The organism is Anaerotaenia torta (assembly GCF_050433395.1).
GTDB classification, from domain to species: Bacteria; Bacillota; Clostridia; order Lachnospirales; family Lachnospiraceae; genus Mobilitalea; species Mobilitalea torta.
The window spans coordinates 1-57,671 of record NZ_JBNPXH010000010.1; the positions used below are offsets into that span (position 1 = coordinate 1).

General features: G+C 43.5%; 48 protein-coding genes, 2 pseudogenes and 2 CRISPR repeat arrays (1 of these 52 running past the window's edge). Of the genes and pseudogenes, 38 read left to right on the plus strand and 12 right to left on the minus strand.

Annotated features, from left to right (window positions below):
* Positions 1–226: 226 nt before the first annotated feature.
* The 3 genes and pseudogenes from HNQ56_RS15945 to HNQ56_RS15955 all read left to right on the plus strand — a co-directional run bounded on the left by HNQ56_RS15945 (position 227) and on the right by HNQ56_RS15955 (position 2,161).
* The gene (locus HNQ56_RS15945; protein ID WP_429148341.1) at positions 227–688 is read left to right on the plus strand and encodes a helix-turn-helix domain-containing protein; all 462 of its coding nucleotides are present in this window, start codon (positions 227–229) and stop codon (positions 686–688) included.
* A 148-nt stretch (positions 689–836) separates the two neighbouring features.
* Positions 837–1,364: a transposase gene (locus HNQ56_RS15950; RefSeq protein ID WP_429148343.1), complete on the plus strand. Its 528-nt coding sequence runs from the start codon at positions 837–839 to the stop codon at positions 1,362–1,364.
* 282 nt (positions 1,365–1,646) lie between these two features.
* Positions 1,647–2,161 (plus strand): annotated as a pseudogene (locus HNQ56_RS15955) (GrpB family protein).
* Between the two features lie 155 nt (positions 2,162–2,316).
* Here HNQ56_RS15955 and HNQ56_RS15960 read toward each other — a convergent pair.
* Genes HNQ56_RS15960 through HNQ56_RS15970 form a run of 3 tightly spaced genes read right to left on the minus strand, consistent with a single transcriptional unit; the run spans position 2,317 to position 4,161 of the window.
* Entirely contained in the window at positions 2,317–2,961 is a 645-nt protein-coding gene (locus tag HNQ56_RS15960; RefSeq protein WP_429148345.1) for an ABC-2 transporter permease, read from the minus strand.
* Positions 2,951–3,697 carry an ABC transporter ATP-binding protein gene (locus tag HNQ56_RS15965; protein ID WP_429148348.1) on the minus strand — a complete coding sequence of 249 codons (747 nt, stop codon included), beginning with the start codon at positions 3,695–3,697 and terminating at the stop codon, positions 2,951–2,953. Before HNQ56_RS15965 ends, HNQ56_RS15960 begins: the two co-directional genes overlap by 11 nt.
* Positions 3,694–4,161, minus strand: a complete 468-nt coding sequence (locus tag HNQ56_RS15970; RefSeq protein ID WP_429148351.1) for a helix-turn-helix domain-containing protein — start codon at positions 4,159–4,161, stop codon at positions 3,694–3,696. Before HNQ56_RS15970 ends, HNQ56_RS15965 begins: the two co-directional genes overlap by 4 nt.
* A gap of 248 nt (positions 4,162–4,409) precedes the next feature.
* On the opposite strand from HNQ56_RS15970, the gene HNQ56_RS15975 reads away from it, so the two are divergent.
* From HNQ56_RS15975 to mcrC, 8 genes are all read left to right on the plus strand, one after another.
* Complete coding sequence (locus tag HNQ56_RS15975; protein ID WP_429148353.1) at positions 4,410–4,553, plus strand: hypothetical protein; 144 nt, start codon at positions 4,410–4,412, stop codon at positions 4,551–4,553.
* A 247-nt stretch (positions 4,554–4,800) separates the two neighbouring features.
* Positions 4,801–6,771: a hypothetical protein gene (locus HNQ56_RS15980; RefSeq protein WP_429148355.1), complete on the plus strand. Its 1,971-nt coding sequence runs from the start codon at positions 4,801–4,803 to the stop codon at positions 6,769–6,771.
* A gap of 1,018 nt (positions 6,772–7,789) precedes the next feature.
* Positions 7,790–8,275 carry a helix-turn-helix domain-containing protein gene (locus HNQ56_RS15985; protein ID WP_429148358.1) on the plus strand — a complete coding sequence of 162 codons (486 nt, stop codon included), beginning with the start codon at positions 7,790–7,792 and terminating at the stop codon, positions 8,273–8,275.
* Between the two features lie 137 nt (positions 8,276–8,412).
* Positions 8,413–8,709: a hypothetical protein gene (locus HNQ56_RS15990; RefSeq protein ID WP_429148361.1), complete on the plus strand. Its 297-nt coding sequence runs from the start codon at positions 8,413–8,415 to the stop codon at positions 8,707–8,709.
* On the plus strand, positions 8,706–8,960 hold the full coding sequence (locus HNQ56_RS15995; RefSeq protein ID WP_429148364.1) for a hypothetical protein: 255 nt from the start codon (positions 8,706–8,708) through the stop codon (positions 8,958–8,960). The genes HNQ56_RS15990 and HNQ56_RS15995 overlap by 4 nt, the downstream gene beginning before the upstream one ends.
* A gap of 60 nt (positions 8,961–9,020) precedes the next feature.
* Positions 9,021–9,200 (plus strand): hypothetical protein, encoded by a 180-nt coding sequence (locus HNQ56_RS16000; RefSeq protein ID WP_429148367.1) that lies wholly within the window; start codon positions 9,021–9,023, stop codon positions 9,198–9,200.
* A 40-nt stretch (positions 9,201–9,240) separates the two neighbouring features.
* Complete coding sequence (locus HNQ56_RS16005) at positions 9,241–11,634, plus strand: AAA family ATPase (protein ID WP_429148369.1); 2,394 nt, start codon at positions 9,241–9,243, stop codon at positions 11,632–11,634.
* Positions 11,631–12,695 (plus strand): 5-methylcytosine-specific restriction endonuclease system specificity protein McrC, encoded by a 1,065-nt coding sequence (mcrC, locus tag HNQ56_RS16010; RefSeq protein WP_429148372.1) that lies wholly within the window; start codon positions 11,631–11,633, stop codon positions 12,693–12,695. The genes HNQ56_RS16005 and mcrC overlap by 4 nt, the downstream gene beginning before the upstream one ends.
* A 161-nt stretch (positions 12,696–12,856) precedes the next feature.
* Here the strand turns inward: mcrC and HNQ56_RS16015 are convergent, their stop codons facing one another.
* Complete coding sequence (locus tag HNQ56_RS16015; protein WP_429148374.1) at positions 12,857–14,359, minus strand: catalase; 1,503 nt, start codon at positions 14,357–14,359, stop codon at positions 12,857–12,859.
* Between the two features lie 271 nt (positions 14,360–14,630).
* Here HNQ56_RS16015 and HNQ56_RS16020 point away from each other — a divergent pair, with 271 nt between their 5' ends.
* Positions 14,631–15,968 (plus strand): FRG domain-containing protein, encoded by a 1,338-nt coding sequence (locus HNQ56_RS16020; RefSeq protein ID WP_429148376.1) that lies wholly within the window; start codon positions 14,631–14,633, stop codon positions 15,966–15,968.
* Positions 15,969–16,354: 386 nt separating this feature from the next.
* Positions 16,355–16,696 carry an arsenate reductase family protein gene (locus HNQ56_RS16025; protein WP_429148379.1) on the plus strand — a complete coding sequence of 114 codons (342 nt, stop codon included), beginning with the start codon at positions 16,355–16,357 and terminating at the stop codon, positions 16,694–16,696.
* A gap of 45 nt (positions 16,697–16,741) precedes the next feature.
* On the opposite strand, the gene HNQ56_RS16030 is transcribed toward HNQ56_RS16025, so the two are convergent.
* From HNQ56_RS16030 to HNQ56_RS16045, 4 genes are all read right to left on the minus strand, one after another.
* Entirely contained in the window at positions 16,742–16,942 is a 201-nt protein-coding gene (locus HNQ56_RS16030) for a cold-shock protein (protein WP_429148381.1), read from the minus strand.
* A 308-nt stretch (positions 16,943–17,250) separates the two neighbouring features.
* Positions 17,251–17,415, minus strand: coding sequence for a DUF6774 domain-containing protein (locus tag HNQ56_RS16035; RefSeq protein ID WP_429148718.1), 165 nt, complete (start codon positions 17,413–17,415; stop codon positions 17,251–17,253).
* Positions 17,416–17,524: 109 nt separating this feature from the next.
* Positions 17,525–18,109 carry a phosphoribosyltransferase family protein gene (locus HNQ56_RS16040; protein WP_429148383.1) on the minus strand — a complete coding sequence of 195 codons (585 nt, stop codon included), beginning with the start codon at positions 18,107–18,109 and terminating at the stop codon, positions 17,525–17,527.
* 10 nt (positions 18,110–18,119) lie between these two features.
* Positions 18,120–19,265 carry an NCS2 family permease gene (locus tag HNQ56_RS16045; protein WP_429148386.1) on the minus strand — a complete coding sequence of 382 codons (1,146 nt, stop codon included), beginning with the start codon at positions 19,263–19,265 and terminating at the stop codon, positions 18,120–18,122.
* Between the two features lie 240 nt (positions 19,266–19,505).
* On the opposite strand from HNQ56_RS16045, the gene HNQ56_RS16050 reads away from it, so the two are divergent.
* On the plus strand, positions 19,506–19,934 hold the full coding sequence (locus HNQ56_RS16050; RefSeq protein ID WP_429148389.1) for an NUDIX hydrolase: 429 nt from the start codon (positions 19,506–19,508) through the stop codon (positions 19,932–19,934).
* Between the two features lie 52 nt (positions 19,935–19,986).
* Here the strand turns inward: HNQ56_RS16050 and HNQ56_RS16055 are convergent, their stop codons facing one another.
* Positions 19,987–20,997 (minus strand): AraC family transcriptional regulator, encoded by a 1,011-nt coding sequence (locus HNQ56_RS16055; protein ID WP_429148391.1) that lies wholly within the window; start codon positions 20,995–20,997, stop codon positions 19,987–19,989.
* A 179-nt stretch (positions 20,998–21,176) separates the two neighbouring features.
* On the opposite strand from HNQ56_RS16055, the gene HNQ56_RS16060 reads away from it, so the two are divergent.
* From HNQ56_RS16060 to HNQ56_RS16125, 14 genes are all read left to right on the plus strand, one after another.
* The gene (locus HNQ56_RS16060; RefSeq protein WP_429148393.1) at positions 21,177–24,251 is read left to right on the plus strand and encodes a glycosyl hydrolase; all 3,075 of its coding nucleotides are present in this window, start codon (positions 21,177–21,179) and stop codon (positions 24,249–24,251) included.
* A gap of 57 nt (positions 24,252–24,308) precedes the next feature.
* Entirely contained in the window at positions 24,309–26,690 is a 2,382-nt protein-coding gene (locus tag HNQ56_RS16065) for a glycoside hydrolase family 38 N-terminal domain-containing protein (protein ID WP_429148395.1), read from the plus strand.
* A 656-nt stretch (positions 26,691–27,346) separates the two neighbouring features.
* The gene (locus HNQ56_RS16070; RefSeq protein ID WP_429148397.1) at positions 27,347–28,258 is read left to right on the plus strand and encodes an NUDIX hydrolase; all 912 of its coding nucleotides are present in this window, start codon (positions 27,347–27,349) and stop codon (positions 28,256–28,258) included.
* A 57-nt stretch (positions 28,259–28,315) separates the two neighbouring features.
* The gene (locus HNQ56_RS16075; protein WP_429148399.1) at positions 28,316–30,448 is read left to right on the plus strand and encodes a class I SAM-dependent methyltransferase; all 2,133 of its coding nucleotides are present in this window, start codon (positions 28,316–28,318) and stop codon (positions 30,446–30,448) included.
* A 42-nt stretch (positions 30,449–30,490) separates the two neighbouring features.
* The gene (locus HNQ56_RS16080; protein ID WP_429148401.1) at positions 30,491–31,507 is read left to right on the plus strand and encodes an SPFH domain-containing protein; all 1,017 of its coding nucleotides are present in this window, start codon (positions 30,491–30,493) and stop codon (positions 31,505–31,507) included.
* Positions 31,504–32,448 (plus strand): NAD(+)/NADH kinase, encoded by a 945-nt coding sequence (locus tag HNQ56_RS16085; RefSeq protein WP_429148402.1) that lies wholly within the window; start codon positions 31,504–31,506, stop codon positions 32,446–32,448. Before HNQ56_RS16080 ends, HNQ56_RS16085 begins: the two co-directional genes overlap by 4 nt.
* 238 nt (positions 32,449–32,686) lie before the next feature.
* Positions 32,687–33,703 (plus strand): glycoside hydrolase family 43 protein, encoded by a 1,017-nt coding sequence (locus tag HNQ56_RS16090; protein WP_429148404.1) that lies wholly within the window; start codon positions 32,687–32,689, stop codon positions 33,701–33,703.
* Positions 33,704–33,747: 44 nt separating this feature from the next.
* Positions 33,748–34,011: a TIGR04076 family protein gene (locus HNQ56_RS16095; protein WP_429148405.1), complete on the plus strand. Its 264-nt coding sequence runs from the start codon at positions 33,748–33,750 to the stop codon at positions 34,009–34,011.
* A 113-nt stretch (positions 34,012–34,124) separates the two neighbouring features.
* The gene (locus HNQ56_RS16100; protein ID WP_429148406.1) at positions 34,125–34,484 is read left to right on the plus strand and encodes a BlaI/MecI/CopY family transcriptional regulator; all 360 of its coding nucleotides are present in this window, start codon (positions 34,125–34,127) and stop codon (positions 34,482–34,484) included.
* Positions 34,481–37,084 carry a M56 family metallopeptidase gene (locus HNQ56_RS16105; protein ID WP_429148408.1) on the plus strand — a complete coding sequence of 868 codons (2,604 nt, stop codon included), beginning with the start codon at positions 34,481–34,483 and terminating at the stop codon, positions 37,082–37,084. Before HNQ56_RS16100 ends, HNQ56_RS16105 begins: the two co-directional genes overlap by 4 nt.
* Before the next feature lie 188 nt (positions 37,085–37,272).
* The gene (locus tag HNQ56_RS16110) at positions 37,273–37,749 is read left to right on the plus strand and encodes a GNAT family N-acetyltransferase (RefSeq protein ID WP_429148410.1); all 477 of its coding nucleotides are present in this window, start codon (positions 37,273–37,275) and stop codon (positions 37,747–37,749) included.
* 164 nt (positions 37,750–37,913) lie between these two features.
* A complete protein-coding gene (locus HNQ56_RS16115) occupies positions 37,914–38,225 on the plus strand; it encodes a hypothetical protein (protein WP_429148411.1) in 312 nt (103 codons plus the stop codon).
* Between the two features lie 47 nt (positions 38,226–38,272).
* Complete coding sequence (locus tag HNQ56_RS16120) at positions 38,273–39,163, plus strand: VOC family protein (protein WP_429148413.1); 891 nt, start codon at positions 38,273–38,275, stop codon at positions 39,161–39,163.
* Positions 39,164–39,220: 57 nt separating this feature from the next.
* Complete coding sequence (locus tag HNQ56_RS16125) at positions 39,221–39,913, plus strand: MBL fold metallo-hydrolase (RefSeq protein WP_429148415.1); 693 nt, start codon at positions 39,221–39,223, stop codon at positions 39,911–39,913.
* A gap of 90 nt (positions 39,914–40,003) precedes the next feature.
* Here HNQ56_RS16125 and HNQ56_RS16130 read toward each other — a convergent pair whose 3' ends face one another.
* Positions 40,004–40,522: a YdeI/OmpD-associated family protein gene (locus tag HNQ56_RS16130; protein WP_429148417.1), complete on the minus strand. Its 519-nt coding sequence runs from the start codon at positions 40,520–40,522 to the stop codon at positions 40,004–40,006.
* 342 nt (positions 40,523–40,864) lie between these two features.
* On the opposite strand from HNQ56_RS16130, the gene HNQ56_RS16135 reads away from it, so the two are divergent.
* Positions 40,865–41,797, plus strand: coding sequence for a phosphotransferase family protein (locus tag HNQ56_RS16135; protein ID WP_429148419.1), 933 nt, complete (start codon positions 40,865–40,867; stop codon positions 41,795–41,797).
* 277 nt (positions 41,798–42,074) lie between these two features.
* Positions 42,075–42,441: a CRISPR direct-repeat array (repeat unit 33 nt; unit sequence GTCATCGCCCGCAAGGGCGGTGTGGATTGAAAT).
* Positions 42,442–42,932: 491 nt separating this feature from the next.
* Here the strand turns inward: HNQ56_RS16135 and HNQ56_RS16140 are convergent.
* Positions 42,933–43,901: pseudogene (locus tag HNQ56_RS16140) on the minus strand (recombinase family protein); the annotation flags it as partial.
* Between the two features lie 301 nt (positions 43,902–44,202).
* Between HNQ56_RS16140 and HNQ56_RS16145 the strand changes: the two are divergent.
* Both HNQ56_RS16145 and HNQ56_RS16150 read left to right on the plus strand, forming a co-directional pair.
* The gene (locus HNQ56_RS16145; RefSeq protein ID WP_429148421.1) at positions 44,203–44,370 is read left to right on the plus strand and encodes a hypothetical protein; all 168 of its coding nucleotides are present in this window, start codon (positions 44,203–44,205) and stop codon (positions 44,368–44,370) included.
* 218 nt (positions 44,371–44,588) lie between these two features.
* A complete protein-coding gene (locus tag HNQ56_RS16150) occupies positions 44,589–45,620 on the plus strand; it encodes a helix-turn-helix domain-containing protein (RefSeq protein WP_429148423.1) in 1,032 nt (343 codons plus the stop codon).
* Positions 45,621–45,802: 182 nt separating this feature from the next.
* On the opposite strand, the gene HNQ56_RS16155 is transcribed toward HNQ56_RS16150, so the two are convergent.
* The gene (locus tag HNQ56_RS16155) at positions 45,803–47,179 is read right to left on the minus strand and encodes a reverse transcriptase/maturase family protein (protein ID WP_429148425.1); all 1,377 of its coding nucleotides are present in this window, start codon (positions 47,177–47,179) and stop codon (positions 45,803–45,805) included.
* A gap of 1,349 nt (positions 47,180–48,528) precedes the next feature.
* Here HNQ56_RS16155 and HNQ56_RS16160 point away from each other — a divergent pair.
* The 7 genes from HNQ56_RS16160 to HNQ56_RS16190 form a co-directional block, all read left to right on the plus strand.
* Entirely contained in the window at positions 48,529–49,872 is a 1,344-nt protein-coding gene (locus HNQ56_RS16160) for an FAD-dependent oxidoreductase (RefSeq protein ID WP_429148427.1), read from the plus strand.
* A 32-nt stretch (positions 49,873–49,904) separates the two neighbouring features.
* Positions 49,905–50,471, plus strand: a complete 567-nt coding sequence (locus tag HNQ56_RS16165) for a DUF4256 domain-containing protein (protein WP_429148428.1) — start codon at positions 49,905–49,907, stop codon at positions 50,469–50,471.
* Between the two features lie 22 nt (positions 50,472–50,493).
* Positions 50,494–51,789: a M18 family aminopeptidase gene (locus HNQ56_RS16170; protein ID WP_429148430.1), complete on the plus strand. Its 1,296-nt coding sequence runs from the start codon at positions 50,494–50,496 to the stop codon at positions 51,787–51,789.
* 346 nt (positions 51,790–52,135) lie between these two features.
* A CRISPR array of direct repeats spans positions 52,136–52,907; the repeat unit is 33 nt; unit sequence GTCATCGCCCGCAAGGGCGGTGTGGATTGAAAT.
* Between the two features lie 53 nt (positions 52,908–52,960).
* Complete coding sequence (locus tag HNQ56_RS16175; protein WP_429148432.1) at positions 52,961–54,130, plus strand: GNAT family N-acetyltransferase; 1,170 nt, start codon at positions 52,961–52,963, stop codon at positions 54,128–54,130.
* A gap of 279 nt (positions 54,131–54,409) precedes the next feature.
* The gene (locus tag HNQ56_RS16180) at positions 54,410–55,375 is read left to right on the plus strand and encodes a helix-turn-helix domain-containing protein (RefSeq protein WP_429148433.1); all 966 of its coding nucleotides are present in this window, start codon (positions 54,410–54,412) and stop codon (positions 55,373–55,375) included.
* A gap of 193 nt (positions 55,376–55,568) precedes the next feature.
* Positions 55,569–56,951 (plus strand): GH32 C-terminal domain-containing protein, encoded by a 1,383-nt coding sequence (locus tag HNQ56_RS16185; protein WP_429148435.1) that lies wholly within the window; start codon positions 55,569–55,571, stop codon positions 56,949–56,951.
* A protein-coding gene (locus tag HNQ56_RS16190; protein WP_429148436.1) for a family 43 glycosylhydrolase crosses the window boundary here: on the plus strand, positions 56,929–57,671 show its beginning. The gene runs 886 nt beyond the window's last position; the window shows 743 of its 1,629 coding nt (coding positions 1–743); it begins with the start codon at positions 56,929–56,931; its stop codon lies beyond the right edge, outside the window. The genes HNQ56_RS16185 and HNQ56_RS16190 overlap by 23 nt, the downstream gene beginning before the upstream one ends.

The following is a 57,671-nucleotide window of genomic DNA, read 5'->3' on the forward strand; positions in this document are numbered from 1 at the left end:
ATCAGTAAAGATTTCCATTGCCTTTTAATTATTAGATAACAGAAACTGCGCCACAGCCTTGGCAGGCCATCGCGCAGCGATTTTGTTCAATTCCAATTTAATAATCAAACAAATAGACATTAGATATCACACGGTTATCTAGTACTTTGTGATATTTAAATACTGTATAAAATATTCTCTGGTGATATGCTATCCTTATAATAGAGGTTAAGTGGGAGGATATCATATGCCAAAGAAAAAATATGATATTGAGCTAACCAATAAAGAACGCATAAAACTTACAACCATCATTAAAACAGGAGCTTCACCAGCAAAAGTTATTACTCGCGCCAATATTTTGCTGGTATCTGACGCATCTGTCGGAAAGCTTCTTACTGTCGCAGAAACGGCGGAGCGTTTCGATACAACACCTACTACTGTTCAGAATGTAAGAACACCATTTGCCGAAGTTGGCTTAGATGGTGCCCTTTATAGAAAAAAGCGTGAAACACCGCCTATACAGCCTAAAGTTGACGGAAACTTTGAAGCCCATATGATTTCTATTTGCTGCAGTGAACCTCCGGAAGGCTATGAACGGTGGACATTACGCCTGATTGCTGATAAATGTGTAGAACTTGGATACATTGATTCTATTTCTCATATGACGGTCAAGCGCACATTAAAAAAAACCAACTTAAACCTCATCTAAAAAAATGTTGGTGCATACCACCCAAACATAATGCTGCATTTGTTGCCGCAATGGAGGATGTCCTCGAAGTATACAGCCGCCCCTATAATGAAACATTTCCAGTTGTATGCATGGATGAGAAACCATTACAGCTTCTTGCGGATGCACGTTGCAAAATCAAAATGGAACCAGGGAACCGGAGCGTGTGGATAGTGAATACATCAGAAAAGGAACATGTTGCATCCTCCTTTTCACAGAACCATTAAGCGGATGGCGTTGTGCCGATGCATATGAGCACCGGACAAAGATTGACTGGGCACATCAAATCAAATGGCTGCTGGAGGAACAATATCCGGATGCTGAAAAAGTTGTATTGGTAATGGATAACCTGAATACACATAATATTTCATCACTGTATGAGGCATTCTGCCCGGAAGAAGCATTGTTTATGGCAAAACGGCTTGAAATACATTATAGGCCAAAGCATGGAAGCTGGCTTGACATTGCTGAGGTGGAGTTGTCAGCACTTGGCCGTCAATGTCTGGGTAGCCGACGTATTGATAACTTGCAAGATCTCAATCATGAACTAAAAGCCTGGTACGTAGACCGTAACCGGAAACAAAAAGGTGTTGACTGGCAGTTTTCAACCGATGATGCAAGGATAAAACTTAAACGGCTATATCCGATTGTCAAATAAAACTTTTAGGTGTTACAGAGTACTAGTTTCAGCAGTAGATTAAGATGACTAGTCAAAATCTACACTAAACAATAAAGAAAGAGATTTTCAGCTACAATTTACATAAGCTCATGGGAGATATGTCTTTATTTCAGCAAAAGCGTATGGTATTATGTAAGCAAATAGAGAGTGAAAATCATTATGTTTTATATAAGACAACTTGGGAAAAGCATTGCGATTATTTAGGAAGGAGGTGACTGAATGAAAATCCATATTATACCTTACCGCGAGGAATGGGTGCAAATGTTTCTGGAGGAAAAGTCGCGGCTGGAACAGATTAACGGATTGGAAGCCAAGAACATTGAGCATGTCGGGAGCACCTCTATTCCGGGACAGGCGGCCAAGCCGGTAGTAGATATTTTGTCGGCGTTAAAAAACTGATGCCGCTTAATTATTACAAAGATCTGCTGCAAGCACCCCGCTATAGATATACGGAAACCGATATGGAAGGTCGCTGGCTGTTTGGCGGCTATGAGGATGGCGTGTGGAAATACAACATCCATCTGCTGCCTGTAGAGGGGTTCTACAACCGCACAGAGTTTATCATCCGTGATTTCCTCCGTAACCACCCCGATTATGTGGAAAAATATGGGGAGGTTAAGCGCGAATGTGCCCGAGCGGAGGTGGACACAATGGCGGAATACACCCAGGCCAAGACAGCATTTCTGCAAAAAGTTTACGATACCGCCAACGAAGAAAAGGGATTTCCTAAACGGCCTGTTTGGGAGGGGGACAACAACCCGCTGAATGAGCGATAAAATGAGGGCTCCATGGAGATATCTCATTTAATTATTGAGAAGCCTTCAATAGTGTTATTCTTTTGTCAGAGGATGGATCACATATGCGAAAGCCTGCCCCAAAAGCTGAAATTGCTTTATCGGCAGGCTTTTATAAAATGAATTAAGACAAAACCTTATAAATCAACCTGATCAAAACGTTTTGCAGAAATCCGGTATGCAGTAAACATTCCGATACCATATACTGCTGCACCGGCAACCAGTATGGGAAGCTGCCGCAGCATCATATTTGGCACAACGCTGTCGAGCCACTCAAACTCTGGGAAATGAACAAGTACCTCCATTATAACCACTGCAATAGCAGCCGGTATGATGGCCAGCAGGAACGCCTTATCAATTTTATAGGCTGTTTTGAAAAACTGTGTCAGCAAAATTACATCGAAGATAGCATATATCATCAGCCCAAAGCCATAGTAGGCTACATTTGCCTCAATACCAGCCGGATTGCCTTCTGGCAAAACGCGAACGCGCAGTATGGCAAAGGGCAGGGAAATGAGTAGTTGTGTCATCTGGGTCAAAATCATAAGAAGGAATTTGGCCTTCACCGCATCCCTCTTTTTTACCGGCAGCAGAGCGGTATAGTAAATATCGTTTGTTTCCCGGCCATACATAAAAGTAATATACGGTGCAAGGCAGCCGAACAGGAACACCATACCATACGGATATGCCGGAACAATAACCAGCGCTCCAAGCAGGGTGAAGATATACAGATTGGGATGGGCGGCCAGCCGCAGTTCCTTGTAAAGTAGATTAGATATCATAGCTTCTCCTTTCCGTTCGTATCATAATTTCCTCCAAAGACAGCTTCCCGCCTTCACCTGGCTCCTTCAGGTTCTGGAAGGACTGGATAAAGGCGAATTTTTCAGCACTTTTCAGCAGTTTTCCCTCCTTGATATAGGTAATATCATCGGCGCATTTTTCCAAATCAGAGGTAATGTGAGTAGAAAAAAGAATGCTTCTTTCCCCGTCCTTCACAAGCTGGCGGAACAATCCCAACAAATCGTCGCGGGATACCGGGTCAAGCCCGCTTGTGGGTTCATCCAAAATCAACAGCTTGGCATTGTGGGATAGTGCAAGGGCTAGCATATATTTAACTTTCATACCGGATGAAAGTTCCTTTACCCGTTTTTGGGGGTCGAGCGCAAAAGCCCTGAGATATTTTTGATAGGCTTCCTCATCCCAATTTTGGTAAAAGCGCTTTGTGACCGCTGTAATAACAGCTAACTTCTTATGCTTGTAGAAATCAATCTCGCCCAGAACCACACCGATGTTTTGCTTGCAGCTTTCCTCATTTTCCATAAAGCCGCGGCCAAACATTTCGATTTTCCCGCTGTCCGGGCGCACCAGATTCAGCATGGATTTTAAGGTTGTGGTCTTTCCGGCACCATTTTTCCCGATCAGTCCCATAATCCTGCCCTGCGGCAGCGAAAACGTAATGTCACGTAGTGTAAAACTCGGATAATGCTTTGTTATCCCTTGCACAGACAATATATTCACGTATTATCCTCCTTGCCCTTAAAAAAACTATCAACAGCTCCGCCGGTCATTCGCAGAAAAGTATTGCTGTTTACCAATGCAATTCCGGCGGTCACCGGATTGCTGTCCCCCAGCACCACCAACGTATCGCCGGGTTGAAACTTCATCGTGTCCCGTGCCTTTTTAGGCAATACGATTTGTCCCCTTTCGCCTATGGTTACCGTGCCGAAGATGTGTTTATTTTTGGGGCCGATAGGAATCCCCTCCTGTTCAGAGTCATAACGCACCAAGTCATTCAGGGAAACCTCAAATAAATCAGCCAGCGCCTCACAGTTGAGAATGTCAGGCAGGGAGTCTCCGTTTTCCCACTTTGCCACGGCTTGCCGTGTGACGCCAATTTGCTCGGCGACTTCCTCTTGCGATAAACGGCGACGGGTTCTCAGATGGCGTAGGTTGATAGCAATATTATTTTTAGAATTATTCATACTTTTCATACCTCCTTATTTAATAATACACCTAAAGTCAAAGTAATGAAACCAACTGTTATGCACATATTATGTTCGTTTTAGTTGCATTTATTTTTGTATATTACAGATTATACTAATTACATAAATTTCTTATAAATATCGCTTGACTCCAACCTGAGGCAAATTCTTTAAAAAATGGTATAAGTGTCAGTTATAGCAGTGTATCGGATGCAATTGAAAGGCATATCCGCTTTATGCAGAAAGATATGAAGATTGACGCGAAAGGTTTTGCTGCTCAAGCAAAATTTTTAATGACGGATGATTTCCATAGGCGGAAGCTTGAAGGTCAGCAAGTAGGATTAAGTTATTATATCTGCTTTGCGGCAGAAAGCTATGCAACAAAATGGTAAAATAAAAGAAACTTTTTCGCAAAGGAGTATTTTACCTATGACACGAGCAGAGATATCCACAATAGCTGTTTTCCATAAAATCAAGCATATTTAAAAGAGTTTACCTTTCAGAGCTGAGACCTCTACTTGTTGCTTGTAATATTGAGGAAGATATTGTATACTAATATTATTATTTTTAAATGTTAATCTATTAATTATTAATATAATGGAGTACCATATTAAATTATATCAATTCGGAGGATATGTTGTGTATAACCAGAATTTTGATCCTTTAAGTGCTAAATATCTTGGCAACGATGAGGTAGTAATAAAATCGTTGAAAAGAGAGATACAAAACATTTTAAGTTCTTATGTTGGTTGGTTTGACACTTTTTGCGAATTAATTCAGAATGGGTTAGATGCTTTAGATGCCCGTACAAAATTGAAAGAGCCTGATTTTAAACCGATGCTTCATATCATTATTGATTTAAAACAAAATGCCGTGGCTGTAACTGATAATGGAATAGGTTTTGAAGAACAACAATATACAAAATTTTTGGCTCCCAACTTTTCTTTTAAAAGTGGTAATACGAGGGGGCATAAGGGTGTGGGATCAACTTATCTTGCATATGGCTTCAATTATATACAAATTGCAACGAAGGCTCCTTCATTTACTGCACTTGGTAAAATGGAGAATGCGAGAAATTGGCTTTCCGATGAGAATCCGGCAGGAAATCCAATGGTAATTCCAGATGACTCGGAACCTTATGATCCTTTGTATAATGATATAGACCGAGGAGTTTCAGTTTGTATTAAGTATGATGAGAATACAAATCCAAAAGACTTATCTTGGATGAAAATATCTAATGCTGAAAATTGGTTGAAAGTCCTTAGGGTAAAAACCGGTTTGGGAGCAATAAAGGCCAATAACAATATTTTGGTCAAAGTAACTGTTATTGATAAAAACGGGAAGCAAACCGAGGCGGAATGTCAAGGAATAGGGTATCTTTGGGCAAATGAAATGTTTGAAAAGGTGCAAAAATATACGGATATTAAATTAAAGATGGATCAGCTATATCGGATAAAGGGTGATACCTATCGATTGCCATCAAAATATTTAAATCTTAATGCTATTTATGATATGTGGGATTACAATCGTCTACAAGAAGAAATAAATATAGAAGAATCTGAAAATAAAATAATTGAACAATGCAAACCTATAGTTTATTTTTGCTATGTATATTCTACAAAAATATGGGATAAGTTTAGTGAATCTCTTGGTTTAAGAAATGGAATAAATATAATGTCAGGCGGTATACAAATAGCAGCAAATAACATGCCTCAAGGAGAATTAATACTTATACCTTTAAAAAAGAGTGCAGGTAGACAATTTCAACTTCATGTAGTTATGCATTTTGAGAATTGTTTTGCTGATTTAGGCAGAAAAGGTTTTCAAAAAGATATTGTAGATTTTTCAAAAAGTATTGCTAGAAAAATGGCAGATGGTCCTTTAAATAAAACTAAAAGATGTTTTAGAAAAAATACAGGTGCTACACCTGACGATTTGATGAGACAACAGCGTTTAGATGATTGGAAAGTTGATATGAAAGCTCACGAAAATGCTAAGCCCTTAGTTTTCGAGAATGAAAACTTTTTCCTCCCAATGAAAAGAGTTTCAATAACATCAGAACCAACAAGGGAGCAAGATGTGATAGCTTTATTTAATCAATTATTAGCTGGCGGTGTAATACGTGGCATTAAAATAATGTCAACAAATGAACGATTTACATATGACGGATTATACCATATTATAATTGATCCACCGATCGATAACCACGTTTTTAATGATGTAAAAAATCCTTTAGGAATTTTGAAGGAAACCTTGGGCGAATTAAATGAGGAATATCCAGAAGGAATATGCTCTGAGCCAAAAGTATTGGAATATAAATTTAGTCTTGATGGGTTGATTGAGGATATAGAAAGCGGTATAAAGAATAGTAATGACATAAATCTTGTTATAGCCTGGGAAGCAGGTGATTTATATAAGGAAAAGTTCTATATTACTTCACTCCTATTAGATGAAAATATATATATGCGACAATATCATGGTGTCACACATAAATTATTGGATGTAACAACGAGTCAAGTTGTTTGCGATTTGATCTTATTGAAAGATTTGATAAAATACTTGAATGATCCGGAAAGTTGTAAAATTGAGCAAGAAGAATATGATGAATAATTATATTTGTCTTTTCGGGATCGGAAATTGGTTTGTTTACACGTTTTCTGGAACTCATGGGCAGTGGTGTTGAAATGAAAATAACGCATACCTACTGCAATTTCCAGGAGCTCATTGATATTGCAGGCGGTTTTGTGCAGAAAAACAGTGCTCAATTCAAAATCAATTAATATCACCCAAACATCTTTCCAATCCTATTGTTCTTATTGAATTTGATGATAATACAAGACCGGATTATGCTATGGCGGAAGCGGCAGAGGAAACGCTAGAACAAATTATAGCGGAATATGGTGAAGACAAATCTGTTTTGATGATCGGACGTTACAATTATGACAATTACAAGTCGTGCCGGTCCGGCCGCTTTTCAGAATTGCCTGGAAACCGTATTAGAAGTGAAAAATATTCCACGGTCAATCTGACCTTTATAACGACACACAGTTGATCTATTTCGATTGAGACGCCCGATCTGTGGATATCCGTTAAAGTATGAGTTTAATAAAAATTATGATATGGGACTGTATCTCTGTGAAGCATATGAAAGATGCCATCGATTATCGAGTGATGAGTTATTATAGGAATAGAGGTAAGATTAATCACGTAACATATTAGGCGTGATGCTTTTTATAAATAACCTACTGAAGTTTTCTACTGATCTGATAATCCCAAAGCATTTTATGTCCTACATAAGTTTTGCGAAAGAGGAATCCAATCTGTTCAGGAGGATTTTTATAAATAATCATTTTAAGGTCAATAGCTTTATAGAAGTGATAGATGAGGAGGAGCTTCTATGTTGGTGTCCAATAATGGGGTCTTTCAAGAAAAATAGAGAGGACAAATGTTCTGCAACGCATTCGGCGGGTTTTTAGGGCGAATTACCCGTGCGGAGGCAGCCGTATTCCTGCAGCGGTACCTGGAACCGTAAGAAATGTAAGCTTCTACCCATATTCTACTCCTGGTAGGAAGACATTTATCTGAAAAAATTATATACTCAGCCTATGAAAAGCAAGGAGTGATGGATATGGATCAAGTAAAGATAGGCAAATTTATTGCCCAAAAAAGAAAAGAAAAGAATATAACCCAGGAACAATTAGCAGAGCATCTAGGAATTACAAACAAGGCTGTTTCCAAATGGGAATGCGGAAGAGGCCTTCCGGATGCGGCGCTGATGAAACCATTAAGTGAAATACTGGGCATCACGGTAAGTGAATTGCTGAACGGGGAAAGTTTGGAGGAGGAACAGATGACGCATTCTGAAAAAACAATCCTTGATCTTACAACAATCATCGAAGCCTTGAAGAAACAAAAAAGAATGATTATATACGCCGCGATAGGTTTATTATCGATGAATGTAGGCGATCGGCTGCCGGAGCTTCTCAAGCTGGATATGGAAAGTATGAATTCACAGCTTTTACCGGGGATACTTGATGGTTTATCAGCAGGCTTGTTTATTTTAGGAGTTGCGTTCTGGGGAGCAGGGGCTGCGCTTTTCATAAGAAATAAATGAAAAGATTGAAAACAAGGGATTTTCAAGTGTTTGGAGCTATTTGCAGTGTAATATGGCAGAGCTTCAGTACCTGGAAATCCCTTGTTTTAATTTTGAATACATTGTAAAATTATCTGATTAGGTCTATAATACATATAATGGTTAAAATTTCAAAAGTCACAGACCAGATAAGTAAAACCCAAAGAGAAATTTATCAGCATATCATTAACCGTCATGATTTTGATTTTGAGACAGTAATAATAGAGAAGCTGAAAGAGCAAGAGGAAATAAACAGATTACCGGAGCATCTGGCTTGGATTATTGCAAAGCATACATTCTGTGAGGGACAGTTCTATGCGCTTCAGCAGTTCCAGCTTGCTAAAAAGGGCGGGAATTTGGCGGTTAGCTGTTTAGGAATTGGATTGGAATATAAAGATGTACGGCTTCGTGGATGAAGGAGGCGGTGAGGATCTGGGTGAACAGGGAAAAGCCTCAGCTTCTCGGCAGACAGGTCATGATTTACACCTTTTTACTGAATGGACTTAAAGGCAGAAGAATCATTGGAATAATACCAAATGCAGAGGATGACGGCTTCTTCCTTTTAATTGAAGGGGGCAGGAAGGTAAGACTGGAAAGCGGCGTTATCCCATATATATGGGTGAGCAGATTGGCTATTATGATATTAACATGTTGCTGTTGTCCGTAGTATTGGAGAAATTATGAAGTAAAAGGGAAGAAGACGACGCTGTTATTCAGTAAAGGCGGAGTGACCCAAGCGGCAGCGGATGAGATTCGGCAACTGGCTCTGATGGGAGGATTCGTTCTGTGTATTACCAAGGAGGATTTATTATCCGTCACGAAAAAGGAGGACTTTTATGATATTCTGGCTCGGAAATGGAGTGAGCTGGAGAAAACGATAGAAAATGATCTGGGCCTATTGGGGTAAAGATCAAGACTCATTGCGATAAATACAAAGGAGAGAGATCATGTTTGACAAATTCCGTCTAAAAGAGGTTCTCGTAAGCTATAAACGAGATTTTATCTTACAGCAGTGGCCAAATGAAAAATATAAATGGGAAGCCGTAAAGTGGTTTCAAGACAATTGGAATGTCAATGCATCAGATTTTGCGGACATGCTCACACGTGCTCTTGCCAAAACATATAATCTGCTTGCTTCTGTGAATAACTTCCCGGCCAAAATGATACAGATTTTTGCCAACGCAGCGCCAGAGGAAGTGCGCGCTATGTTCATTGATCTCTTTGATGAAAGCAGGGAGGTCTATGAACGCATTGAGAATTTTAAAATGAAGTCCGCCGCAATGCTTGGCAGGTACGGCAATGGTGCGGGTCAGCATTACCAGAACGAAAATTCCATCAGTACATACCTGTGGCTTCGCTACCCGGATAAATATTTTATCTATAAAATAAGTGAGATTAAAGTTGTTGTAAGCGAACTGGAAAGCAATTACGGCTTCAAGAGAGGCGCATATGCGGACAACATCAGGAATTTCCTAAAGCTATATGACGAAGTCTGTACTGAATTACAGCAGGAGGAAGAACTGATCGGTTTGCTGAAATCACAGCTTACTGACAGCTGCTACCCTGACCCTGCGCTTCACACTCTTACTATTGATGTCGGCTTCTATATTAGCCGCTATTATAGTGAGCAGAAAGGCGGATATGCCAAAGAGTGGTGGCCCGCGGATTATTCACCGGAGCTATCCGTCGGCGACTGGGTAAAACTCCTGCAGGACAACACCATATTCTATACCAGCAGCCTCGAAATCATGAAGCGTATGAAGGATTACGGCGGACAGGCCACCTGTACCCAGCTTTCTATCAAATACGGTAAGACAAAGAATTTCTACAATACGGGTTCCTCTGCTTTGGCAAAGCGAGTAGCCGAGAAAACGGGATGTCCCGTACTGGACGAAGGCAGTGATAATCCCCGCTGGTGGCCGGTTTTATATATTGGGAAATATGCGGCCAAAGAAGAGGACGGCTCTTATACATGGAAGCTGCGTGATGAGCTGGCGGAAGCATTGGATAGAATTGATCTTTCCGGCATACAGCTGTATGCCTCCGATGATGCCGGCAAGGAGGAGCGAAAATATTGGTGGCTGAATTCCAATCCAAAGATTTGGAGCATTTCCAGCCTTCCGGTCGGAGAGGTTCAGTCCTACACTCTTTATAATGACAATGGCAATAAGCGCCGGATTTTTCAGAATTTCCTGGATGCGAAAGCCGGTGATATGTTTATCGGATATGAATCCAACCCTGTAAAGCAGATTGTTGCTATTGGTAAAGTCAGCGCTGAACAAGACGGTGAGGAAATCTATTTTGAGAAGACGGAAGGCCTTGCTGTTCCCATTGATTATTCCGTGCTGAAGAGCTGCCCTGAATTGGAGCATATGGAATACTTCAATAACCCGCAAGGCAGCCTGTTTAAGCTGACTAAAGGAGAATACGAATTTATAATCGACCTCATCCGGGAGGAAAACCCGCAGCTGCCGAAGCCGGTAACCATCGAAAAGTATACCAGAGAGAACTTCTTGGATGAGGTCTACCTGGCCGGGGAGAAATATGACCGCCTTGTATCCGTTTTGAAAAACAAGAAAAATCTTATTTTACAGGGAGCCCCGGGTGTTGGTAAGACTTTCGCTGCAAAGCGCCTGGCTTATTCTATCATGGGTGAGAAGGATGAAAGCCGAATCGAGTTTGTACAGTTTCATCAGAATTATTCCTATGAAGATTTTGTGATGGGCTATAAACCCGTTGATGACGGCTTTGAATTGAAGTACGGTATCTTTTACCGCTTCTGCCAGAAAGCTGCCAATCAGCCGGACAAGGATTATTTCTTCATTATCGATGAGATCAACCGCGGCAATATGAGCAAGATCTTCGGTGAGCTGCTCATGCTGATTGAATGTAATTACAGGGGCACCAAGGCTGCCCTTGCCTATAATGGCTTGGGCTTCGCCGTGCCGGAACGGCTGCATATAATCGGAATGATGAATACGGCTGACAGGAGCCTTGCAATGATTGACTACGCCCTTCGCCGCCGTTTTAGCTTCTTTGACATGGAACCGGGCTTTGATTCAGACGGTTTTATAAAATATCAGAAAGGCTTTGCCAACGAAACCTTCCATGAGCTTATTGCCAGGATCAAGGAACTTAATAGGGAAATCGCCCTGGATAAATCTTTGGGAAAAGGCTTTTGCATTGGCCACAGCTATTTCTGCGGAGCAAAGGAATGCACTGAGGACTGGATGAAGGAGATCATTGATTATGATATTTTGCCCATGCTCAGTGAATACTGGTTTGATGATAATACAAAACTTCAGCGCTGGGAGAATATCCTGCATGGTATATTTCAATGATTAAGAACAAAAATACTCTGATAAAGAATATTTACTACATGCTGTCCTATGCGTTTCAAAGGCTAAAGCATTCCGTGTATGATGATGTTGCCGTGGAGGAATTCGAGGATATGCATAATCTCTTTGCAGCTGTTCTTGCAAAGGGAATTGGCCTTCAGCTAAAGCAGGGCTTATACCGCGAATATCTGAATCGCCAGGAAGATATGGTAACGATGCGCGGTAAAATCAACATGCCCGGAACAATAAAAAATAAATTTGCCCGCAAGCAGCTTCTGACTTGCGAGTATGATGAGCTGTCTGAAAACAACCGGCTTAACCAGATCTTAAAAACAACGGTTATGCTCTTGCTTCGCCATGCAAGGGTGAAACCGGAGTATAAAGATGATCTGAAAAAAAAGATGCTATTCTTCTCCAATGTAGATACCCTTGATCCATCTTCAATAAAGTGGACATCGCTTCGTTTTCAGCGCAATAATCAAACTTACCGAATGCTGATCAGCATTTGCCAGTTGATTATGGAGGGGATGCTCATCACAACGGATAAAGGAGACTATAGGCTGGCTTCTTTTATAGATGAGGAAAGAATGTGGCGCTTGTACGAGAAATTTATATTGGAATATTATACACAAGAATTTCCTTCATTAACGGTAAGCGCATCACGGATTCCCTGGAGCCTGGATGATGGAGCGGGAACGATGCTGCCGGTTATGCAAAGTGATATCACCCTGCAAAAAGGGAATAATGTGCTAATCATTGATGCGAAATATTACTCACATACGACTCAGGTGCGATACGACAAGCATACGCTTCACTCAAATCATTTATATCAGATTTTTACTTACGTAAAGAATAAAGATTACCAATTCGGCAAAGCACCCCACGTGGTTTCCGGCTTGGTTCTGTACGCAAAGACGGAAGATGAGATTCAGCCGGATGGCAGCTATCAGATGAGCGGCAACAAAATTAGCGTGAGGACATTGGACTTAAATTGCGAATTTGCTGAGATTGCGAAACAGTTAAATGCAATAGCTGAGGAACACTTTGGAGTTACAGCGGGTTGAGGGATGGACATACTCCAACAAGCAGAGTGAATGGGTCATTACAGATAAATGCTTCATACAATTTAGTCTGCTAATGTGCGGTAAAAGAGTCTAATGGAAAAAAGCTGCGCATAACCTGGAAAGGTCATTTGCGCAGCGATTTTGTTCCATTAGGCTATATTCTATCTTCTCTTTGTATCGGCATACAAACGCATTTGATTTCTTACCGTCTCTGCAAGGGCGGGAGAAACTTGTTCCAAATGCCATAAGACCATACGCTGTGTATTAGGCTGGGCGTCCACAAGTCCTGACGCAATATTATCTGCGAGATTCTTTTTCTCTTCTGCAGAAAAAGCTTCATACCTTTGCGTTGCTTGCGTAAAATCATCTGGATTCGGAATTTCGGCACGCATAATTTCACCGGCGACATATCTGCCGTTTCCGCTGGATACCATATCTGCAGGGGACCAGTTTGGCTGTTTGTTGACGGAGATATTACGATAATCAGGACCCAGCCTGTGACGCTGTGCATCGGAATAAATAAAGGTACGCCCCTGCAGCACCTTGTCATCTGAAAATTCCAGACCGGGAAGTAAATTCGCCGGATTAAAGGCTAATTTGTCTACCTGCTCAGCATAATTGTCCGGGTTACGGTTTAAAACCATACGTCCGACAGGTAAAAGGGGATATCGGGCTTCATCCCACACCTTGGTATCATCCAAAGGGTCAAAGGGAAGCCGTTTTTCATCTTCCGGATTCATCAGCTGTACACGAAGTTCGTATTCAACTGTATTTCCTTTTGCTATCGTGTCATATAGGTCACGCCCGGCAATATTAGGGTCTTGGCATGCCAGCCATTGAGCTTCCTGCTGGTCAATGTGCTGGGCTCCTGCCGCGGGGAACCAGTGATACTTCACATAGCGGCGAACACCCTGTGCATTTCGCCAGACATAGGTGTTCACACTATATCCTTTGATATGGCGAAGGCTCTTTACTGTTCCCAAATCCGAGAAAAACCACATCATCATATTTGTTGCCTCGGGATACTTGGCAAACAGACTCCAAAGCCTCTCCGGATCCGGCAGATTATTCACCGGTGAGGGCGAAAGACGGCTGATGACATCCGGTACATGAATGGCATCCCGTACAAAGAAGACAGGGAGATGATTGCAAAGCAAATCAAAAAAACCTTCATCGGTATAGAACCTGGTGCTGAACCCCCGTACATTTCTTAAGGTGTCCGGTGTTCCCTGATTACTGGAGGCGAGAGAAAAGCGCACCGCTACCGGCACCTGCTGGTTAGGCGTTTGCAAAAATCCGGCCTTGGTATATTCTTTCATTGAATGAGTGGTGTAAAAATATCCAAAAGCACCATAGCCTTTTGTATGAATCCGTCTTGGTAATGTGGTGGAGAATACAAATTCTTCTAAAGACTCGTGCAGAACAGTATCCTGTATAAGTACAGGCCCCCGAACACCTACTGTCTGGGAATGGGATACATCTGAGCCCCTTGACTTTACAGGTGTTACGTTTGGACGGGGTGCTCCGGCAGTCATCGGATTACAGTTCTGATTGACACCGGAGGGGGTTGATTGGGAGCGATTGGAACGGATGTGTTCATTTTGCCTACCTGTACACGAGGGATTTCCTCTTTTAGATTGAAACCATTCGTTATTGCCATACATATAAGAGACCTCCAGGACGTGTTAAAACACGGGAATAATATATGATACAGTGTATTCCTGATTTTTAAAGATGACACCGTTGTACATGTATGCTTTGATTTTTTCGCAAAGATAAACCAAGGGCATGGAGGTTGTGCGGATATGGAGAGGAAATTTGCCAGAGGCGAAGGGAATGGTTAAGACACATGGAAATAGATTTAACTTCTGCCGGAAAGAGGGATTTTATTGAATGTTGTAAAACAATGGTTTATAATGTCTATATATTATTAGATTGGGGGCGGTTATCTTCTTTTTCTTCTTTTTCTTTTTTGAAAATTTAAGTGATAAGCCGATTATACTTGAGGCGTTCCGGGAGATTTGCGCCAACAAGCTTTCTTTGGACAACTACTGTGATATGGAAGAATATATCTTTGGCAGAATAGATAAGAGGGAAATGCTCCACTCCCTTTCTTCAATAAGCTCGCCTTTTGCAGCATTATATAAGGGTTCCTATCCAACATTGGATAATGCCAATACCCGGTGGGATGAGTTTGAAGATACCTATCTCTCAAACTGGCAGATTAAAAGCTTGAATGATAATACATATTCGGATCTTCAGCCTCGTTCCCTGCTCAGATATATTGAAGCAAAGGCCATTGTAAATTGGGTATACCAGGCATATAAAAATATTGAAGAGCGGAAGAATGCCACAAAGGAGTTCCTTCATGCTATGAGTGAAATCTATAGTGTAAAGAACCTTGCATTTGCCGATAGTGTTATTTATGTCAAAACTAAAATAACGATCAACATTATTACTTCTTTCACAGGCTTCATTAAAACGATTCAAGATAATGGACAGGGACACAGGTTTTATTACCGTGGACATTCTAATTCAAACTATGTTTTATTACCGTCCATAATGCGAAAACCAAATTGGCTGATACATGAACGTGATATGTATAATGAGGCAATCATTGAATGCCCGGATGAGTTTGCCCATTGTTCCACGCATCTGGATTATTTAGTTCACATGCAGCATTATGGATTGCCTACCAGGCTTTTAGACATAACAAGAAATCCTCTCGTTGCATTGTATTTTGCATGCGAACAAAATCCTAAAAATTCAGGGGAGATAATTGTATTTGATGTGGAAGAATGTAAGATAAAGTATCCGGGAAGCGATGCGGTATCTATACTTGCCAGCTTGCCGCAATTTACGCAAGAAATAAAAACCGATTTTTCAAACTGGGCATCGGATCCTAAAATAAGTAAAGCAGATTTTAATAAAAAAGCAATTCGGCTTCTGCATGAAGTCAGATTGGAAAAACCGGCCTTTAGAGATGAAATCCATAAGGAAGATATCATGGATTGCTTTTTCGTTCTGTCTGCAAAGAAAAATAACCGTATCATCAAGCAAGACGGTGCATTTATCATTTGTGGGTTATTCGATGAGAATCAAAATCCGATTAACAAGTATCGCTATAAAGAAAAAAAGAAAACCCAGATATATATTATAAGATCAAAAGCAAAAGAGGGCATTTTAAAGCAGCTTGACAGATGTTCCATTAATAGAGCCTCTCTTTTTCCGGAAATATCCGATGTGGCAGAGTTTATAAAACAGAAATATTGATAGAGTGCAAACGATAGAGGAGTTGGGATTTTGAACCATAAGAGGGAACAACTTATATTAGAATTAAGAAAAATCCAGGAAAATCAATATAAGGTAACAGCACTGCGACAGATTGGATATTATAAATGCAATATTATTTAATGCAGAAGAGAAGCTAAACCGATTCCTTATAATGGATAAGGAATTAATGGGATTATAACACCGCTGCCACGGCCCTCTGATAAACAGCCGCTTAGGAAGATAATCGGAGCAGAGAATAAATCCGAAAAACGGTTATTCGCCATCCAATAAAAGCGCTGTGATAAGGATGAATTTCCGGAGATTAAGAGCCTCAATTATCGTGGTCTGTATCGAATAAAGCAGTTTTATAGGCATAAGGAGCAGGTATGAACATACAGATTTTTGGCACGAATAAGTGCTTTGATACAAAGAAAGCCATGCGGTATTTCAAAGAAAGAAATATAAAATATCAATTCATTGATATGAAAGAAAAGGGCATGAGCAAGGGGGAGTATAACAGTGTGAAACAGGCCGTCGGCGGCCTGGATCATATGCTGGATACCAATTGCAAAGAGAAAGACATAATGATGCTGGTGAAGTATATCTCTGATGAAGATAAGGATGAAAAGGTGTTGGAGAACCAAAGAGTTTTAAAGACTCCGATTGTCAGAAATGGCAGGCAGGCAACCGTTGGTTACCAGCCGGAGGTATGGAAAGATTGGCAATAAAAAAGGATTACGTATAAGCAATCCCTTTTAAGCCAAAGTATTTAATTATGCGATCTGTACGTTAACAGCCTGCATTCCGCGCTGACCCTTTGTCAAATCAAAGGTTACGGCCTGACCTTCGTCAACAGACTTGAAACCGTCCATAGCAAGACCGCTGTAATGTACGAATACATCATTGCCCTGGTCATCAGAGATAAAACCAAATCCTTTTTGTGCGTTAAACCATTTTACAGTACCTTTATTCATGAAAGATACCTCCTTAATATTTATTTATATTTCAATAAAATAAAAAACACATATCCCAGTAAATCAAAAAAAGATTTACAAAAATATGTGAAATCAATTCTTTATTTAAAATACTCTCTTACTATAGCATGTAAAATTCCGTAAGTCAAGGGAAATAAAATAATATTTCCTGATATTTCATGGATCTGATATATTGGATACAATTGTTCCCTGGAAATAAAAGAAAGCACTCCGGCCGGGGCGGGAAACAGCCTGCCCGGGATCGAAGTGCTGTGGATAAATGATTGACGGGAACGGCTGTCATTACGTCATGAAAGCTCGCAATCATTTGCTTTGTTGCTATTGATGCATTTATCATTTCGTTCTCTTTGCAATAGGATGGTAGAAAGGGTATCTCCAAGCTGACAAAAGACAACCGCTAAAAGCGATATTTCATCCGTTGAGCAGCATTTTGATATGGAGCAGGCTATCATTGAAACTAAAGCGACCAGTTCACATTCATCCACATTTATCACCTCATAAAAATATATGCAGATGGAAGCATATGGTGAATTGTCGGACAGGCCCGCCCATTAACAGAAGCTATTCATTATCTGCGATAGAACCGGGCAGAGGAATATTCCCCAGGGAAATAAGCGGGATTCCCTTGTAATGGGTGCGCTCTTCCCCCTCGGTTAATACACAGGCAATTACGGAGATTTCAAAACCGATTTCTTTTGCCATAATCAGGGCCGCGTCTACCGTACCGCCGGTAGAGACCACATCATCAATGAAGCAGAGCTTCTTACCCTGGAACTGCTGATATTTCTCCCTGCCGATCCACAGCTCCTGCTTGCCCTGGGTGGTGATGGAATCCACCAACACATGCTTAGGGTCCTGCATAAAGGACTTGCGGGCTTTGCGCAGCTCAAGGTAGGAGGGCATTTCTCTGGCCAGCTCCTGGCAAAGGCCGGAGGACTTGGTTTGTACGGTGACAAAGCCCTCATAGCTGTATCCGGCCAGCTTTTCCGTCAAAGCCTTTGCGGCGTGCCTGTTCCACTGGGACTCACCGGTCATATCAAATGAATAAATATAGAAATTATCGCCGAGATCCATCAAAGGCAGCTCAATCTCGTAATCTGTGCCAAGGCTCACTTTCCATACAGAGGGCCATTTCTTGTTATCCATCGTTCTCCTCCTATACTAAACCTACATAAGAACCAAAGTAGCGGATAGCCAGCCCTGCCACCATACCCAGGAAGGGATTTTTGGACCAAGCGGTTACCCCAAGGGCGATATAGCCGCTCATGGGACTGTCGGAACCGCTTACCGCAGAGAGATTCGGGGCAAATGTGAGGGCGAAGCCGATCACAACTAAAAAGCCCGCAATGCTTTGACTGGGGAGATATTTGCCCAGCCGGCCAATAACACCTACTAAAATCAGTACACCGGTAACCAGCATGAAAACGATGCCGCAGGCAACGGGCCAGGGGGCGCCGGCTGTGCCGGAGATAATGGCTTCGATAGGCGGGCCGCCAAACAGGGCGCTGGGGATGTCAGCAAGCGAATTGATCATAGAAAGATGATCAAAGTTCTGTGTGGTGCCGGCGATGCTGGAGGTAATGGCGCCGAAGGAGATATTAGCGCCGATGTTGAGCATAACAAGGCTAAGAGCTCCGAGGATAACCGTTACGTTAATGGTAGGCTGGATGATTTTAAAATCATGCCAGTACTCCTTTTTCCAAAAACGCCATTCGCTGCTCATCTGCAATTGGTCCCGTCCCTCTTCCAGTACGGCGGAAAGGTCTACTCTGCGCTTCTGCAAAAACAGGAAGTCAGCAGTGGATATCACGACAGAGAAGAAGATGGTCCAAACCACCTTATTAGGGCTGTTAACAAAAATGGCATAGGCGGCAATGGCAGTAATGACGGAGATCAGCGTAGTACGTTTTTCCTGAGCGAGCATATCCCAGGACACACTGGCTAAGATCAGTCCCACGCCGCTCATCATGCCGGAAATAATGGCTACGCCAGCAAAATCAGAGATTTTGGTGACTCCGCCGAAGGCAGAAAGCGTCATCATCAGCAGAGCGGCAAGAAGAATGGAGCTGACATTGTTGCGCATATTCTTCTTAATGCTGGCTACAGTAATCGTTTCTGCCTGAGCAGAAATCGGAGTTACCGATCCGGTAAACAGGTTGCCAAGGGAGCCTACCAAATAGGCAAATCCGGCAGGCTTCAGAGCGAAGCCGCGGGCTTCGGCATAAAGAAGTTGGGGTACGCCGTTGATAATGACGGCCGCTACCGCAAGAATAAACGGGCCAAGGTTACTAAAAAAATCCATAAATTATCCTCCTCATAGTTCATGATGTAGATAATATAACATTATTCAGCCGGATCTGACAATTGGTCACTAAGTATATATACTAATAGATATTATTAGATTTAATTATATTAGTCCTTCAAAGTGATTGCCCCTATACAGAAAGATATGATAATATGATTATTATGGAAAAATGGATCAAAGGAGCGTAGAATTAAGCTTGCGCGAAACCGCAAACAGATCAATATAATTGGAGGACACATGCAGGGATATAATTGTATTATGGTATTCAGCCAGGATAATGAAAAGCTATTATTCTGCAGGAGGACAAAGGACCCTTATAAAGGATTATATAATTTGGTAGGGGGAAAGATCGAGCAAAACGAAGACGGATTCGGCGCGGCCTACCGGGAATTGGAGGAAGAGACGGGGATAGAGCGCGGCAGGCTTCAGCTGTATCATATGATGGATTTCACTTATTATAATCAAAATTGTTTTGTTGAAGTATATGCGGGTCAATTGAAAGAGGAGATCCCTTTGCGTGAGGAGCTGCATCCCCTGGAATGGCTGGATATTCATGAGAATTATTTTGACAGCGGCAGGTTTGCCGGAGAAGGTAATATTGGTCATATGGTAGAGCAGGTAAAAATCTATGGTATGGGACAGAAGCTGCCTGAACCAAAGGATTGATACGAACTTTAAAACAGCCATGGATAGCATGGCTGTTTTGCATTACGGTACATTATAATTGATTTATCTGACGTTGGCGGTACTCCTTCGGGGAACACCCAAATTCTTCTTTGAATTTCTTATAAAGATAAGTCGTATTCTCATATCCGCTTTGGAAGGCAATCTCCTCTACAGAAAGCTCCGTATTGCGCAGGAGATTGGTGATTGACCGGAATCTCTGCTTTTGAATTAGATCTTTAAAAGAGTACCCCGTATCCCGTTTCAGAATCGTAGTCAGGTAATTGGGATTCATATTAAAAAACGCGGCGGTACTTTTTAAATCACAGCATTTATAGTTGGTTTCAATATATTTCAGAATAGGTACAATAGTTGATTTATTTAACTGCAGCTGCTGCAGAGCTTTATCGGCTTCGAATACACAGATCAATTCCAGAAACAACAAATTGATCAGACTGCTTATAATATCCTTGGAATTCATGGAGGGACTGATGTGCTCACACATCAGCTCTAAAAACAGCATCGTAACGCGCCGGTTATTTTCGGAGTGAAATATAATAAAATTATCATGGGTAGTCTGCTTGGAAATGGCATTCACCAGAAATCGGGATAAAATGCTTTCCTCGGAAAATTGGTTAAAAAATGTATCAGTAAAATAGGGCTTGTCCATTAAAAGTGTAATTAGAATGTCCTGTTCCCCCAGATTCTCCACGGAATGGGGAGCCTCGGAATCTAAAATAAAGACCTGGCCCTTCTGAAACTTATGGGTGGTGGAATTCAGTATCGTATGGTCACAGCTTCCGGAGTACATAAACCCTAATTCGATCCAGGGATGAATGTGGGGGGATACATCCAGAAAACGGTTGGTTTTCCTCATCATAACAGAGGGATGCGGCGCGTGGGAAAAGGGCGGTACAATATCGGAGGTCATGATATATACCGGCGGATTGTCCGCAGGGGTATGGGGGAGCTCCGGCATGCCGTCTTTGCAGCGCAGGGCTTTATATCGACTTTCTTCCGGTTCCAGCTGATGTAAGATATTGTCCAGCGTATTATAGGATAGCATAGGAGGCACACCTTTCATTCGATCTTTAGATTATTATACTTGTCCCCTTATAAAATTTCAATGAATACTGAAGTTTTGATGTGATTTTACTGTGGTTTTTACGTTGTTGTCCCCGGGGATATTTGCTAGAATGATATTCAAAAAGTCTATGGTATTGGCAAAATAGCAGGAGGTGTTTTATGTCAGCGAATTATTTGGAGGAGTTTAAAAATCCGTCATCCATGTTCCGGGGAGCCCCTTTCTGGTCCTGGAACTGCAAGCTGGAGAAAGAAGTCCTATTAAAGCAGATCGATTATTTTCATGAGATGGGAATGGGCGGTTTTACCATGCATTGCAGAACCGGTCTGGATACGGAATACATGGGCGAAGAGTTTATGGATATAGTGAAAGCCTGTGTCCAAAAGGCAAAGCAGTTAAATATGAAGGCGTATCTCTATGATGAGGACCGCTGGCCTTCCGGATTTGGCGGAGGAGAGGTGACCAAAGATACGGCTTACCGCAGCCGTTATATGGTGTTTTCCCCCTTCAGCCGGGAGGAGCTGAAAAGCAGCGCCAGTGATTTTGTAGACAGCTCAGCCAGAGGGCAGGCCACCGGTAACGGTACCTTTCTGGCGAAGTACGAGGTAACTTTGGAGAACGGTTATCTGAAGGAATACCGCAGGCTGGACGAAGGGGAGACGGGCAGCAATATCTGGTATGCCTATATGGAAATCAGCGGCCCCAGTACCTGGTATAATAACCAGGCTTATGTAAATAGCCTGGATAAAAAGGCAATTGAGCGGTTTATCGAAACCACCTATGAGAAATATTATAAGGCCCTGGGAGAGGAATTCGGAGGTACGGTTCCTTCTATCTTTACCGATGAGCCTCAGTTCGTACATAAAACAGCTCTTAGCCGGGCGGAGGAAAAGAGAGCGATAGTGATTCCATATACCGATGGATTTGAAGAGAGATACCGGAAGGATTACGGACAGAGCTTTCTGGACTATCTGCCGGAGGTTTTCTGGGAATTGCCGGAGAATAAGGTGTCGGTAACCCGATACCGCTATCATGATCTCATTGCAGAAATATTTGCGGAAGCCTTTTCGGATACCCTGGGAGAGTGGTGTGATGAGCATCATATTTATCTCACGGGCCATATGATGGAAGAGCCCTCCCTGCGTTCCCAGACGGCAGCCCTGGGGGAAGCCATGCGGCATTACAGGGGCTTTCGGATTCCGGGCATTGACATGCTATGTGACGGAAGGGAATATACTACGGCAAAACAGGCCCAGAGCGCCGCTCATCAGATGGGGGGCAATCAGATAACCAGCGAGCTCTACGGAGTAACAAACTGGGATTTTGATTTCCGGGGACATAAGCTCCAGGGGGACTGGCAAGCAGCTCTCGGTATTACCCACCGGGTGCACCATCTATCCTGGGTTTCCATGGCGGGAGAAGCAAAGAGGGATTACCCGGCCTCGATCTTTTATCAATCCCCCTGGTACCGCAAGTACAATCAGATTGAGACCTACTTCGGAAGGGTGAATACGGCGTTGAGAAGCGGTAAGCCCCAGGTGCGTATCGGAGTGATTCATCCGGTGGAAAGCTACTGGCTATATTACGGACCAGGTGACCAGACCAGTTCTATAAGGGAAAAACTGCAAAGACAGTTTGATCAGGTTACGGAATGGCTCCTGTTTGGATTGCTGGATTTTGATTACATATCGGAAGCCTTGATGAACACCCTGAAGAAGGAAACGGAAAACGGATTTGGGGTGGGAGAGATGAGCTATGATACGGTCATTATACCGGGATGTGTTACCTTAAGGTCCTCAACCCTTGACCGTTTACGGGAATTTATAAAATCCGGCGGGAAGGTTATCGTAATGGGTGATCTGCCCAAGTATGCCGACGGGGAAGAGAGCGGGCAGCTCCGGTTCCTGGAGGAAGATGCGGTTCGGATCTGCTTTGATAATGCGGAATTAATGAATGCCTTGAAGGAGCTGCGGGAGTTTGATCTTTATGATGAACACGGGATGCGCAGTAACCATTTATTATACCAGATACGCGAAGACGGGGAGAATAAGATATTGTTCATTGCCAACGGCAGGGGAGTACATAACCATGACATTCCGGGAGCACACAATTATACGGTTTCTGTAAGAGGAACCTACCAGGTGACGGTTATGGATGCCATGACAGGAGAAAGCAGACCCTGTGCCGCAAGCTATAGGAATGGGAAGACGGAATTCGGATACCGGTTTTACCCGGAAGACAGTCTTCTGGTTCATCTTGTTCCAGGGAAGAGAGAAGCTGCTGCCCCGGAGAATAAGGGGAAGCGGGAATTGAGGGATGCTGGTACATTAACGGGTAAGCATGGCTATCATGCAGAAGAACCCAATGTCTTAATGCTGGATCAATGCAGGTATTCTCTGGATGGGGAAGCGTTCAGGCCGGCGGAAGAAATTCTGCGCATCGACAATATTCTTCGCCGGGAACTGGGTTATCCCCTGAAAAATTCAGCAGTGGCGCAGCCCTGGACGGATACTTCCCCGGAGGAGAATTCCCATCGGTTAAAGCTGAGTTATACCTTTGAGTCGGAAATCGAGGGGGTTCAGGTAACATTAGCCGCAGAGACGGTGAAAGGAATGGAAATAAGCTTTAACGGCACTCCCATACCCGCGGAGATAAACGGCTATTATGTGGATAACAGCATCAAACGGATTGAACTCTCTGAGGTAAAAGCCGGTATGAATGAATTGATATTGACAATGCCCTATAACCGGAAGACCAATCTGGAATGGTGTTACATCTTAGGGGAGTTTGGTGTGGCAGCGGCCGGCAACACTGCAAAACTGGTCTGGAAACCAGAACAGATCGGCTTTAGCGATCTTACTTCACAGTATTTTCCCTTTTATGGCGGTAATATGGTTTATCATTGTGAAGTTGAGGCGGAAGACGGGGAGTATGAGCTGGAAATAACTAAGTTCCGGGCACCGTTGATCTCTGTTAAGGTGGACGGGAAGGAAGCGGGAGATATTATGTTCGCACCGTATCGGATCAACCTGGGACATCTGTCCGGCAGACATGAGCTTCAGATCACTTCCTACGGAAACCGCATTAATACCTTTGGGCCGGTGCATTGCTGTGATGAAGGCCTGAGATGGATGGGGCCCGATGCCTGGAGAACGGAAGGCGTTCGGTACAGCTATGAGTACCAGCTAAAAAGGACAGGAATCCTGGCCGCTCCGAAATTATATAAAAGAATATAGAAAAAAGGCATAATAAGAGGGCGGCCGTATCCCCAATATTGAATACAGGAGGATTTCATGGAAAAAAAGTTTACGCTTTATTTACTTCATCTTTCCCACACGGATGTAGGGTATACCGATACGCAGGAAAAAATGAAAGCTCATCATATTGCCTTTATCCGGGAAGTGCTGCAGTTGGTCAGGGAGAATCCGCAATTTGTATGGAATTGTGAAAGCTACTGGTGCGTACAGCAGTTTTTAAAAGCAGCTTCCCAGCAGGAAAAGGCAGAATTTGCTGCTGCGGTGAACAGTGGAAATATCGGTCTTTCAGCCAGCTACTTAAATCTTACGGATCTTGTACCGGCCTATGTGCAGGATGAGATTATGAAGGAATGTGCTGCCGAGAGAAAAGCAATGGGACTTACGGCAAAGAGCGCAATTACGGCAGATATCAACGGTTACAGCTGGGGATATGCCGACATTCTGGCAGAAAACGGCGTTGAAAATCTTATGTCCTGTATCCATACACACCATGGATACCATCCCCTGTTTAAGAAACAGGCCCCTTTTTACTGGGAGTCTCCCAAAGGGAACCGGGTTCTTTGCTGGAACGGGGATCATTATAATCTCGGCAACGAGCTTGGCATCGCCCAGGCATCCTGGTTTGAATATACCATTCAGGACGGAATGTCTTCCATGCAGGGAAGTGATTTTGAAAAAGCGGTCAAACGCATTCATGCCTATGCAGCTTCTTTGTCAGAGCAGGGCTATCCATATCCCTTTGCGCCTGTGGCCCTCAGCGGAAACATGACGGACAACTCGCCGCCCTCCCTGAAAATATTGGAGTTTGTTCAATTATTTAATGCACAGAACCACAGGATAGAGTTAAAGATGAGCACCCTGGACGACTTTTTCATGCGCCTGGCCGGTGAGACGGAAGAAATTCCGGTCTACTCCGGGGACTGGACAGACTGGTGGGCAGACGGTATCGGCTCTACGCCCGCAGACGTGATACAATACCGCAATGCCGCCCGTAGCTTCCATGTGATGCAGAAAATGAATTGCAGAGAGAATGTGTCGCTTCGCCCCTATTATCATGATGCCTTCCATAATCTGATGTTTTATGGAGAGCACACCTGGGGGTATTCTTCCTCCATCACGGAGCCATTCCATCCGCAAGTGAATAATTTGGATCAATGGAAACGCTTGTATGCATTAAAGTCCAGTGAAGCTGTGGCCATAATGCGGGAAAAGGTACAGCAATCTTTGGGGGAAACAGCAATATCACTGCATAAAACGCTCAAATTCCGTGCGGTGAATCCCCATGATATATGTTTTGAAGGGATGTTTACCTGTGATCTGGAGCATTTTTATGGCTACCATTATTTTGATGTCATTGATGATGCCACGGGAGATAGCGTTCCATTCCAGTTGAGCAGGCATTCCAGAGGGCCTAAGATTTGCATCTGGCTTTCCCTTGCTCCGAAGGAGACCAAGACCTTTGCATTGAAAGAGCGTCCGGCAAGGCCTCTTGGATCGGCAGGCAGGAAGGCTCCGGCCGGGATCGAAGGCATCAATGATCTGTATTGGCGGCTTTGCGAGGATTTGGAAAATGGAGGCTGCATCAGTATTGAGGGAATTGAAAACAATTTCTTTAAAATATCCTTTGAAAACGGGAAGGGCATCAGTTCCATTTACAGCAAGCAGGAAGAACAGGAATTGATCAATATACAGCATCCTTATAACGCATTTACACCGGTTTATGAAGTAACGGAAAGAGATATGGGAGAGGATTATTTGTGGGTACGGCGCAGCATGGGCAGAAACCGCAAAGCAGTACGTACGCATCGAAGCGCCGGGAAATTGTATGATGTGAAGATCCTGGAAAATGGGATGCTCTATTCCCGCGCCGAGCTGAAATACCGTATGGATGGTGTACAGGAATGCAGTCTGATTGTTACGGCCTATAAGCTTGCCCCCAAAATTGATTTTGACTTCCGTGTGCATAAAAACAGTGTTTGGGAGCCTGAGAATTTATATCTGGCACTGCCCTTTATGGCGCAAGAAATATTTATCGATAAAGCCGGCGCCATAATGCGTCCCCGTATGGATCAGCTTCCGGGCACATGTGTGGATTTTTATGCGGTACAGAACGGGATTGCTTTTTGCGCGGAGAGCAGCAGTGTGCTGATTACCACCCCCGATGCGCCGCTGGTTAGCTTGGGAACCTTAAAAGCGCATCCCATTAAGCTGATGGGGGAAGGGGCTGCAAACTGCGACGAGGTCTATTCCTGGGTAATGAATAATTTTTGGGAGACCAATTTTAAAGCAAGCCTTGGAGGGTTTTACCAGTTTTCTTACAGCCTGAATTTAATGCAGGGCAGCAATACGGCGGAGATCTTCCGGACGGGGGAAGCCCTCAATGAGAACGTATTACAGTTTTATATGTTTAATGAATGATAAAAGCAGAAGAAATTATTGATCGATTAGAGATATTTGTAAGGAAATAAAGCATGGATTTAGATGCATGTATTGATGACAGCCCCTAAGCAGGTTATTAATTAATACATGCATCTTTTGATTTTTTGATGGTTATAAACCATGCGACGCCTTATAACTTAGGATTTGTTTTTGTTTATCTAAATAATATGCTCATAGACATTGCCGTAAAAAAAAGAAGCTGTTCCAAAAGCAATTTATACTTTCTGATTTCAAAAAAGAGATGGGGCTGCCGGCTGAAAGCCTTAAAAAGCAATTAGAAACCCTGCAAAATCAGATTCGTAAGGATGAATGGAATAGCTTTTTAAACAGCCAAGGAAATGTTTGTAAGGTAGAAAAAATATTATATCCATCAAAAAAAGCTGCTTGAAGGCTACGAAAAAAATAAGGTGCAATTGGCGGATGACACGAAATTACTGGATGGCTGGATTGGTATTTTACAAGAAATAATTGATATCTTTAAGAAATTCTGATGTTGTTACTGATTGATTTGTTTGAATTAGAAATTATATAAAAAGATATTGACAAAAAGCAATGATAGTAATATATTGATAGTAACATATTGATATTAACACATTGATAATATATGAAACAGATAAGGATTTAAAGGTGATGCAATGTCGGATAATATATTAAAAAACAAATCAGGCCTTACGGAAGATCAATTCCTGGCAGCATATGATGCGGGCAGATATGAGAGACCTTCGGTTACAGTAGATATGCTGATCTTTACCGTAACAGACGAGGAAAAGAAGAATTACAGAAAGCTCCCTGAAAAAGTCCTGAGACTTCTCATGATTAAAAGGGGGGATCACCCATACCTGGGACAATGGGCCCTTCCCGGAGGATTTGTACACATGGACGAAAGCCTGGATGAAGCAGCTCTAAGGGAACTGAAGGAGGAGACTAATATTGATAAAATCTATATGGAGCAGCTTTACACCTGGGGGGATGTGGGCAGAGATCCGCGCACAAGAGTAATAAGCACCTCCTACATGTCTTTGGTTGACAGCTCAACCCTTGATATCCAGGCAAGTGATGATGCGGACGATGCAAAATGGTTCACGGTTTCCAGCAAATTGCGCCAGGAACAGAAGAAGATGACGGAAAAAGGATATATCCTGCAAAGCGTATATGATTTAAGCTTATCGAATGATGAAAATAATCTTTCGGCTGCAATAAAGCTTACGAAGACGGTGGAAGGCAAAGTGGCAAGGGTTGAAAGGGAAGTCCTTGAAACAAAGGGAATCGCTTTTGACCACGCCAAAATCATAGAATATGGGATTGGGAGGCTGCGCAGTAAGATCGAGTATACGGATATCGCATTTAATCTAATGCCGGAACGGTTTACTCTTACAGAGCTTCAGCAGGTATATGAGGTCATTCTTGATACGGAATTGCTGAAAGCAAATTTCAGAAGGAAAATTGCCGATATGGTAATGGAAACCAATGAATATGCCAAGGCCGTTGGTCACAGACCCTCGAAGCTATTCCGGTTTAATCCGAACTGGGATAATACTTCCAGGTGAGATGAAGTCCGATATCAGAAGGATAAATGAAAAATAATTTTGCGGGGGTGGAAGAAAGTGATAGAAGCGTATGGTGATGAAAACGATCCGGGCCTGAAAGGTGAGGTGCCCGCCTTGAAAGCTCTGGCCGCGATAGAGAGAGTGAGGAATGGTGATTTACAGATATTAAAAGGCGAGAAATGGCTCAAGTTTCTGGTATTAACCTCGGAGCGCAATGTCAATTTTGAACGTCTTGTTTCCCTTGGGGAAGTTGAGGATAATTACGTACTTGGTTATGTGGAAAGAACCCTTAAAGCTCTTGCTGCCTTACAGTTGGATGAGCGTCCGAAGTATATCATTGAGGAAACATTAAAATGGGCCGAGGTGGCAAAGTCCGGGCTGATCCATCAAAGAAACCAATGGATAAAGAGGGGCTGCAACCTCTTTGCCCATAACATTGGCTCTGCGGAAATCTATATGGAGGAAACCTTCGAATCAAATTCGGAAATCAAGAGGATTGTACATAATCTTATACTGACCCATGGCCTGATCGGACAGTATATCAGAGGCGAGGTGCCGCTTTCGGATAATAGGCCGCTGTATCAGCTGGTGGAAGAGGGAATCATACCGGCTGAGGAATTGAAGGAAATACTAAGAGGACTTAATTATTGTATTGTGACTGCGGTTGATAACGGAATATGGAGGGACATCAGCCGGCAGGTTGAGGAAGAGATCGAGATTATTGCTGACGGACAATTTGATAAGCACTACGGGTTCAAGGAAAGGATAAGGCGTTTAAGAGCGGTTTCTATTAAGAATGGTGAGAACTTCGATGCAGAATACGAAAAAGTCCTTTCTGATTCGCGGATAGCCGGCAGAATATCCGATCTTCTTGAACAAACAAATTTATGGTATGTGGAAGCGGCATTATATGATTTTTCCTTTGAAGAATTCGTAAAGATCCTTTTACTCATTTCACAGAATGAGAATTCGTACAAAGTAAAGCATATCAGCTTTGAACGGCTGATGAAGACGATTTACTACCAGCACGACGGGAAGAAAAGGGTCAATATTTATAAGAAAAGGATCATTGAAAAGTACCTTGGAGAAATTACAGTACAGGATATATTGGCAGGTAACCAGAAGGAGAACCCCCATGTTGCCCATGCAGTGGCTCTTCATGAAAACCTGGAGGATACGTTGTTTTTCACCTTTCAATTCTCGCCGGCGGGCAGCAAGCTGATTGAATTCTGCATTGAGGCTGAGAAATCCGATGTGCTCTATGAAAGCGCCATCATCCTACTGTTTGATCTGTTCGGTCTGAGAAGGGATCAATACGACCGTTTTTATGAAGAAGAGAACTATCTTGCAACGATGAACCAGACCATAGACTACAAAAAGGTGATTCTTGATTACATTACGGGAGATAGTGTGGTTGATATAGGGCCGGGAGGCGGCGCCCTGATGGATATGATTGAAGAGAGGTATCCAAAGAAGAAGGTGCTGGGCGTCGATATCGCACAGAATGTGCTGGATAGCTTAAAGAAGAAAAAGCAGCTGGAAAACCGGAAGTGGGATGTCCTGTACGGAGACGCGCTGAATCTGGGTCAGTATATCGAAAGAGGCAGTGTGGATACCGTAATCTTTTGCTCCATCCTCCATGAACTCTTTTCTTATATCGAATTCAACGGAAGAAAGTTTAATCATGAGACCTTAGCCGCCGCATTTAAAAGTGTATTTGAGCTTCTGCCGGCAGGAGGAAGAATTATTATCCGTGACGGCATCATGACGGAGCCGGTGGATGAAAAAAGAATAATAAAATTCTTATCGGAGGAAGGGGTTCAATTCCTGGAGCGGTATGCCGGGGATTTCAAAGGCAGAGAGATTGAATACACAGTCACCGGACAGAACGAGGTAGGTATGCCGGTAAATGATGCCATGGAGTTTCTCTATACCTATACCTGGGGAGAGAAATCCTATGTTCACGAAGTGAATGAACAGTTCGGGTATTTTACTCCCAGCGGGTTCCGGGATTTTATCACATCGGTTCTGGGGGATAGCGCGAGGATCGTAGAGTTTAAGCATTTTCTGCAGGAAGGATATACCATAGCGCTATCTCAGAAAATAGAGTTTTTTGATGAAAGCAGAAACCCTGTAAGGCTGCCGGACAGCACTTGCATTATAGTAATCGAGAAGCAGCAGATTTCATAAGGGCAAGCCTGTGATGGCGTTCAAGAGGAAAGGAGGTTCTATATGTTTGGATTCGGGTTTATTAAGTTCCAGCCCAGTGAGTATGTCTTAAAGTACAGGAGCGGTGCAATTGTAAAGGAAGGTGCGGGGTTATCCTTTTACTATTATGCTCCGAGAACGTCCATTGTTGTGGTACCGGTGGGAAGCACGGACGTACCTTTCATTTTTGAAGAGGTCACATCGGACTTTCAAACGGTGACGGTTCAAGGGCAGATTACCTTCAGGGTAGTGGATCAGAAGAAAATTGCCGGACTTCTCAACTATACCCTGGATATGAAGGGAAAGGGCTATGCTTCCGATGACCCTCAAAAGCTTCCCCAGAGGGTAATCAATATCGTGCGGGTTCTGACCAAGAAAACATTGGAGGGCCTGCCGCTGAAGGATGCCATTAAATCCAGTGAAGCGCTGGCAAAAGGGATATTGAATGAAATCAGTGAGAATGAAGAGATCAACCGTCTTGGAATTGAGATACTGGGTCTTTCCATCCTCGCTATCCTTCCCAATAAGGAGACGGCCAGGGCATTGGAGGCACAGGCAAGAGAGCAGATTCTCAAGAAAGCGGATGAGGCCATTTATGAGAGACGGAATGCATCCATTGAACAGGAAAGACGGGTAAAGGAGAATGAGTTCAACACGGAAATCGCAATCGAGAACAAGAAGAAGCAGGTTCGGGAAACTCAGATAGAGGCGGAAAGAGCGGTCCAGCAGAAGCAAAATCAACTGAGGGAGGAGCAGATGAATTTTGATACGACCCTGGAGGAGAAGAGAAAGGATCTGATTGAGCTCACCGTCCAGAATTCGAGGGCAGAAGCGGATGCCAAAGCCTATGAACTATCGGCGGTCATGAAGTCCTTCGAAGGGATGAATCCCAATGTGATTCAGTCCCTGGCAAGCATAGGAATGCAGCCCAGTCAGCTGATTGCCATCGCATTCCAGGAATTAGCCGAGAAGGCGGGGAAGATAGGCCAGCTCAATATATCGCCTGATTTACTTCAGGAATTGATGAAGGAATCAAAATGAGGACGGAAAGATTAACGGAAAATAAAATAATTCTGGTGAAGCGAAGAACAAGGCTGGAGGAATTGATTGCAAGATATAATACCATAGCCCAGGCAAAGTTCTATATTGAACACATGGGCAGTGATTTTTCGGATTATATTACGGAGGATGAACGGTATAAGAAGGCGATATCAAAAGCCCATAGCCAGCTGGAGGCCCTTGGAAGGGTTCAGGTGGTTGACCGGGACTATGTGCCGAATTTTATATTCGGAGAGAGTGATGTTGTGGTAGTCATAGGCCAGGACGGGCTTGTGGCCAATACATTAAAGTATCTTTCCAACCAGCAGCTGGTCGGAGTAAATCCGGATCCTGTCAGGTGGGACGGGGTACTGCTTCCCTTTACCGTCTCCGATTTAAGGCTGGTGGTTCAGGAGGTTTTCCAAAAGAGGAGGCAGATCAAAGAGGTTTCTATGGCTAAGGCGGCTTTAAATGACGGCCAGACCATTTATGCTGTTAATGATCTGTTTATCGGACAGCGGACGCATGTATCCTCCCGATATCATATCCAATTGGGAGAACGGCATGAATATCAGTCCTCCAGTGGAATCATTGTTTCCACCGGACTGGGTTCCACCGGCTGGTTAAAGAGTATACTTACCGGTGCGGCAAACATAGTGAACGGAATTTCAGACCGGAAGGTCAATATGCAGCAGGAAAGAAGCCTGCCCTGGAACATTGATTATTTATATTTCTCCGTCCGTGAGCCCTTTCCGAGTAAAACTTCCGGGGCAGATATTGTGTTTGGAAAGGTAACACAGGGGAGTCCGCTGAAGATATTATCCCAGATGCCGGAAAACGGAGTCATATTCAGTGATGGTATTGAAAGTGATTACCTTCAGTTTAATGCCGGTATAGAAGCTACGATTACTCTTGCCGAAAAGAAGGGACATCTGGTAATATGAAAGACAGGCGGAAAACGAGTTTGCGAGCTGCTTAGGAGCCAATAGAAAGAACCAACAGAAAGAGTCAACAGAGAGAATCAGCAGAAGGAAACAGCAAAAAGAAACATAGCAGAGGAAAGCATAGTATAAGAATGTTAGTATAAGAAATGTTAGTATTAAGAAACGATAGTATTAAGAAATGATAGTATTAAGAAATAATAGCATTAAGAAATGATAGTATAAGAGGAGGAAATTTGACATGAAGATTGGCAACCTGAAAGGAAAATGGAAGACAGCTTTTTTAGTAGCGTTATGTGTGCATCTTATGACAGGATGCAGTAAGAAGGAGGACTGGTCCAGCCATACCGCCAAACAATTATTTCAGGCGGACCCTACCATTTTCGCTGAGAAAAATACATATTATCTTTACGGTACCAATGAAAAGGATACCTCCCAGGGATTTCAGGTTTTCACATCCGAGGATCTTGTTCACTGGAAAAGCCCGGACAGCGGCAATGACAGCTTCGCACTGAAAAAGGGAGATTCCTTCGGCAGCGGCAACTTCTGGGCACCCCAGATCTTTTCCTATAAGAAATCCTATTACATGGCATATACGGCGGATGAGCAGATTGCCATTGCAAAGAGCTCCAGCCCCCTGGGCCCCTTCACCCAGCCCGAGCTGCAGCCATTGCTGCAAAATTCCCAGTATAAAACCATTGATCCCTTTGTCTTCTTTGATGAGGACGGACAGATTTACATGTATTATGTAAAGCTGAACGGCGGGAATAACATCTCCGTGGCAAAGATGAAGGAGGATCTGTCCGGCTTTGAGGAGGGCACTCAAAAAACCTGCATCACAGCGACAGAAACCTGGGAAAATACAGAGAACGCATCCTGGCCGGTAACAGAAGGCCCTACTGTAATTAAAAAGGAAGGCACCTATTATCTGTTCTATTCCGCCAACGACTTTAGAAATCCGGATTATGCGGTAGGCTATGCCACCAGCTCAAGTCCGCTGGGGCCGTGGACAAAGCATGACGGCCCGATCATCAGCAGAAACAATCTGCCTGAAAATGGTACGGGACACGGAGATATCTTTGTTGGAAAAGATGATCAAATATATTATGTATTCCATACGCACTGCAAGAACTACCAGGTTCTGCCGAGAAAGACGGCGGTGGTACAGCTTGTTTACACACCGCAAAAGGACGGTCCCGGCGTATTCTCTGCCGATGCGGAGAGCTTCTGCTTTATCCAGGAATATGTGGAGAAATAATGAGCCGGAACTTTTGACATAGAAGAACCTGGAGGTGTTGGTGTTTGAAGAAACCTAAGATAAAAATAACGCTGGTAGAGAGAAAGGGTGAAATCCCCTGTCATAGGGGCCATAAGGTTGGCGATAGTTTTGATTTTGACCATGACAGAGGGAAGCTATGCCCCATGGCGATGCATGTGGCATTTCCCTATATAGATATAATGCGGTATGGGGGAATGCCGCCGTTGTCGAAGAACGGAGATATTCGTTTTTGCTGCCCCGATGCGGACTGCATTAACGTATTTAAGCTGGAGATTGCAGAGGATTGATTTTGTCGAATGCACGGCAAAAAATATTTTCATTATGCTATTGACTTTTGTGGGTCTATCGTGATAGACTCAACATAAGGTTTATTGTGATAGATCTAAGGAGGTCAAAGCATATGGAAAAGTTTAAACTATACGATGCGGAATATAAATTTACAAGTATTATCTGGGACAATGAGCCCATTAATTCAACGGAGCTTGTGCGGATTTGTGCGGATCAGCTGGGATGGAAGAAATCCACCACCTATACTGTCTTAAAGAAGCTCTGTGACCGCGGGATATTACAGAATCAGGACGCGGTTGTAACCGCATTGATCAAACGGGAGCATGTACAAAAGTATGAGAGCAATGCTGTTGTAGAAAAGTCCTTTGATGGTTCCCTTCCCCAATTTTTAACTGCTTTTCTTGGCGGGCGAAAGATCAGCCAACAGGAAGCCGAGGAGCTGAAGCGGATTATTGAGGAGGCGATGAAATGACCAATCTGCAGGGGATGTTTACCACTGTTCTGAACATGAGTATTACGGCATCCTATGTGGCCGTCGGAATTATTTTTATTCGGCTTCTTCTGAAGAAAGCCCCGAAGATATTCTCCTATGTTATATGGGCGGTGCTATTGTTCCGCCTTATCTGTCCTTTCTCCTTCAGTACGTCCTTCAGCTTCCTGGGGCTGTTGAATGTGAAGTCTCAGAATGGCATGAGCGTACTGGAGTATGTACCGCGTGATATTGGGGCGGTGCAGGCACCTGCGACACAAAACGATGTCAGCAGCCTGGATAGTCCGTACAGCCCGGATAGTTCGGATAGCCCGTACAGTGCGGGGGGACCCCTGCCCCGGACTATGCCAATTGCAAGTGCGAATCCCGTACAGATATGGATGGATGCTTTAAGTCTTATCTGGCTTGCAGGGATGGTTATACTGTTCTGTTCCAGTGTCATCCTATATGTAAAAACAAAAAGACGGCTCCTGACAGCCACTCTGGTGAGGGGCAATATTTATGAGTCGGACCGGATCGGAACCGCTTTGGTCTGTGGCCTCCTCCATCCGAAAATATATGTGCCTCTGGGTGCGGAAGAGCCTCATCTTTCCTATATACTGGAGCATGAGCGAACTCATATCCGCCGGAGGGATTATCTTATCAAGCCCCTTGCTTTTTTGACACTCCTCCTTCACTGGTTTAACCCTCTTATGTGGTTGTCCTTTGCCCTTATGAGCCGGGACATGGAGATGTCTTGTGATGAAAGCGTTCTGCACAGGATGGGCCGGGATGCCAGAGGCGGTTATTCCAGCTCTCTGCTGTCGCTTTCCGTAAAGGCAAGCGGACTTTTTGCAGCGAATCCTCTGGCCTTTGGCGAAAGTCATGTGAAGGTACGGATTAAGAATGTGCTGAACTATAAAAAACCTGTTTTTTGGATGGTGATTGCTTCTGTCATTGTCTTAAGCGGTGCCGGTATTGCTTTTCTGACCAATCCAATTGGCGATGAGCAGGATTTATCCTTCCTGAAACCGGGTAATCTGTTGTCGCTCATAGGGGAGCAGGATCAGGTAAAGATTGAATCATCGAAATACGGCAATACATTTATCTCAGGCAGAGAGTTTGCAAGATGGCTGGATACTGCTGAAAACCAATGGACAATAGTAAAAGTTGTCTCCCATGAACTTTCCCCTTCCATCATTATTCATGTGAACGATGAGGTAAGAAATGAAATTCATTTTTTCACATCGGATCCCGCGATCGCCAAGGTTGTGTATCAAGATGAATACCGGTATTATAAGATTCCGGAAGAGGATTATTCCGCGATAGCAGCTATGGCCGAATTAAGCTATCCCAATATTCAAAGCATAACGTTTACGGAGCAGGAGGGCGGGAATATTAATGAACCGGTCAACATTACCGACAGCATGGCAATCATGCGGATGGCCGTTCTTATGCAAAGCGGCGGGAAGTACCGTCCATCCCTGCTTTTTGATTCAACCCAGAACGATGTTCCTCCTGTGCCCGACTATATTCGGGTTGAAATGAGCGGGGACGAAGCATACGCTTCCTATTTTCTCTACACAGAGGACGAGAAAAGTTATTATATTGATAGACCATATGATCACATCAATAAGATTGACTTTGATACTTTGCAATCTATTATTACTATACTCACAGATAACGGAAACGGGCTGCCGCAAGATCAGATAGGGGGAGATCAGACCGTACAAGATCAGACCAGGTCAGATCAGGCAGAGCAAGATCAGGTAGGGCAAGATCAGAACGCACAAGACCAGACCGTACAAGACCAGAATGGATTCGATGTGGAAAGCAACTTGTCTGTCATCATGTCATCGCCGAAGACATCTTCCAATCCCCAGGATTATATCCGTGCCCATGACAGGGAATATGAAGAATTCTTCAAATATGGCGGTGAGGATGCCCTGCAATATATGCTGGCCCAGTTTGAAGCCGGTAATGCCGAGGGGCTCCGGGGCCAGATCATGATGCTGCTGTGTAAAGAGCTTTTAGGCGTACGAAATAATGTCACCGATGAAACCCTGTCTCCCCAGGAATGGTACGATGCCCTATCCATCCGCCAGGAGATTATTCTCCCGAATTACCAGTATGACGGTCAGGATTCGGTTGAAAAACTTGTCTATGCTGCGGAAATTGAGAAAAATTCGGATTCTGAAAGAGGAGGCTTCATGGTGGTTGCACCACGAATTTTTGGAAGTTATGAGGAGGGAGACCGGCTAAAGGTCTTTGTAACAACATATCATGTAAGATATAAGCTTTTTGGCAATGTTTTATCGGAGGAAGGAGGCAGCATCATTCCGGCAGCAATTACCTATGTTAAAGATGATAGCGGCAGCTATATCCTGGAGGAATACCAGCAGGCAGGAGATGGTTCGGAATTTGGGCCTTCTATCAGGAAATATTGTACAATGCCTGTATCCGGTGAGGAAATCAAGGGGCTTGCGAACAAAATTCTTGAGGGTTACTCAGACTTTGGGGATATTCAGGCCCTGCTGCAGGATAATCTGCGGAAACATTTAAAGAAACACGGGATTACAGATGTTGAAATTGAAATGAAATAAATATAGGGTTCACGCTGTATATGAAAAAAGCTTCTTCGGTGCTCGAAGAAGCTTTTTTGAACATAGTACAGTATACACTTTACCATAAATAAAAATAAAAGTCTGGTAAAAATTTTGATACCCAGTACAATTGAACTATCCCTTAAAAAGGGAATTAAAAGGAGATGAATGCAAGGAGGTATGAGGATATGGTAAGCTTGAGAAAGATTACATTGGATAATAGGAGGGAGCTGTTCCGGCTGGAGGTTACCAAGGAACAGCAGCAATATGTGGCATCAAATTTATCGAGTGTTGCATCCTGTTATGTATTGGCAACCAATGGAGGGCACCCGATGCCCTTTGCTATCTATGCGGAGGAGCAGATGGTGGGTTTTGTTATGATTGTTTATGGGAATACTGGATATGACCAGCCTGAGATGGCGGAGAATAATTATTGTATCCTGCGTCTGATGATAGGGCAGCAGTATCAGGGGAATGGGTATGGCCGTGAGGCAATGACAAGAATAATGGAGTATATCCGTACCTTTCCGGCAGGGCAGGCCCAGTATTGCTGGATCCCTTATGAAGCAGATAATATAGTAGCTAAAAAACTATATGAAAGCTTTGGTTTTCGCGACAGCGGCGAGGTATACAATAATGAGCCTGTCACCGTTTTAGGGTTGTAAGTTTTAACTAATCTCATTTTATTATATAATGGAAATATTTTTATGAAACATGTATAATAAAAGAAAGCCTTGGAGGGCAGTTACACATAGCGAGCTGCTATCGTTTTGCCGGAATAGATGAACGTAGATATTATGGATAGGGATATGGAAAGGAAGGAATTGGAATGAAAGTTATTATGTATGGTACCGGCATTTGTCCGGATTGTGTAGAAGCGAAGGAGATACTGGAGAAGCAGCCGGAGATCGAGCTGGATTACCGGGATATCACCAGGGATATAAAGACATTGAAGGAATTCTTGGCTTTCCGGGATCATGACAGCCTGTTCGGGCCGGTCATTCAGGAAGGCCGGGTTGGAATTCCTTTCTTCCAACTGGAGGATGGGACAAAGACCTTTGAGACATCTGATATTATTGGAGGATGCAGCGTTGGAAATCCGGTGTCATCTTGTTCCGTGGACGGGAAAGGTCATTGTTGATCAAAGCGGCGCTTGAATTATGAAAGGATTGAAAGGAAAGAAGTGATATGCAAAAAATCGTTCTTCATTTATGGTATGATAAGGAGGCAGCAGAGGCTGCCAATTGGTATGTCAGCCTGTTTGAAGATTCCAAAATACTGAACATCGCAAAGATGCATGATACTCCCTCCGGAGATGTGGATCAGTTGGATTTTCAGCTTGCGGGCCTTCGCTTCTCGGCCATCAGTGCCGGTCCTTATTTTAAACTTAATCCGTCCATTACCTTGATGGCAGCCTGTGACACTAAGGAGGAGGTTGACCGTTTATATAATACCTTGTCAGAGGGCGGCTCAGAACTTATGCCGCTGGGAGAGTATCCCTTCAGCAAATGGTATGCGTGGATTGAGGATAAGTATGGCTTGGGCTGGCAGCTAATGCTGGCAGAAGACAGAAAGGAGCACCAAAGAATCAGACCCTGTCTGTTATTTAGTGATACGGCATGCGGCCAGGCTGAGGAAGCAGTTGATTTTTATACTGCGGTATTTGAAGATTCCCATAAGGGATTTATAAACCGCTATGGTGACGGTGAAGCGATGGATCACAGGGCAAAGTTAAATTATGGGGAATTAAATATCTTTGGAACGCAGTTTGTTGTTATGGATCATGGATTCGGAGGAGACTTTACGTTTAATGAAGCCTTTTCCTTTATGGTTTTATGTGATACTCAGGATGAAATTGATTATTACTGGGACAAGCTGTCCCATGATCCGGAAGCGGAGCAGTGCGGATGGGTGAAGGATCAGTATGGCTTATCCTGGCAGATTGTCCCTGCTGAAATGGATGAAATAATGTTTCATGGGAGTGAGGAGGAAGTCAGACGTGTGACGGAAGCTGTCTTACAGATGAAGAAATTCGATCTGGCAGCTTTGAAAAAAGCCCGTTTACATCCTGGCACCTAGTGCCATAGCATAATCACAGGTGATTATACAAGTAGAAACAGTCGGAGAGTTTAAAGAATGAACAAAATCGTAACGTTAGATATAAAATTCAAATTTGGTAACACAGAAGATATAATACATCCGGTTGTTTTAATTGATGATGTGAATATGGTTCTGGTTGACTGTGGATATACCGGTTTTCTTGCATTGATTGAACAGGCAATGGAAGAGAAGAATATTTTTTGCAGGAGTTTGACCCATGTTTTGATTACCCACCAGGATCATGATCATATGGGGGCATTATATGAATTAAAACAGAAGTATCCTCAGATACAGGTTGTTGCCGGGAAAAGGGAAGCTGCATATATTTCCGGTAAATATAAATCCTTGCGGTTGAAACAGGCGGAGGAAATGCAGAGTAATTTACCGGAAGATCAAAAGGCCTTTGGATTGGAGTTCTGCAATATTTTGAAAAATATCCGGCCCGTTGAGGTGGATGTTGAAGTTCAGGACGGGGATTATTTTGAATGGTGCGGGGGATGTACCATCCTTGAGACACCGGGGCATACCCCGGGACATATTTCAGTTTTTGTAAACCAGAAACGGGTCATGATTGCCGGGGATGCGGCAGTGATGGAGGATGGGAAGCTGGTAATTGCAAATCCCCAATTTACACTTGATCTGCAGGAAGCCGAAGCATCGCTGCAAAGAATTATGAAGTATGGAGCCGAAGAAATCATCTGCTACCACGGCGGGAGCTTTGTGCCTTAGACCAGGGGCAGAGCTGACAGCGAAAAAATGATGCGGGATAATCCCAACGGAAAATGTTATTTCCGGGATTATCAGGTTCTTCATTTGATATCAGTCGAAGAGTACACCGGATTTTGACACCTCCGGTACGGTACAGCGGGATGCGTCAAAGCAGCATGGCCTCTTATCACCCTTTTGTAATTTAGAGCATGCCACATCAATCCTCTTTTGACGGGTCGCCGGATTCGAAGTTGACCGTATCCATCGAAGCCATTCCCACCTTGCCTTTACCGTGATGGCATTCCATTGATTTGTCAGATCTGCTTTCCTGATTGCCTCTATAATATCCGCAGGCATCTCAGGCTCTGTCCATTCATCGACGGGGTCTATTTGGAAGGATGCAGGTCGATCCGCCGCTATACCGGTCTCTTCAATGAGCACATCGCTTACTTCAAACCAATGGCTGCCCTTGCCGTCGGGTTCCAATGGAGCTTGAAAGGCAATACCGTTCATTGTCCCTTGAATCATGACCATACCGCGGGAAGGAAGCATTTGGCTGGAGCTTAATGGGATTCGTATAATTTTCCGTGTTTCAATTTCTGATGGGGCTGCTTCGAAAAAAATGCTCATAGATGAAGCTCCTTTCGTGTGATGTATGGTTTATATTACAGGAACAAAGACATGTTTCTGTAATCATAGGGTGTAATCCAGATACAGGTGTTCTCATAATTTATGTTACAAGAACAAAATGCATGTTCGTTCTTATAATTTATATTACAGGAACAAAATGCATGTTCCTGTAATCGAGGTGTACTAGCCGGATATAGTTATTCTCATAGCTTATATTATCACAGTGATCATAACTGAGTAAATAATAATTATTCTTTGCACTATGTATTCTTACTTTTATCGATAAATTTTATGTTTTGGGTTTACATCAGTTTGGAAAAGAAGCTTATACGGAGGTACAAAATGAAGGTCACATTATTACATACAGAAGAGGATAAACTGCAAAAACCGGTTACACAGGAGCAGCTTCATGCCATGTGTGAAACAGCATTTTGCGGAAAGACGGTAACCGAGGTGCAGGAAATTGCCGGAGGATTTTTTAACAATACATTCTTGGTATACGCAGCCGGAGAAAAGTTTATTCTGCGTGTATCCCCGCATAGCAGTGTACATATGAGCCTGTACGAGCGGGCGCTGATGCGCAGGGAATACAATATCCAGCCTTATTTCATGCCCATGGGTGATTTCTTTCCCAAAACGGTTTTCGCTGATTTTACCCGAAGAATTTGTGACAGGGATTATGTCGTGCAGACTTTTTTGGAAGGAGCGAATTGGGAAGGGATGAAAGCTCAGCTTTCCCCAGAAGAAAATGATCGTATCTGGTATGAAATCGGCTCAATTGCAAAAGAGATCAGCAGCATCACCTCTGACCGGTTCGGGCCGCCCGCTCCTGCCCAGCAATTTTCCACATGGGGAGGCTATCTTATGGCCTATCTCTCCGGTATGCGGGCCGATATGGCTGAAATGGGTTATGTATATTCTCAAGTGGATGGTTTTATAGATTTGGCTGAAAGCTATATGGAGGTGCTCAACTCAGTGGATAAGCCCCGGCTGGTTCATGGTGATCTGTGGGAGAAAAACATCCTCATTAGTAAAGACAATGGAAAATGGCATATCAGTGGGATATTGGACTCGGAACGTGCCTATTGGGGGATGAAACATCCGAATGGATACATACCTTTATTAAGGTCTCACCATCGTATTGGGATGGATATGGGAAGTTATTCTGTCCGGAACATAGAGAATTGCGTCGATTGCTTTACCGAGGAGTGGATCATGTTATGGCGTCGACTGAGTGCCGTTTGCGTGACAATAATGATCCTGCATGGGCAATGAAGAATCTGGAAAAGATAATGGAGGAATTGAAAACCTTTCGTTTATAATCGAATTGAGTAAGTGGATTGGTCAATAGCTATAGGGTTGCTAATTCGTTAATTGCTTGGTGCGAATGTGAAGTGATCATAAAAGCCCAAGGAAATTCGCACCAGAAAAAATAAACAAAAGTTAAGAATTAATTAGCTTGTTAGAGTAAAAGTTGTGATCTATAATGATGTTAAGCACAATATGCATAAATATTTTAAATTATGTAGCATAAATTTTGTGCGTGTTTGCTGTCATCGCCCGCAAGGGCGGTGTGGATTGAAATTTGATGTTACAGAAGATTTTTTGAGGGATGCCCTGTCATCGCCCGCAAGGGCGGTGTGGATTGAAATCCATGTCTTAGATGCAACTTCCTTTACTTTGTCGTCATCGCCCGCAAGGGCGGTGTGGATTGAAATGAGTAAAGCCTTCTTATCCCGGGACAGGATCTCGTCATCGCCCGCAAGGGCGGTGTGGATTGAAATAGGAGTCCGGCAAAGACACAATCACGCTCAAGGGTCATCGCCCGCAAGGGCGGTGTGGATTGAAATTTGATGATGCCCTTTCCATACTTACCCTCCTCTAAAGTCACTGCCCGTAAGGGCAGTGTGGATTGAAATCTGCAAAGTGCAGTGTTTAATGATAAATCCGAACCCTCAATGTCTTTGAGGGAAACCGTTTTTGTGCCATCCTTATAATTCCAAACCAGTACGATTTTATCGTCATACAGATATATCGCATTCACAAAGCTGTCTATCAGCCGTTGGCGCTCTGCCTTATCCGAAAAATCAGTGGTGCGGAATTTGTGCAGCCAGAATAATATTTGCTCTTTTGTGAGAACTGGATGCTGTAATTCTTCTTGTAAAATACTAACTTCTAACTGGTTTTTGCGATCCTCCAATTCATCCAATCTCTTTTTGATGGACTCATTAAAAATACCAACCTGTATCGCATTGAGCATATTTTCAATACCTTTCTGTGTTTCAGAAAGCTGTTTTTTCAGCATTGGAATGGTGTCACTTTCTTTGCCTTGCAGAGCAAATACAGTGTCAGCAATTTTATTGATAACCGCATCATCCATGACTACCCGCATGGTCTGCTGAATGACCAAAGTTTCAATCCAATCCTTCTTGACTGCCTTTTTGTCACACAGTTTCTTTTTCTTGGTGTTATGACAGCGATAATAGCGGTGGACATTTCCTGTATGGCTGGTTCCGCTTTCACCCACCATGTAACGCCCACATTTGCCACAATGAAGCTTTGTAGTAAGTATGTAATCATCCTCTGCCTTATGCCGAGCAGGGGCTTTCTTGTTTTTGCGCATCCGTTCCTGAACCCTATCAAATAATTCATTCGGGATAATGGCAGGAATGCCATCCGGCACAACTACATCACGATAGCTGTATTCTCCGATATACCGACGGTTTTTCAGCATGTGCGCCATAATGTTCAGCGTAATTTTCGTTTCTCTGACAGTGCGAACACCACGCTCGTTAAACAGATTCACAAGCTGCTGCATAGTTGCTCCCTCACTATAAGCCGTGAACACCTCCAACACTACGGGAGCCATAACCGGATCGATTTGAAACTGCTGTTCCTTGTCTACCACATACCCAATCGGGAGCGTACCGCCGTTGTAGCGGCATTTGAGAGCATTGTCCGTCAATCCTCTAATAACCTTCTCCGAAAGCTCAGCGGAGTAGTATTCTGCCATTCCTTCTAACATTGATTCCAACAAGATACCCTCGGAGCCACGGGAGATATTCTCGGTGGCGGATACCACCGTCACACCATTTTTGCGAAGCATCGCCTTATAGTGAGCTGAGTCATAGCGGTTACGGGCAAACCGATCTAACTTCCATACAATAATGGTTTCAAACATGCCCTTACCGCTGTCTTTAATCATTTGTTGAAACTGAGGACGATTATCTGTTTTGGCTGACAGTGCACGGTCGATATAGCTGCTTAAAACGTTGATACCTTTACTTTCAGCAAACGCCATACATTCCCGTAACTGTCCCTCGATGCTTTCCTCGCGCTGATTATCCGAGGAATAGCGAGCATAAATTACGCCGTTCATTGGTTGTCACCGCCTTTCGATACTATCTCCATCAAAGCCTGTTTTAGTTTATCGTTCATGGGCGATTTTGGGTCAAAACACATTTCAATAAACTGTCGAAGCTGCTCATTATTCCTTTCTGGGGTTCTATGCACAGCCGTCTTACAATAATTAATGAAACTTGATACGGTTAAGTTTTGCAGCTTGACAAGTCATTTTGTGAGCGCTACAATAATTGCATTAAAGGGTAAAAATGCCCATAAAAATCGAATAGTCAGTTTCACAGGATGCCGTGGCATTTGCCTAAGACTCAGGAGGGCAAATGGCAAAAGACGACATCGGAATGGATGTTCCACAGCAGGAGATTGAAAGTCTTGCAAGGTTACTCCTGCCGAAAATCCGCGAGTTCTTCGATAGTGAGGAAGGACAGCGTGAATTTGCCGAATGGAAACAGCGGCAGGCGCAAGAGGATACGAAAGAAGCTAAATGATATTATAAGCAGGGCGGCGGTTCAAATTGAACCGCCGCCCTGCTATTCTAGTACCGATACAGTCGCTTGTTGGATAGCGTGCTTCATCTACAGTCCTTGTCGAGAACCAAAATTCACATGAACATTGGTTAAAATAAATTACCAGAAATTAAATCATATTCAATTGATAAGCCCTCTATTTCATGTTATTCTAAAAACACGGAACGGAGGGTTTTATCATGCAAATTGGAACTATAATTCGTAAATATCGTTTGGAAAAGAATTTGACGCAGGAAGAAGTGGCAAGGCGCTTAGGCGTGACCGCTCCTGCTGTGAATAAGTGGGAGAAGGGCAATTCCATGCCGGATATCACGCTACTCTCACCCCTTGCGCGATTGCTGGATATCACACTCGACACGTTGCTATCACATACGGATTCACTGTCTGATGAGGAGGTAAATCGAATTATTGTGACAGCTCATAAAAAACTGAAAATCGAACCGTTCGAGATGGTCTTTTCATGGGCAAAGGAACAACTTCAAATCTATCCCAACAGTGACTTCCTCGTGCTTTACATGGCGCGTGTATTACACAGCCACCTTCAAATGCAGGAATCCGATAACGAGGCCGAGTATGTGCCCTATTTCGTAAGCTGTTACCAGCGCGTGCTGGAAAGTGGTGAGGAACGCATCAAAAGTTCTGCCGCAGATGCACTCTATTACTACTACATGGGCTGTGACCAATTTGACAAAGCAGAAGAATACCTTGATTATTTTTCCGCAGAGAATCCGGAGCGCAAACGCAAGCTCGCCGCAGTCTACCGCGAGACAGGGCGCAAGGATGAGGCATTGCAGATGTATGAGGAACTGCTCTATTCAGGTTACCAAAATGTTCAATTAACCTTCCATGACATTTATTATTTTGCGCTGAAGGGCGAGGATTTTGAGAAAGCGCATCAGATAGTGGAAAAGCTGAGACGTTTAGCGCAACTCTTTGAGATGGGCGAATATCATGAAATATCATCAGGCCTTGAACTGGCGATGTTGGAGAAAGATTCCGACAGCTTCTTTGAGATTATGCAGCGATTATTAGGAAATATTGAAAGCATATCCGGCTTCACCAAATCTCCGTTATATTCCCACATGAAATTAAAACAGCCGAGCGAAGAATATTACGATGAAGTACGTCAATCCCTTCTTGGCTGCTTAAAAGAGGAGCAGTGTGCGTTTGCGCAAGGAGACGAAAGGTTTGATGCTTTGCTAGTAAAGTAATAAGAACCGGCGATATCGTGATGATATCGCCGCCACTTTTTTTGTTTAAACTTTCAAAATATGATAGAAAATTAGTCTTTCCCTACAATATTAAATTTGCCTCCGGCTAGAACAGCAATTGTCCCACCAAGCACAACAATAGCAGCAACACCAGCGTATTTCAGAACATTATCGAGAAAGCCTCATAATTCCGTCGTACCTTTTTTATTCTTAGTATTATTGGTGTAATCTTTTTTTAAAAAGCTCCGAACTTTTGACATATTGCGCTCAGGTATGAGCGATATTAATTCATCTGCACCAAATTTGTCTAGAGCTCGATTGGCATAAGTTAAGAAATTTCCCTTCTTGCTTTCGGCTCCCCGTATAGAATACCTTTCATACAGATTCCTTTTGCTAATGTGCTTACCCGTTTTGGTATAGTTTTCGCTCTTCGCAATAGTTTTGGATTTTCGTCGCATTCGTTGATAGTACTTTGAGACTGTTTTAGCTCTAAGGCTAACTTTATTCCCATCAAAAGTAAACCCTAAAAAATTAAGATGCTGATTAGAGCAGTCGGCTTCTTCGTTAACCCTTAGCCCGCAATTCGCCAGATGATTTTGACTAAAGGAATAATATTGTGTTTTGTTAGGCTGAAGCTCTATTCCCGGACAGTCAGCGCTATCAAAAAAACCATTAATGGTTTTTAATTTTTCAATCGCTGAGCTTTCGTCTATGTTTGGTAAAACGACAATGAAGTCGTCGCTATAGCGCATATACATCCCATTAAATTCTGAAACAAAATCATGCAGCCTTTTATCTATTTCGATTGCATAAATGTTGGCTAGGATACCACTGATTGGAGAACCTTGAGGTATTCCATGTTCTCGATTTTTCTTTATTAAGTCATTCCTTTCTCTTAATTCAACTGGCGATAAAAGACGCTTTCTTGCATTTAATTCTCTACGGCCAGAACTACTATCTTCAAGGTTATGCAATTCGAGAAGGTCGGTTAGCTCAATATAGCTAAAGTGAGTGATGTTTTTGAATACAGCATAATGGTCTGCTGGCAGTTTTGGAACACCCAAGAGATTGCACCACTGGCGTTTTAAATAATTGCGATCTAAGTTATCAAAAAACTTTGTGAAGTCTCCAATCATTATATAGCAATTTCCACTATCACGAATGAATTGGATTGCTTTCTTTGCAAAATCAACATTGCTTTGGTGGCGCAAGTTTGTGCGGTAAGCGATTGCCACATCGCCAATGCCTAATTTATCACACTCGTTGTTGTATAGTTCATTAAGTAAAAAATTGTAATATTGAAAAATGCACCGATCAATATGTGCAGCATAACAAATATCTCGATGTTTTTCCTTAAGTCCCTTTTTCTCAAAAGAAAATTTACTCATATCTTTTGTGTAGTGGACAAATGGATAAAAACTATGCGTTGCTATATTTCGTGGGTTGGACACGTATTCTTTGCATTTTGACATATCCGTGCGATAATCGAAGTGAGCATAATAGCGCTTGCTTTTTTCTATTGTCTTTTGCGAGGTCAGCCAGCTCTCGATGTCTATCATTCTTGTCTTTCTCCCTAAATGTTACAGAATGCCGATACCCGCTGGCATGGAGGATAGCATTCCTTAGCCAGCGGGTACAAACGTTACGTGGTATTAACTTTTCACCGATTAGGTGGCTTGTTAGTTTTAACCAGCTATCCTATTAAGTGCAATGCTTAACTGTGATATAATTAAGCTGGAGACATTTGTCAATCTTAGCTTGTTAATTCTCATCATGGCAGCCGTAAGCTGTTTGATAGAGGCATCAACCGCATACTCCGTAAGCAGAATATTATTAGAAATATCCTTGGAGGTGTTGACAACAATTGTCTTCCTCCATACCTTTGTATAGAGTATCTTTATTGTAGCAGAAAACAACTGTTCCGTCAATTGGCAGTCGAATGAAAAGAGCGCTAATTTACAGAAATTTCATATTAATTACCGCTTTAACTTTTGGTGATTATTTAATTGGCTTCTTCCGTGGGCCTCTCGGTTTGGATTCCGGTTTCATCTGCTTTCCATTCGTGGAGAAACTATAATCAAAATAAAGCAATAATCCGAACCCATCCCCAATGGGGACAAGGTTCGGATTATCATGCTTTGGTGCAGATAGAGGGACTCGAACCCTCACGAAGTCACTCTCAGCGGCATCCCCTACCAACAGTTTGTGACAGAGGAAATTATCCTTTCCCTAGAACTGAAACATACCGGATTCTATCGTATGGATTCTCTTCCTGCCAATACAGCCCTGGATATACTGGTGATATTGCATCCGATCAGTTGTGCACCAACATATTTAGTCTCCCGGTTTTAGGAGGTTCAGATGGCGGCTTATATACATGAGCGCAAGATTTGGATAACCTGTGGCGTTCAATATTTGCCGGTCGCGTCTTGTCAGAAGATATACTGTAAATCTTTTTGAATCCACAGGTTGTAAGAAGGGAAAGAGTTACTGTTTGGGCGTATATCGCTTTGATATAGGCAAAGATACGGCATTTTATGCGGTAAGTTGCGATTATGGGGTGGATTTTTTTGCATTGTATTCTCCAAGGCTGATACTTATCCTTTACTGGAGGTCATGTTTGGGATGTTTTATCATAGCTTTTACTTGTGATTTTTATTAGTTTATGCTTGCCGCATATTCTGATGCAGATTATATAATACTGGAATAAGATGGACAACCAATTCGGCATATATCATAAGATAAAAGAAGAAAATAGTAAGAGAAGAGGATTGAGGGAAGTCGTTGAGCGGTTGAAATATATCTGGAAATATAATCATAATCGAAGTATAATGTAAGGAGTGAAAGGGACAAATTTCCACAATTATCACTTCAAAACGGGAACGACCAAAGAAGCGAGGGACAATAAATGAAAAATTATGTATGTATTCTCTGTGGTTATATCCATACAGGCGAGACGGTGCCTGACACCTGCCCGGTGTGCGGTGCATCGGCGCAAGAATTTGTTCTGCAGGAAGACAAGACGGAAGAGCAACCGATCAAAGAGGCCGGTGAGGCTGTAAAGGTTGTGATCATAGGCAGTGGTATAGCGGGTCTTTCTTGTGCGGAGGAGCTTCGCAAGTACTCGGAAGAAATGAATATCACTCTGATTTCCAAAGAAACTTTATTACCTTATTCTAGAATAAGCCTGACCAGGTATCTTGCAGGGGAAATCAAGAAGGGGCGTCTTCCGATTCATCCTTTGGAGTATTATCAGGAGAAACGAATCAATCTCATGTTAGGCAAAGAAGTAACACAGATCAGAAAAGACAGCAAAGAAGTTCAGCTAAAGGATGGAGTTGTTCTTCCATATGACAAGCTGGTGATTGCCAGCGGTGCACAGCCCTTTGTGCCTCCGATGACCGGCAAGGAGCTTTCCAATGTCATAACAGTCAGGACTCTGGAAGACGCAGATTATCTGCTGGATCAGATACAGCATCTTGATTCCTGCATCTGCATCGGTGGGGGGATCCTGGGACTGGAGACAGCAGGAGCCATTGCCAAAAGAGGAATTAAAGTAACTTTATTAGAGTGTGCCAAATGGCTGATGCCAAGACAGCTGAATCCCAAAGGAGCATTGCTTTTAAAGGAATACTTGGATAAGATGGGAATTGAGGCGAGAGAAGGCATAGTAATAGAGGAAATTATCGGGAAAGATGAATGCGAAGGCGTAAGGCTTTCAACCGGTGAAATGATACCCTCCAAGCTGGTCGTTGTAACCGCGGGCGTCAGGCCTGAGGTGCAGCTGGCGAGTGAAGCCGATATTGCAATTCATATGGGGATCACGGTGGATAATAGCATGAAGACTTCGGAAGAAGATATTTATGCAGCCGGAGATGTAAGTGAGCATGCCGGAGTACTGTATGGTCTATGGAAGGTTGCTCAGTTACAGGGAGAAGCTGCCGCACAGAGTATCCTGGGCCGGAAATCCATGTTTGAAGGCGTGCCCAGATCTACGATTTTAAAGGTTCTGGGATTGGATACCTTCAGTATTGGGGAATTCCTTCCCGAGGAAGGGGAGTATACCGTTTATGAGAAGGAGCTTCCGGGACAATATATCCTGTTTGTATTAAGGGAGAATAAGATAGCAGGAAGCATTGTTATGGGTGACAAAACGCTTCCTTTGAAAATAAAGCGGGCGGTGGAAGCAGGAACCGCTTTTCCTGCCGAGCTGTATGACAGTGCGGAAAAGATTATTGAGAGTTTGAATTAGGAAAAGTTAAAGCCGGATAGGGAGGTTTTATAATGAACAATTTGGATAGAAAGCTGACACCAGAACAGTGTGAAGAGCTGTTGGATATTTTAAAAACTCGTTTTGAGAAAAACAGAAACCGTCATAAAGACCTAGACTGGGCCAGTATACAGGCAAGGCTGGAGGCAAATGCTGAAAAGCTGTGGTCGTTGGGTGAAATGGAAGCAACCGGCGGCGAGCCTGATGTATTGTACTATGATTCTGAAACCGGGGAATACATTTTCTATGATTGTTCGGCGGAAAGCCCCAAAGGCCGCAGGAGTATCTGTTATGACCGGGAAGCGCTGGAGTCAAGAAAAGAAAATAAACCGGAAAATAATGCGGTGGATATGGCCGCCGCCATGGGCATTGAATTCCTGACGGAAGAACAGTATCGGCAGATGCAGCAGCGGGGAAGCTTTGACCTGAAAACCTCCAGCTGGGTAAAGACGCCGGCTTCTATTAGAAAGCTGGGCGGGGCTGTTTTTTGTGACCGCCGCTATGATACGGTCTTCCTATATCACAATGGCGCGGACAGCTATTATTCTGCCAGGGGCTTCCGAGGCTTGCTGCGAGTTTAAAACAAGAAGGAGACCAGCTATTATGAAATATTTGAATTTAAAGGATTTTTTTCGATTTTTAGATAATGCAACCTCGCCGTTTCAGGTGATACGGCAAAGCATGGAACGCTTAGAGGCCAGGGGATTTGAAAGGCTATATTTCGACCGCCCTTGGGATTTAAAGAAGGGCGGGGCTTATTTCCTCAACCTGTATGACACTACGGTCTTTGCCTTTCGTATTGGGAAAGAGATCAATGAAGATACCATGCTGCGCATGGCAGCGGCCCATACGGATTTCCCTTCCTTTCGCATAAAGCCCAATGCGGTTATGAAAGAGAAGAGCTATATCCGGCTGAATACGGAAGCTTATGGCGGTATGATATTGTCCAGCTGGTATGACAGGGCGCTGTCCATTTCCGGTAAGGTGGCTTTAAAAAGCAATAAGCCCTTTGAACCGCGTGAGATACTCGTTGATTTACAAGAGCCTGTGCTGGTAATACCGAATCTGGCGATCCATTTGAACCGGGAGGTCAATAGCGGGGTCACCATCAATAAGCAGACCGATGTGCTACCCTTGTTGGGATTGTCCGAAGAAGAGGATAAGAACTATTTTAATGAGCTTTTGGCCGGACATTTGAATGTGCCTATTGAGGATATTCTGGATTATGATTTATTCATATATAATTTAGATAAAGCGTCCACCGTTGGAAAGAAGCAGGAATTTATCTGCTCCCCGAGGCTGGATGATCTATCCTCCGCCTATGCTTTATTGCAGGGTATCACAGGAGAGGTATGCGAAAAGGATATTCATATCATCGGGCTGTACGATAATGAAGAGATCGGAAACCGCACGAAGCAGGGCTGTGAAACCCATTTTACAGGGGTTCTGCTGGAGAAAATCTATGAGGCTCTGGGAATGAGCAGAATTCAGTTATATGAAACCATGATGAAGAGTTTCACACTTTCAGTGGATGTTGCCCAAGCGTTTCATCCGAATTATCCCTCGAAATTTGATCCTACCAACCGGGCGGAATTGGGTAAGGGAATTGTAATTAAGATTAATACCGCTCAAAAGTATGCCTATGATACGGGAGCCATTGCGATTCTACAGCAGCTATGCGAAGCCAATGATGTAAAATATCAGAAATTTGTGAACCATTCGGATGCCGTAGGTGGCGGAACCATGGGACCGGTTCTTTCCTCCTTGCTTCCAATGAAGACTGTGGATATCGGGGTGCCGCTATTAGCTATGCACTCTGCTGTGGAAACCATGGGAGTAGAAGATCAGGAGAGCATCATAAAGCTGATGATTTCCTATTTTGTAACGGAGAGGGCGTAATATCACAGATATAACCAGCACCGGAGCGAAGGTGCCTGGCACCCATCCGGTATAGAAAGAAGGAGTCTGATACCGCATGGGCAATGAAAAACTGGGAGTAGATAATATAAAGATTGAAGAATCACAATTAGAAATATTCACAAATGTTAGGGAGTATCAATTCGTTACTTGTTTTGTGCGAATGTGAAGTGATCATAAAAACCCAGGGAGATTCGCACCAGAAAAAACATACAAAAGTTAAGATTAAATTAATCTGTTAGAATAAAAGCGGTGATCTATAATATTGTTAAGTACAATGTGCACAAATGTTTTAAAATATGAGATGGAAGGTTTGTGTGTATTTGCTGTCATCGCCCGCAAGGGCGGTGTGGATTGAAATCACCGGAAGGATACCCAAAAGGTAGGAATTTGGTGTCATCGCCCGCAAGGGCGGTGTGGATTGAAATTCTTCGCCAAATCCCACTTGTTTGTTATTTCCTCCCGTCATCGCCCGCAAGGGCGGTGTGGATTGAAATGCGAACACAAACAAACATGTTTACGAACGCTAAGTCATCGCCCGCAAGGGCGGTGTGGATTGAAATTGATGTTGTCTCCGGTATATTAAAATCTTTGCATGTCATCGCCCGCAAGGGCGGTGTGGATTGAAATCTCGGCTATCTTCTGTATTTCTGCATCCGCATCAGTCATCGCCCGCAAGGGCGGTGTGGATTGAAATTATAGAAGATTGCAAAACGATATCCCTGAAGGCGTCATCGCCCGCAAGGGCGGTGTGGATTGAAATTTGTTAGAAACGGCTTGGCACCTATGACGCGGGTGTCATCGCCCGCAAGGGCGGTGTGGATTGAAATTTCGTAGAGCCCCGCGATCGCCTCGTAGATGTCGGTCATCGCCCGCAAGGGCGGTGTGGATTGAAATCGTTCTGTATGCGCTGTTGCAGCCGCTCGAACCTCGTCATCGCCCGCAAGGGCGGTGTGGATTGAAATTTGACATCCTCGGCGGTAATGCCGAGCTGCTTGCAGTCATCGCCCGCAAGGGCGGTGTGGATTGAAATACATCGATAATATCCGGATCCGCGGTGAGTGCCCGTCATCGCCCGCAAGGGCGGTGTGGATTGAAATAATAAGAGGCATAAGAGGCTGCTTGAGTAAACGTGCCATCGCCTGCAAGCATTTTGTATACCTCAGCCTACGATACCAACACTAAACTAAATAGCAATGAAATGAAAAAGGGGGAATTGGAAGAGTTGGAATATGAAATTATTCATTTACCCAAGGAAGAATGGAAGGGAACGACTGTCCCAATCGGATATACGACAGATCAATATTACGATGTTCTTGTGAATAAAACAGAAAAAGGCTACACCATCGAGATAGAGAAGAAATCTTTTGCAGAGCCGGTGACTCATACGCCGGAGGAATATGATTTCCCAGATCAATTGTACCAGGATCACTGGGAGCATGCCTATGCCTGGGGAGTGCTGGCGGAAGGGAAATTAATTGCCGCAATAGAAACGGATCAGGAAATATGGTCCAACCGTCTGAGGATTACAGAGCTATGGGTGGCAGATCAATATCAGAAGCGTGGCATCGGCCATGCACTCATCGAGGTGGCGAAGGAACAGGCAAGAAGAGAGCGCCGCAGGGCGGTCATTCTGGAGACACAGTCCTGTAATGTGAATGCGGTTGATTTCTATCAGCATGAAGGCTTCCGCCTGATCGGCATGGATACCTGCTGCTACCGGAACAATGATCTGCAGAGAAAAGAAGTCAGATTGGAATTCGGATGGTTTCCGAAGGAAAAGAAAAGAGTAAGCCGAGACGAAATAGAAATCCGAAAGGAAACAGAAGCGGACTGGTATCAAGTCGAGTTAATGACACAGCATGCATTTTGGAATAAACATCATCTCGGATGTGACGAGCATTATCTGGTACATAAATTGCGCCAGGATAAGGACTATCTTCCTGAGCTGAGCCGGATCGCAGTCAAGGACGGGAAGGTAATCGGATGCATTATGTATTCTAAAGCCCATATTATGGACGGTACACAAATCCATGATATCATTACCTTCGGACCCCTTTGTGTGGAACCGGAATGGCAGGGATGCGGAGTGGGCGAGCTGTTATTAAAGGAAACCATGAGCTTGGCGGCGGATCAGGGGTATCCGGGCATTGTGATCTTTGGCGAACCGGATTATTATCCCAAGATAGGCTTCAAGACCTGCGATAAATTTCATATCGCGACGGCAGACGGTAAGAATTTTAATGCATTTATGGGAATAGAATTAGCCGAAGGCAGCATGAAGGGAATACAGGGTAAGTTTTACGAATCAAAGGTGTTTTAAAACCTTCCCAAAGAAGAAGTGGAAGAGTACAATAAAAAGTTCCCGCCTCTGCAGAAGATGAGATTTCCGGGGCAGTGGGATTAAAATGAATGGGCAAGAGCATGTACGATGGTTCTTGCCCATTCTTGTATTATAAAACTGTTTTTGCATTGGTAATTGGAACTTCTGATAAAGCGAAGTTGAGAAAAATTGATATAACTTGTATTTTTCTATTGACTCCATCGTTGCGTCGTACTTTATAATGGTCATAGAAAACCAAAACCACTATGGAGGATAAATATGAGCGAACTTATAAAAATACGGGAACTGTCAATAAAATATGATATTTCTGCGCGTGCATTGAAATATTACGAGGATATGGGGCTGATAGCCAGCACCCGGAGTGATGATTACGCCTACAGAATGTATGACGAGGCTGCTGTAAAAAGGCTGGAGCAGATATTGATCCTGCGTAAACTGAACATAAGCATAAAAGATATCCGGCGGATCTTTGACGCACCGGATTCTCAGGTGGTGCTGGAGGTTCTCGGGAACAAAGTCGACGGCATTGACGAAGAGGTATCACTTCTGCACGAATTAAAGGCGATTGTTCTGGAATTTATCGAGCAGATCAAAAAAGCCGATTTTGCCCAGGCTGCGGATGTGAAGCTGCTTTACGAAAAAGCGCAGGAGATTGAAGGGCAGCTTATAAATGTTGATTACAATGGCAACCCGGCCAATGTGAACCGTTTGCTGGATATAACCGAGAAGCTTGATAAGCAAATCCCGGATGTAATGATTGTGAGGATGCCGAAATTCCTGGCGCTGACCTCCCAGTATCAGGACTTTAATGAATTGTTCAATGAAGATTGCTTGATGTTTTGGATTGGCAGGCATAAAGATTTAGAAAAAAATATTATCCTTGATTGCGCCGATTTTTTGTGCAGAAGAAACGACGGAAAATTCAGATGGTTATATGGCGTACAGGAGCATGTCAAAGAAATGGATACCGCTCCGTATGAGGTCATCGAGTTTGAAGGAGGTTTGTACGCTTCCGCGGTATGTATTGACGGTGATGATGACAGCCTTATGAAAGTGGAAAATAAAATCCTGAAATGGCTGGAGAAGACGAACTTTATCTTTGACAGTGAACGTGATGTCATGGGGAACATGACCTATAACGATGATGAAATTAAGAAGGGACTTGGCTATGAACAGCTGCAAAGATATGTGCCTATAAAACTAAAAGAAGAAAAGATAGATTAAGAAAACCGACAATAGAACGATGTGTTTCTTGAAGACTTTCACTGTGAAAAGTGGAAGTCTTTTTTTTTCAGGAAAGGTTCTCTGAGAAGTCAATGAAAAAACTCTGAGAAAATTTCTTGACAACGTTGTCACACCATGCTATTATATGTTCATGACAACGTTGTCAAGAATATAAACAGAAGTGGAGAGTCATATGTTGTACTACAAAGCACAGGATGGCGTAACAGCGGATATTATTCCGTATTATGAAAATGGTCATTTTTACTTGTTCTATTTGCATGATTTTCGAGATAAAGCAAATAAAGGCGAAGGGACGCCATGGAGGCTCATCAGAACCAAAGACTTTATTGAGTATGAGGAGTTCGGAGAGGTGCTTCCAAGGGGGACGGTGCAGGAACAGGATCTGTATGTATTTACCGGTTCGGTTTTTAAGGAAGCAGAAGGGAAATATCATATTTTCTACACCGGTCACAATCCGCATCTGAGAGAGCAGGGACATCCGGAACAGGCCGTGATGCACGCAATCAGCCCTGATCTGATTCACTGGGAGAAGGTGAAGGAGGATACGTTTTATGCACCGGCAAAGGATTATGAAGTGCATGACTGGCGCGACCCTTTCGTATATCTGGATGAAGAGAAGGGCTGTTACTGGATGCTGCTGGCAGCCAGACTAAGACAGGGTGACAAGGTAAAGCGAGGTTGTACCGCACTATGCTCCTCCAAGGACTTAAAGACATGGAAGGTAGAAGAACCGCTATGGTCTCCGGATGCCTTTTTCACCCATGAATGCCCTGACTTATTCCGGATGAACAGGGAGAACTATCTGGTTTACTCCGAGTTTACCGACCGATGTGTGACCAGATACCGGGTATCGGATACCGAAGAGAATTGCTGGAGGTCAACGGAGGATGATGCCTTTGACGGCCGCGCCTTCTATGCAGCCAAAACTGCTTCCGACGGCGGCAAGCGTTATGTGTTTGGCTGGGTTCCCACAAAAGCGGGTGATAATGATGACGGAGAATGGCAATGGGGCGGTAATCTGATGGTTCATGAGGTGTTTCAGAGGAAGGACCGATCCTTGGGCTGCCGGATACCGGAGACGATTAAAAACCACATTAAAACCTTATACTATTCTGAGGACAGAATATGCTGCGGCAATGAGCAGGGCTTTGCGTCCCGCACCTTAACAAAGGTTGAGGCGGATACCTACCGCATCTCTGCGGATATCATCATTTCCCGCAATAACGTAAATGCGGGAATATTGCTAAGGCACGATGCGGAAGAGGATTTCGCTTACGGATATAAATTGGAAACGAGCAATAACCGGTTTGCCTTTGGGATGGTGCCTAACACACCCTGGGGCAGAGCGAATTTTACCAATGTGGAAAGGCCGGTTCCATTCATTCCGGGCACAAGGTATCATTTGGACATTGTTGTCGAAGGCGATGTGTGTGTGCTGTATCTGGATGGGGTAGCATTATCATCACGGATGTACATTAAAAAGGATAATGGAATCAGCATATATTCTGAAAATGGAGAGGTGCGGTTGGAGAATGTGGAGGTATTTACGGTCTAAGCCGGAAAAAAGAAATAAACGCATAGGATTATTGATTGCCGGGATGCTTATTGTTGTGGCAGCAGCGATTATTATCTTATCCATTGGGGGGATACATAAAAAAGTGGCAAGAATAGAAGAGAAGGCTTTAGCAAAAGAGTTCAAGCTGGGAAAGCTGGTGGAACCCGGCGAAGAGGCTAAGCCTAAATTACACTATATCAGCAAAAAAGGATATTTTGGTGATGCTCACCCTGTATATCATAATGGAACATGGTATGTTTATTATCTGGAATTGCCCTTTAACACCAAGAACCGGGGGGCTTTAGAGGGCGTCAGGCAGGGGCTTGCCGTCTCAGAGGACCTGTTTCACTGGGAAGAGGTGCAATCTGCCATCGATACCTCCCGAAGCTGGTGGGCAGTTGCCAATGCAGAGTATGACGGGCAGCTATATTCCATGTATAACGATGTGGTAGGCAACCGCGGATATGGGATCAGTAAAACCTCGGATTATATCAACTTCACGGAAATAGGGCTGGGATTTCCTTATTCCTCGGTTCCCTCAACAGATCCCAGAGACCCTAGTCTGTTCTATAATGAAAAAGATAAGGAGTACTGGTTCTTATTCTCAGTAAAGCAAAACCCTGCCTTGTACAGCAATGCTTCATCGGAAATCTACTATTCTAAAACAAAGGATTTCATAGATTTCTCTCCGCCGGAGTCATTGTTTCGTCCGGGCAACTC

Coding starts and splice junctions, on each gene's coding strand:
- HNQ56_RS15945 (WP_429148341.1), top strand. CDS start 227: ATGCCAAAGAAAAAATATGATATTGAGCTAACCAATAAAGAACGCATA.
- HNQ56_RS15960 (WP_429148345.1), bottom strand. CDS start 2,961: ATGATATCTAATCTACTTTACAAGGAACTGCGGCTGGCCGCCCATCCC.
- HNQ56_RS15970 (WP_429148351.1), bottom strand. CDS start 4,161: ATGAATAATTCTAAAAATAATATTGCTATCAACCTACGCCATCTGAGA.
- HNQ56_RS15975 (WP_429148353.1), top strand. CDS start 4,410: ATGAAGATTGACGCGAAAGGTTTTGCTGCTCAAGCAAAATTTTTAATG.
- HNQ56_RS15985 (WP_429148358.1), top strand. CDS start 7,790: ATGGATCAAGTAAAGATAGGCAAATTTATTGCCCAAAAAAGAAAAGAA.
- HNQ56_RS15990 (WP_429148361.1), top strand. CDS start 8,413: ATGGTTAAAATTTCAAAAGTCACAGACCAGATAAGTAAAACCCAAAGA.
- HNQ56_RS15995 (WP_429148364.1), top strand. CDS start 8,706: ATGAAGGAGGCGGTGAGGATCTGGGTGAACAGGGAAAAGCCTCAGCTT.
- HNQ56_RS16005 (WP_429148369.1), top strand. CDS start 9,241: ATGTTTGACAAATTCCGTCTAAAAGAGGTTCTCGTAAGCTATAAACGA.
- mcrC (WP_429148372.1), top strand. CDS start 11,631: ATGATTAAGAACAAAAATACTCTGATAAAGAATATTTACTACATGCTG.
- HNQ56_RS16015 (WP_429148374.1), bottom strand. CDS start 14,359: ATGTATGGCAATAACGAATGGTTTCAATCTAAAAGAGGAAATCCCTCG.
- HNQ56_RS16025 (WP_429148379.1), top strand. CDS start 16,355: ATGAACATACAGATTTTTGGCACGAATAAGTGCTTTGATACAAAGAAA.
- HNQ56_RS16030 (WP_429148381.1), bottom strand. CDS start 16,942: ATGAATAAAGGTACTGTAAAATGGTTTAACGCACAAAAAGGATTTGGT.
- HNQ56_RS16035 (WP_429148718.1), bottom strand. CDS start 17,415: ATGATAGCCTGCTCCATATCAAAATGCTGCTCAACGGATGAAATATCG.
- HNQ56_RS16040 (WP_429148383.1), bottom strand. CDS start 18,109: ATGGATAACAAGAAATGGCCCTCTGTATGGAAAGTGAGCCTTGGCACA.
- HNQ56_RS16045 (WP_429148386.1), bottom strand. CDS start 19,265: ATGGATTTTTTTAGTAACCTTGGCCCGTTTATTCTTGCGGTAGCGGCC.
- HNQ56_RS16050 (WP_429148389.1), top strand. CDS start 19,506: ATGCAGGGATATAATTGTATTATGGTATTCAGCCAGGATAATGAAAAG.
- HNQ56_RS16055 (WP_429148391.1), bottom strand. CDS start 20,997: ATGCTATCCTATAATACGCTGGACAATATCTTACATCAGCTGGAACCG.
- HNQ56_RS16060 (WP_429148393.1), top strand. CDS start 21,177: ATGTCAGCGAATTATTTGGAGGAGTTTAAAAATCCGTCATCCATGTTC.
- HNQ56_RS16065 (WP_429148395.1), top strand. CDS start 24,309: ATGGAAAAAAAGTTTACGCTTTATTTACTTCATCTTTCCCACACGGAT.
- HNQ56_RS16070 (WP_429148397.1), top strand. CDS start 27,347: ATGTCGGATAATATATTAAAAAACAAATCAGGCCTTACGGAAGATCAA.
- HNQ56_RS16080 (WP_429148401.1), top strand. CDS start 30,491: ATGTTTGGATTCGGGTTTATTAAGTTCCAGCCCAGTGAGTATGTCTTA.
- HNQ56_RS16085 (WP_429148402.1), top strand. CDS start 31,504: ATGAGGACGGAAAGATTAACGGAAAATAAAATAATTCTGGTGAAGCGA.
- HNQ56_RS16090 (WP_429148404.1), top strand. CDS start 32,687: ATGAAGATTGGCAACCTGAAAGGAAAATGGAAGACAGCTTTTTTAGTA.
- HNQ56_RS16100 (WP_429148406.1), top strand. CDS start 34,125: ATGGAAAAGTTTAAACTATACGATGCGGAATATAAATTTACAAGTATT.
- HNQ56_RS16105 (WP_429148408.1), top strand. CDS start 34,481: ATGACCAATCTGCAGGGGATGTTTACCACTGTTCTGAACATGAGTATT.
- HNQ56_RS16110 (WP_429148410.1), top strand. CDS start 37,273: ATGGTAAGCTTGAGAAAGATTACATTGGATAATAGGAGGGAGCTGTTC.
- HNQ56_RS16115 (WP_429148411.1), top strand. CDS start 37,914: ATGAAAGTTATTATGTATGGTACCGGCATTTGTCCGGATTGTGTAGAA.
- HNQ56_RS16120 (WP_429148413.1), top strand. CDS start 38,273: ATGCAAAAAATCGTTCTTCATTTATGGTATGATAAGGAGGCAGCAGAG.
- HNQ56_RS16125 (WP_429148415.1), top strand. CDS start 39,221: ATGAACAAAATCGTAACGTTAGATATAAAATTCAAATTTGGTAACACA.
- HNQ56_RS16130 (WP_429148417.1), bottom strand. CDS start 40,522: ATGAGCATTTTTTTCGAAGCAGCCCCATCAGAAATTGAAACACGGAAA.
- HNQ56_RS16135 (WP_429148419.1), top strand. CDS start 40,865: ATGAAGGTCACATTATTACATACAGAAGAGGATAAACTGCAAAAACCG.
- HNQ56_RS16145 (WP_429148421.1), top strand. CDS start 44,203: ATGGCAAAAGACGACATCGGAATGGATGTTCCACAGCAGGAGATTGAA.
- HNQ56_RS16150 (WP_429148423.1), top strand. CDS start 44,589: ATGCAAATTGGAACTATAATTCGTAAATATCGTTTGGAAAAGAATTTG.
- HNQ56_RS16155 (WP_429148425.1), bottom strand. CDS start 47,179: ATGATAGACATCGAGAGCTGGCTGACCTCGCAAAAGACAATAGAAAAA.
- HNQ56_RS16160 (WP_429148427.1), top strand. CDS start 48,529: ATGAAAAATTATGTATGTATTCTCTGTGGTTATATCCATACAGGCGAG.
- HNQ56_RS16165 (WP_429148428.1), top strand. CDS start 49,905: ATGAACAATTTGGATAGAAAGCTGACACCAGAACAGTGTGAAGAGCTG.
- HNQ56_RS16170 (WP_429148430.1), top strand. CDS start 50,494: ATGAAATATTTGAATTTAAAGGATTTTTTTCGATTTTTAGATAATGCA.
- HNQ56_RS16180 (WP_429148433.1), top strand. CDS start 54,410: ATGAGCGAACTTATAAAAATACGGGAACTGTCAATAAAATATGATATT.
- HNQ56_RS16185 (WP_429148435.1), top strand. CDS start 55,569: ATGTTGTACTACAAAGCACAGGATGGCGTAACAGCGGATATTATTCCG.